The organism is Streptomyces sp. NWU339, assembly GCF_003143855.1.
Classification (GTDB): Bacteria; Actinomycetota; Actinomycetes; order Streptomycetales; family Streptomycetaceae; genus Streptomyces.
In genome coordinates this window covers 55,542-111,857 of the sequence record NZ_QFRK01000023.1, presented here as the reverse complement: position 1 = coordinate 111,857, position 56,316 = coordinate 55,542, and the positions used below count along the sequence as shown (strand labels likewise).

Genomic DNA, 56,316 nt, shown 5'->3' with positions numbered 1-56,316 from the left:
CGCACCGGGAGGGACGGCCGGAGCTCGCCGTGGCCTTCACCCGCGACGCGGTGGTCAGTGGCCTGACAGCGGGCGTCGTGGCCCTCGCGGGCATCGCGGTGCTGAACGCGGACGCCCCCGAGTTGTTCCACGGACTGACCCACCGCGCGCTGCCACTGGTGATCATCAGCGTGGTAGCCGGTCTGACCGGCCTCGGTCTGCTGGCCCGGCAGCGCTTCGTGGCCGCCCGCGCAGCCGCGGCCCTGGCGGTCGCCGCCATCCTGTGGGCGTGGGGCGCGGCCCAGTACCCGGCCCTGTTGGTCGGCAGCACCACGGTGACCGAGGCCGCGGCGAGCGCCTCCGTGCTGTCGGCGGTCCTCGTGACGCTGGGCGTGGGAGCGGTGGTGCTCGTCCCGTCGCTGTGGCTGCTGTACTCCACCTTCCAGCGGGGAGCCGCCGACCAGCACTCGTCGCGGTGAACCGAGGTGCCTGCGCCGGTGTGCGGCTGGAGGAAGGGCGTCGCCGTCCCGGCTGCTGCTCGGACGACGTCGCCACGCACGGGGCCGATCCCGGCCACCGTCAAGGGCCTGCCCGATGACGGCACTCCGTGACCGTCACGCCGGAACCACGGCCGAATCGGCGACAGTCGGACATGCGACTCCGCCGGTACCGAGGCCGTGTACCTGCTACGTACCTGCTACGCACGACACGCTCGTGCGGATCGCGGCCGGGTTCGGCATCCCGGTCACGGCTCGGGCGTTCTCACCGAGCGCCCGTCAGCAGGGGGAGCGGCGGGGACGCGTGCGACGCCCGGCCGCCACCGGTCACCACCCGCGCGAGTAGGCTCGCCCCATGCGGATCTCCGTCTCCTCCGACATGGACGAACCCGTCGCCCGGGCCCTGCTCGCCGAACTGCGCGAGCGCGGCCACGAGGTGCGTGTGCACGGCGCCCTGAGCCCCGGGGGCGACTCGCGGTGGGCGTTCTGCTCCGAGGCGGCCGCCCGCGACGTCGCCGAGGGGACCGCCGACCAGGCGGTGGTGTGCTGCTGGACCGGCACGGGTGCCTCGATCGCGGCCAACAAGGTGCCGGGCGTACGGGCCGCCCTGTGCACGGACGCCTACACGGCGGACGGCGCGCGCCGCTGGAACGACGCGAACGTGCTGGCGCTCGGCCTGCGGCTGACGTCCGAGCCGCTGCTGAAGGAGATCCTCGACGCCTGGTTCGCCGGGGCGGCCGGGCAGGACGCGGACGACCGGCAGAACGTGGACCGGGTGGACCGGCTCGACGACGCCCGGCCCACCGGCTGAGCCGTACCGCTGTCCCGCGGCGGATCATCACAGCCGGACGACGACCAGCGCGGTGTCGTCGGTGGCGCCGCCGGGCGGCAGCAACTCCCGCAGCACGATGTCGGCCAGCGACTCCGGATCCCGTGTCCGGTGGCGGCGCAGCGACTCGGCGAGCCGGAGCAGCCCGGTGTCGATGTCCTCCCGGCGGCGTTCGACCAGACCGTCGGTGTAGAGCACGAGAGTCGCCCCGGGCGTGAACGTGGTCGTCGCCTCGGGTCTGCGGACCGGTTCGGGACGGGCGTCGAGCGGGGGGTCGGTGGCCCGGTCGAGGAACTCCACCCGCCCGCCCGGGTGGACCAGCACCGGCGGGGGATGGCCGGCGCTGCTGTAGTCGATGGTGTGCCGGTCGAAGTCGACGAAGGTGGTGACCACTGTCGCCGACTCGGCGCCGTCGACCACGTGGGCGTAGCGCGCCACGACGTCCAGCGCCTCGGCGGGCCCCGTCGCGACCCGGGAGGTGGCGGTGAGCGCGCTGCGCAGCTGGCCCATGACGCCGGCCGCCTCCAGCCCGTGCCCGACCACGTCGCCCACGGACACGCCGATACGGTGGCCGCGCACCAGGTCGACCAGGTCGTACCAGTCCCCGCAGACGTTGAGCGCGCCCACCGCCGGCCGATAGCGCACGGCGGCCAGGTGACCCACCTGCCGCGGTGCGGGCAGCATGGACCTCTGCAGTGCCAGTGCCACCTGCCGCTCCCGGGCGTGCGCCTGGCGCAGCCGGTTGTTGAGCTCCTGCAGCTCGCGGGCGCGCGTGTACAGTTCGGCCTCCAGGACCCGGCTCTGGTCGACGCCCGCGCGGTGGCGGGCCCGCATCAGCTCGGTGACCTCCTCGACCCGGTGCACGATCAGGACCACGGAGCCGTCGCCGCCCAGCACCGATGTGTTCACCGGGCTCCAGTAGCGCGCCTCCCACTCGCCGGGCCGCTCCGGGCTCTCGACGTCGTAGCGCTGCAGGGCCATGGTGTCGCGCTCGCCGGTGGCCACGACCCGCAGCAGGGAGGCGTGCAGGTTGTGCGCGCCCGAGGAGCCCGGGTCGTTCGGGTTGTCCGGGAAGACGTCGAACAGGTAGCGGCCCAGCAGTTCCTCCCGGGACTTCCCGGTCCCGTGGACGAACGCCTCGTTGACATCCGCGTACACCAGGTCGGGGGTGAGGAGCGCCACCATGCCGGGCAGGGCCTGGTACACCGCCGCGTAGTCGATCGCCGTCCGTGTCATGGCCACCGCCTCCTGACGGGAGCGTCATTCCGGGGGGAAGGCCGTCCCGAGGGGAAGATCCCCCGGTCCGGTCAGCGACTGCTCGGCCCAGATGACCTTCCCGTCGGGAACGAAGCGGGTGCCCCACCGCTGAGCGAGCTGCGAGACCAGCAGCAGCCCGCGTCCGCCCTCGTCCATGGCACGGGGATGGCGCAGGTGCGGTGTGGTGGCGCCGCCGTCGAACACCTCGCAGACCAGCGCGCGCTCCCGGATCAGCCGCAGGCGGACGGGGCCGCCGGCGTGCCGGATGGCGTTGGTGACCAGTTCGCTGACGATCAGTTCCGTGGTGAAGACCAGCTCGTCCAGCCCCCAGTGGGTCAGCTGCCGGGTGGCCGTCCTGCGGGCCTCGGCCACCACGGCCGGATCCGGCGGCAGGTCCCAGGCCGCCACCTGGTCGGAGTCCAGGAGCCGGGTACGGGCCATCAGCAGTGCCACGTCGTCGTACGGGCGGACCGGCACCAGGGCGTCCACCACGGCCCGGCACCGTGTTTCCAGCGAGGGCGCGGCCCCCTGCAGTACCCGTCGCAACCGCTCCTGGCCACCCGCGGTCGAACCGGTCTCCGTGTCGGTCAGCAGCCCGTCGGTGTGCAGGGCGAGCGTGCTGCTCTCGGCCAGGGACAGCTCCATCGCCTCGAACGGCGGGCCGCCCACGCCGATCGGGGGTCCCGGCAGCAGATCGACGAAGCCGACCGCGCCGTCGGGTGCCACCAGGGCGGGCACGGGATGGCCCGCGGAGGCCATCGCGCACCGGCCGTCGACCGGGTCGTAGACGACGTACAGGCAGCCGGAGCCCACGGCCTGGCCGTAGCTCCCCTCCGGCTCGTCCGGCTCGACGCCCTCCTCCCGCGCCGACCCGGACACCAGGTCGTCGAGGTGTGCGAGCACCTCCTCGGGCGGCAGATCCTGCGCGGCCAGGGTCCGTACGGCGGTACGCAGCCGGCCCATCGCCGCGGCGGCGGCGATGCCGTGGCCGGGGACCTCTCCGACGACGAGGGCGACGCGGGCACCCGACAGCGGGATCAGGTCGTACCAGTCGCCGCCCAGGCCGGTCAGCTCGTCGGCCGGGCGGTAACAGGCCGACACCTCGACGGCGTCCAGCTCCGGGAGCCGACGGGGCAGCAGGCTGCGCTGCAGTACGAGCGTCGCGTCGCGCTCCCTGGTGTAGCGCCGGGCGTTGTCCACACAGACGGCGGCGCGGGAGACGAGGTCCTCGGCCAGGGTCAGGTCGTCCTCGCTGAAGGGGTCCGGGCGGCGCCGGAAGAACCCGGTGACACCCAGGGTGATGCCCCGGGCGCGGATCGGCACGACCATCGCACTCTGCAGACCGAGCTCGAGGAAGGTGGCCCTCCGGCCGTCCGGTGTGCCGTCGATCCACTCCGTGGCGAGCGGGTCGAGCCGCTCCTGGCGCCAGGACCGGCCCGTGGTCAGACAGCGGACCGGCGGTGAACCGGTCAGAAAGTTCGTCACCGCGCCCGTCTCCAGGACCTTCCGCGGCAGGTCCTCGTACAGCGACCGGTGGCCCGCGCGGCGCAGCTGCACCCTGTCCGTCTCCGCGGGCGGTCCGGGCGGCAGCTCGGCACCCCGCACCACCGTCTCCAGCAGGTCCACGACCACGAAGTCCGCGAGTGCCGGGACGGCGACGTCCGCCAGCTCCTGGGCGGTGCGCATGACGTCCAGTGTGCGGCCGATGCGCTCGCCGGCCCGGTCGAGCAGGGCGAGCCGCTGACGGGCGCGGTGCCGCTCGGTGATGTCCACGACGCTGTAGTGGACGCCCATCGGGCGGCCCCGGTCGTCGTCGAGCCGGGTGAACGACAGCATGTACGCCGTCTCGCGCAGCGGCGCCGAACGGACCTGGCCGACGTACTCGTGGCCGACCACCGGCTCGCCGGTCTCCAGCACGTGGCGCATCTGCGCCTCGACGGAATCGGCGTCCAGGCCGGGCTGGACGTCGGCGAACCGCAGGCCCAGCCGCCGCTGGACCGGGCCGCCGCCGAACTGCTCCAGAGCGGTGTTCGACCACACGTACCGCAGGTCCGTGTCCACGATCGCGAGCCCGATCGACGATCCGGAGACCATCTGCTCGAGCACCTCGCGGCTCATGTCCCAGCCGGCGGAGCGGCTCATGCGCCGGCCGACGGAACCGGTCAGCTCCGACAGCAGCACCAGCAGGGACGAGCGGCCCCGCGGCTCCATGGTCCGCATGATCCGGACCATGACGGGGACCGGCCGCCCGTCCCGGTGCCGGGCCGTCATCGGACCCGCCCAGCCGTCGTCCGCCCGGCATCGCCCGAGCAGGTCCGGCACCCGCGCGGCGTCCTCGGCGGTGAGCAGCTCGGCCAGCTTCCTGCCCACGGCCTCGGCCGCCGGATACCCCAGCAGCCGCTCGGCCGGACCGGTCCAGTTCGTCACGACGCCCTGCGGATCGAGCAGCAGGGGAACGGCGTCGGCGACGTCGAACCCCTGCCGGGCAACGTCCGGTCCCTCGTGTCCGCCCTCGTGTCCGCCCACGGCCGACCTCTCTGTCGCTGAGAGTGGTCTACCACCTCTTGTTCCCATCTTCACCCGGGAACCGGGCAGGGGGCTTCCCGGCGCCGGCCGGAAACGCCCGTTCCCACCCTCCGGACCACGGGCACGCAGGTCAGGCGGGTGGGAACGGGACGGTGGCCGGGGTCCGGGCGGGTCAGCCGCCCTGGCCCAGTACCTTCCCCAGCGTCTCCAGGGCCTCCCGGAGCTCCTCGCCCCCGATGGTGAGCGGCGGGGCCAGCCGGATGGTGGACCCGTGGGTGTCCTTGACCAGGATCCCCTCCCGCATCAGACGCTCGCTCACCTCCCGGCCGGTGCCCAGCACGGGGTCGATGTCGACGCCCGCCCACAGTCCGCGCGAGCGGAAGCCGACGACGCCCTTGCCGACCAGGGCCTCCAGCCCGCCGCGCAGCACCACGCCCAGCTCCGCCGCCCGGCGCTGGAACTCGCCCGTCTCCAGCAACTCCACCACCGCCGTACCGACGGCGGCGGCCAGCGGGTTGCCGCCGAAGGTCGACCCGTGCTCCCCGGGGTGCAGCACCCCGAGTACCTCACGCCGGGCCACCACCGCCGACACCGGGACGATGCCGCCGCCCAGGGCCTTGCCGAGCAGGACCATGTCCGGGACGACCGACTCGTGTTCCACGGCCAGCGTGCGGCCCGTGCGTCCCAGCCCCGACTGGATCTCGTCCGCGACGAACAGGCACCCCGCGCGGCGCGTCAGCTCCCGCACGCCCGCCAGATAGCCGTCGTCGGGGATGTTCACCCCCGCCTCGCCCTGGATCGGCTCGATCAGCACCGCGGCCGTCGTCTCGTCGACCGCCGCCTCCAGCGCCGCGAGGTCGTTGTACGGCACGACCCGGAAGCCGGGCGTGAAGGGCCCGAAACCGGCGCGTGCGGTCTCGTCCGTGGAGAAACTGACGATGGTCGTCGTCCGGCCGTGGAAGTTGTCCGCCGCGACCACGATCGTCGCCCGGTCGGCCGGGACGCCCTTCACGTCGTAGGCCCACTTGCGAGCCACCTTCACCGCGCTCTCGACCGCCTCCGCGCCGGTGTTCATGGGCAGCACCATGTCCAGCCCGGTCAGCGCCGCCAGCCGCTCCGCGAACTCGGCGAGCCGGTCGTTGTGGAAGGCACGCGAGGTGAGCGTGAGCCGGTCCAGCTGGCGGTGCGCCGCCTCGATCAGCGCGGGATGCCGGTGGCCGAAGTTGAGCGCCGAGTAGCCGGCCAGCATGTCGAGGTAGCGGCGGCCCTCCACGTCCTCCACCCACGCGCCCCGGGCGCTCGCGACGACCACGGGCAGCGGGTGGTAGTTGTGCGCGAGGACCGGCTGCTCCGCACCGATCAGCTCGGCGGACGAACGGGTACGGACGGCAGAGGTCATGAGCGGATCTCCTGAGTGCAGCACTTGATCCCGCCGCCCGCCTTGTGGAACTCGGACAGGTCGACGGGGACGGGGACGTAGCCGCGGCCGGTGAGCCGGGCGGCGAGGCCTGTCGCCTCGGGGGAGATGAACACGTGGCGCCCGTCGGAGACGGAGTTCAGGCCGAACGCCATCGCGTCCTCGCGGGTCGCGGTCACCGCGTCCGGATACAGCCGGGCCAGCACCTCACGGCTCCCTGGCGAGAACGCCTCCGGGTAGTACGCGATGTTCTCCTCGTCCAGTGTGAACAGGGCCGTGTCCAGGTGGTAGAAGTACGGATCCACCAGCGTCAGGCTGATCACGGGCACGCCGAAGAACTCCTGTGCCTCCCGATGCGCCTCACGGGTGGTGCGGAACCCGGTGCCGGCGAGGATCCAGCGCCCGGCGGGGACCAGGTCGCCCTCGCCCTCGCACACCGACTCGGGACGGTGGACGTCGAAGCCCTCCGCCTTGAACCAGCTCTCGTACGGTACGGACTCGGGGCGCCGTTCGGGCGCCAGGAACAGGGAGCCGAGGACGCGGCCCCCGACGACGACCGCCGCGTTCGCGGCGAACACCATGTCGGGCAGACCCGGCACGGACCGCACGGTCTCCACAGTGTGACCGTGCGCGCGGTAGACGTCGACCAGCGTCCGCCACTGCCGCTGGGCCAGGGGGACGTCGACGGGACGGTCGGGACGCATCCAGGGGTTGATCGCGTACCGCACGGCGAAGTGCCCGGGGTCGCAGACGAGATAGCGCCGTGGGGACGGCACACGGGGACCGGTCACAGAGGGGTGCCTCCGCTTCCACGCGGTGTCATCAGGGGTGAGTCCACGGTAGGAAGCGACCGGGGCGGGCGACAAGGAACGAGAGTTGCGTGTTCACGCAGGAATACTGCGTGTTCCCGCTGCTCGGCGCACGTCCGCTGCGTCCTACCCCGGGTCCTGGGGAGCCGGCTGGCTCGCCCCCGCCTCCGGACTCTCCGGGATCAGATGGGACAGCACCATCACGCTGATCGTCTTCCGGATGAACGGTTCCGCGCGGATCCGCTCCAGCACCTCCTCGAAGTGGTCCACATCCCGCGCCCGCAGATGCAGCAGGGCGTCCGCGCCACCGGTCACCGTCATCGCCGCGGCGATCTCCGGGTGGTTGCGCACCACTTCCGCCAGCCGCCGGGGCGGCGCCGCCCCCTCGCAGTACACCTCGACGTAGGCCTCCGTGCGCCACCCCAGCGCCGACGGTTGCACCGTGGCCGTGAAACCGGTGATCACCCCCGTCTCGCGGAGCCGGTCCACCCGGCGCTTGACCGCCGTGGACGACAGCCCGACGGCCACGCCGATCTCGGCGAAGGACGACCGGGCGTTCGCCATCAGAGCGGTGACGATCTTTCGGTCCAGCTCGTCGAACGGTGCGGGCCTGCTGTTCATACCGGCACCGTAACGGCAGAACCGGGGCACCATGGAGGGAAACCGAACACCAGGACCATGAGGAGGGTGTCGCGATGCCCGGTTCCCACAACGGTTCGAGCTCGACGAAGACCATGGGAGTGCTCACCGTCGGCGGCCTCGTCGCCGTGACGGCCTACACGGTGGCGCTCGGCAGCAACGGATGGCTGTGGTTCGGCTGGGTCGTCCTGGGACTGATCACCCTCGCAATGGTCGCCACGCGCAGCGCCTGAGCCGCCCGTGGCGTTCGGCGCTCACTTCGGCGTGAGCCGTCCCGCCAGGTGCACGCCCGGCTGGTACTTCGGCAGCCGGACGGTGACCCTCATGCCCGCGCCCACCGCGGTCTCGATGACGAGGCCGTGGTCGTCGCCGTAGACCTGGCGGAGCCGGTCGTCGACGTTGGACAGGCCGATGCCGCCCGTGTGGTCGACCTCGCGGGCGAGAACGCGCCGCAGCAGGCCGGGGTCCATTCCGGCGCCGTCGTCCTCGATCACCACGAGGGCTTCGGCGCCGGCGTCCTGTGCGGTGATCTGGATGTGGCACTTGTCGGCCTTGCCCTCGAGGCCGTGTTTGACGGCGTTCTCGACGAGCGGTTGCAGGCAGAGGAAGGGCAGCGCGACCGGCAGCACCTCGGGGGCGATCTGCAGGGTGACGGAGAGGCGGTCGCCGAAGCGGGCGCGGACCAGCGCCAGATAGTGGTCGATGGCGTGGAGTTCGTCGGCGAGGGTGGTGAAGTCGCCGTGCCGGCGGAACGAGTAACGGGTGAAGTCGGCGAACTCCAGGAGCAGTTCGCGGGCGCGCTCGGGGTCGGTGCGTACGAACGAGGCGATCACGGCGAGCGAGTTGAAGATGAAGTGCGGGGAGATCTGGGCCCGTAGCGCCCTGAGTTCGGCCTCGATGAGGCGGGTGCGGGACTGGTCGAGGTCGGCCAGTTCGAGCTGGACGGAGACCCAGCGGGCCACCTCCCCGGCCGCCCGGGCCAGGACCGCGGACTCGCGGGGCGCGCAGGCGACGAGCGCGCCGTGCACCCGGTCGTCGACGGTGAGCGGGGCGACGACGGCCCACCGCACCGTGCAGTCGGGGGTGTCGCAGCTGAGCGGGAACGCCTCACCGCGGCCGGAATCGAGGGGCCCGGCCAGTCGTTCCATGATCTCGGTACGGTGATGGGCGCCGACGCCGTCCCAGACGAGGACCTGCTCGCGGTCCGTGAGGCACAGGGCGTCGGTGCCGAGCAGGGAGCGCAGCTTGCGGGCGGATCTGCCGGCGGTCTCCTCGGTCAGGCCCGCCCGGAGTGGGGGCGTGGCCAGGGAGGCGGTGTGCAGGGTCTCGAAGGTGGCGTGCTCGACGGGCGTGCCGAGTCCGGCGAGACTGGCGGGCCGGGCGGTGCGCCGGCCGAGCCAGAAGCCCGCGGCCAGCAGGGGCAGCACGGCGACGCACAGGCCCGCCAGGAATCCGCTCACTTGGACACCTCCGTCCGCAGTTCCTCCGGCAGGTGGAACCGGGCGAGCACCGCCGCCGTGCCGGGCGGCACTCGGCCGGGGGTGGCCAGGGAGACCAGGACCATGGTGAGGAAGCCCAGCGGCACCGACCACAGGGCGGGCCAGGCGAGCAGCGCGTGCAGTGCGCCCCGGCCAGGGAAGCCGGCCATGGTCGCGGCGACGGCGGCGAAGGCGGAGCCGCCCCCGACCAGCATGCCGGCCGCCGCCCCGGGCGGAGTGAGCCGGCGCCACCAGATGCCGAGGACGAGCAGCGGGCAGAACGAGGACGCCGACACGGCGAAGGCGAGTCCGACCGCGTCGGCCACCGGCAGCCCGCCGACCAGGATGCTCGCCCCGAGCGGAACGGCCATGGCGAGCAGCGTGCCGAGCCGGAAGTGCCGTACGCCGCGTGAGGGCAGGACGTCCTGGGTGATCACGCCGGCCACGGCCATGGTCAGCCCGGACGCCGTGGACAGGAACGCGGCGAAGGCACCCCCGGCGACCAGCGCGCCGAGCAGGTCGCCGCCCGCTCCTCCGATCATGCGGCCGGGCAGCAGGAGCACGGCGGCGTCCGCGCTGCCGGTGAGGGTGAGGTCGGGGGCGTACAGCCGGCCGAGGGCTCCGTAGACCGGGGGCAGCAGATAGAAGGCGCCGATCAGGCCGAGGACGGCGACGGTGGTGCGGCGGGCGGCGACGCCGTGCGGGCTGGTGTAGTAGCGGACCACCACGTGCGGCAGGCCCATGGTGCCGAGGAAGGTGGCGAGGATCAGCCCGTACGTGGCGTACAGCGGGCGTTCCTCGCGGGACTCGGCCCGCGAGGGCGACAGGGCGTCGTCGGCGCCCCGCCCGGCGGCCGGGACCTCGGCTCCCTCGGCGAAGGTCAGCCGGGTACCGCCGTCGATGCGGTGGGTGCCGGCGGGCAGGCGGAGTTCGGTGCCGGCGTGTTCGCGGCCGTCGACGGTGCCGTCCACGGTCACGGTCAGCGGCTCGGCGAGCCGCAGGTCGAGGGTGTCGTCGATGCGGACGACACGCTGTTCGCGGAAGGCGGCGGGTTCGTCGAAGGCGTGGCTGGGCGCCCCGTCGCTCTGCCAGGCGAGGACCAGGAACAGTGCGGGCACGAACAGGGCGGTGAGCTTGAGCCAGTACTGGAAGGCCTGCACGAAGGTGATGCTGCGCATGCCGCCGGCGGCGACGATGACGGTGACCACGACGGCGACGATCACCCCGCCGAGCCAGCCGGGGGCGCCGGTGAGCACGGTCAGGGTGAGTCCCGCGCCCTGGAGCTGGGGCAGCAGGTACAGCCAGCCGACGCCGACGACGAAGGCGCCCGCGAGCCGCCGCACCGCCTGCGAGGCGAGGCGGGCCTCGGCGAAGTCGGGCAGCGTGTAGGCGCCGGAGCGGCGCAGCGGGGCGGCGACGAACAGCAGCAGGACCAGGTAGCCGGCGGTGTAGCCGACCGGGTACCAGAGCATGTCCGGGCCCTGGACCAGGACGAGGCCCGCGATGCCCAGGAAGGAGGCGGCGGAGAGGTACTCGCCGCTGATGGCGGCGGCGTTCAGACGGGGGCCCACGGTGCGGGAGGCGACGTAGAAGTCGGAGGTGGTGCGGGAGATGCGCAGGCCGAAGGCGCCGACGAGGACGGTCGCCAGGACGACGAGCGCGACGGCGGGGACGGCGTAACTGGAGTTCACGGTGCCGGCGTTCCGTTCCCCGCCCTCAGCGGTCCTCGACGAGCCGCACGAAGTCGCGTTCGTTGCGTTCGGCGCGGCGCACGTACCAGCGGGCGAGCAGGACCAGCGGGGGGTACAGTCCGAAGCCGAGGACCGCCCACTCCAGCCGTCGGGCGTCCGGGGCCGCGGCGAAGACCAGCGGGAGCGGGCCGACGAGCAGCATGAGGATCGCGAACACGATGAGACCGGTGCGCAGTTGGATGCGCATCAGGGAGCGGACGTAGGTGTGGCCGAGGGTGGTCTGCTCGTCGATCTCGGTCCGCGGGCGGTAGTAGCCGAAGGCACGGCGGGCGCGGCGGGGCGGGCCGGTGACGACCACGCGGCGTTCGGTCGGGTCCTGGGGCACGCCGTCCCCCTAGCCCGTGGTCCGGCGCATCAGCAGGTCCCGCAGTTCACGGGTGTGCCGTCGGCTGACCTGGAGTTCCTCCGAGCCGATCAGGACGCTCACGGTACCCGCGTCGAGCCGGAGTTCCCCGATGTGGCGCAGGGCGACCAGGTGGCGGCGGTGGATACGGACGAAGCCGCGCGAGCGCCAGCGTTCCTCCAGGGTGGACAGCGGTATCCGTACGAGGTGGCTGCCGCGGTCGGTGTGCAGACGGGCGTAGTCGCCCTGGGCCTCCACGTGCGTGATGTCCTCGACGGCGACGAAGCGGGTCACACCGCCGAGTTCGACGGCTATCTGGTCCGGGTCGGGCTCGTGCACGGGGATGCGCGGGGTGCTGCCGTGCTGTGCCGCGGCGCGCGGTTCGGCGACGCGGCGGACCGCTTCGGCCAGCCGCTCCTTGCGGACGGGCTTGAGGACGTAGTCGACGGCCTTGAGGTCGAACGCCTGTACGGCGAAGTCCTCGTGGGCGGTGACGAACACGACGAGCGGCGGCCGGGCGAACCCGCCGAGCAGCCGGGCGAGGTCGAGTCCGTCGAGGCCGGGCATCTGGATGTCGAGGAAGACGACGTCTATGGCCTCGGGACCGTCGGGTCCGGACTCCAGGGCGCGGTTGATGCGGCGCAGCGCCTCGGTCGCGTCACCGGCGCCCTCGGCACTGCCGACGCGGGGGTCCGCGTTCAGCAGGTAGAGCAGTTCCTCCAGCGAGGGGCGTTCGTCGTCGACGGCCAGAGCGCGCAGCATGAAGGTGGAGTCTAGGCGGGAATCCCACGTCTGGACATGTGCCGGACGTGGGCGTTCCCGCAAGATCCGGTGGTGGGGAAGCGGGGGGCTGGGGGGCTCAGCTCCCGCGTGTGTGCAGGGAGGCCAGATAGGCGTTGTACGCCTGGAGCTCCTTGTCGCCGTCACGGTCCGCGGCGCGGTCGGTGCGCTTGGCGTGCCGCTTCTCCGAGGCGTACCACTGGAAGAGCAGCGCGATCAGCACCAGCACGGACGGGACCTCGCTGAACGCCCAGGCGATACCGCCGGCCGCGTTCTGGTCGGCGAGCGCGTCGATGCCGAGCGAGGCCGGCGGGTTCTGGAACGTGGTGACCATCGGCGTGGACGCCATCATCACCGCGATGCCGAAGAACGCGTGGAACGGCATGCCCGCGAACAGCTCCAGCATCCGCATGAGGTAGCCCGGCCGGTGCGGACCCGGGTCCACGCCCATGATCGGCCAGAAGAAGACCAGACCGACGGCGAGGAAGTGCACCATCATCGCGATGTGCCCCACCTGGGAGCCCATCAGGAAGTCGAACAGCGGGGTGAAGTACAGCCCGTACAGGCTCGCGATGAACATCGGGATGGTGAACACCGGGTGGGTGACGACCTGGATGTAGCGGCTGTGCAGCAGCATCAGCAGCAGCTCGCGCGGCCCCTTGCGCCCGCGTCCCGCCGGCGGCAGCGCGCGCAGCGCGAGCGTGATCGGGGCGCCGAGCAGGATCAGGATGGGGGACACCATGCTGATCATCATGTGCTGCACCATGTGCACGCTGAAGATGACCATGCCGTAGTCGTTCAGCCCGGTGCACATCATGAGCATGATGCTCAGCACGCCGAGGACGAACGAGACGGTCCGTCCCACCGGCCACTTGTCGCCGCGCCGCGTCAGGCGCACCACCGCCCAGCCGTACAACGCCAGCCCCAACAGGCAGGAGACGAGGAAGAACGGCTCGGTCGACCATGCGAGCCCTCGAGCCAGCGTGAACGGCGGCAGATCCATGGTCATGCCGTGCCCGCTGTGATCCATCCGGCGGCTCCTGATTCGTGGGGGTTGTGCGCTGTCTGTCCGCACCAGAGTAGAACCGTCCCCCGCCGGGACTGCGGCCGGGGGCGGTTCTGCCGACGGGTGCCGCGGGAGATCATGGGCCTGGGACGGCCCGGACACCGCGGGACGCCGCCGGTGCTACAGGACGAACTCCGCCTCCGCGTAGCGGTCCTCGGGCACCGTCTTCAGCGTCTCGACGGCCTCCGCCAGCGACACCGTCACGATGTCCGTTCCGCGCAGCGCCGTCATCATCCCGAACTCCCCGCGGTGCACGGCCTCCACGGCGTGCCAGCCGAAGCGGGTGGCCAGCACCCTGTCGTACGCCGTCGGCGTCCCGCCGCGCTGGGTGTGCCCGAGGATCACCGGACGCGCCTCCTTGCCGAGCCGCGACTCCAGTTCCACGGAGAGCTGCCGCGCGATCCCGGCGAACCGCTCATGGCCGTAGGCGTCCTTGCCGCCCTCGTCGAAGTCCATGGTCCCGGCCTTCGGCTTGGCGCCCTCCGCGGCGACCACGATGGCGAACCGCTTGCCCGCCGAGAACCGCGCGCCGACCGTCGCGGTCAGCTCCTCGATGTCGAAGGGCCGCTCGGGCACCACGATCGCGTGGGCGCCGGCCGCCATGCCGGAGTGCAGGGCGATCCAGCCGGTGTGCCGGCCCATGACCTCCACGATGAGCACCCGCTGGTGGGACTCGGCGGTCGTCTTCAGCCGGTCCAGCGCCTCGGTCGCCACCCCGACGGCCGTGTCGAAGCCGAAGGTGACGTCCGTGACGGCGATGTCGTTGTCGATGGTCTTCGGGACGCCCACTATCGGCAGGCCGTGGTCCGACAGCAGCCGGGCCGCCTTCAGCGTGCCCTCACCGCCGATCGGGATGATCGCGTCGAGGCCGAGTTCCTGGACATGGCCCCTGGCCCGCTCCACACCGTCCCGCAGATGCTCGGGACGCACCCGGGAGGAGCCGAGGATGGTGCCGCCGCGGGCGAGGATGCCGCCCACCGCGTCGAGGTCGAGCTTGAGGTAGTCGCACTCCAGGAGGCCCTTCCAGCCGTCCCGGAAGCCGATGACCTCGTCGCCGTGGTCGACGACCGCGCGGTGCACTACGGACCGGATGACGGCGTTCAGACCGGGGCAGTCTCCGCCGGACGTGAGGACACCAATACGCATAGCCCGAAACAACCTTCTTGCCGTGGGCCGGGACCGGACCGCGTCGTCCGGCTCGATCCCCGCCACCCTAGCGGCATCCGGGGGTGGGCCCGCAGCGTGCGTCCGCCTACTGGACGAGCCCGCTCACCTGTGCGGACCAGCCGTCAGACGGGCCGGTGACGCCCCTGTGAACACCCGGTCGGCGTCCCGGTGTCCACGAGCTCGTGGACACCGGGACGCCGACCGGGGCGGACGTCGTGGCGCGGGTCCTACGCGGGCTGCTGCGAGGCCGAGATGCGCTCGTTGCGCAGCGCCTCGTACCAGTGGTCGTCGGTCGGCGGCAGTGCGTTGACGTCGAGCGCCAGCTTCAGCAGCAGGTCCGCGATCTGCGGGTTGCGGGCCAGCACCGGACCGTGCATGTACGTGCCGAACACGGTGTCGTTGTAGGCGCCCTCGGTACCGTCCCCCGTGCCGTTGCCGTTGCCGAAGCGCACCCGGGCGAGCGGGCGGGCCGTCGGGCCGAGGTGGGTGACGCCCTGGTGGTTCTCGAAACCGGTCAGCGGCGGCAGCCCGAGCGGCGCGTCGATGTCCCCCAGCACGTCGCCGACGCACCGGGCGCCCTCGCCGCGCACCGAGACGACGTCGAGCAGGCCGAGGCCGGGCTCCCGCTGGCCGAGGTCGTTGATGAACTCGTGGCCGAGGATCTGGTAGCCGGCGCACACCGAGAACACGATCGCGCCGTTCTCCACCGCCCGGTGCAGTCCGCCGTCCCGGCGCAGCCGCTCGGCCGCGAGCCGCTGCGGACGGTCCTCACCGCCGCCGATCAGATAGATGTCGCCGGAGGTCGGGATCGGCTGGTCGCTGCGCACGTCGAGCCGGGCCACGTCGAGGCCGCGCTGCCGGGCCCGGCGCTCCACGACGAGCACGTTGCCCTGGTCGCCGTAGGTGCTGAGCAGGTCGGGGTAGATCCACACGATCCGCAGACCGTTGTCGCTCATGAAGTCACTGTCCTTGTGAGTACGTCGCGATACGTCGCCCGCGTCAGTTGCCGACGCGGCGGCGCAGGTCCTGGAACGCGGTGTAGTTGGCGATGACCTCGATCCGGCCCGGCGGGCACTGCTGCAGGGCCTGGTCGAGGTCGTCGCAGACCTGGAACTGCTGGTTCGCGACCTCGAGTCGCACCGCGAGGTCCAGCTTCCGGTCGCCGAGGACGACGATCGGGTGACCGGTCAGCCGGGTGTAGTCGACGTCCCACAGCCAGGAGGTGTCGGTGCCGTCGGCGGAGCGGGCGTTCACCGAGAGGATCACCGGGGCGGGCGGCGGGTCGATGAGGGAGAACGTCTCCAGCCAGCCCGCGGGGTTCTTGGCGAGCAGCAGCCGCAGGTCACGGCCCTGGTACTGGACGACGTCGTAGCGGCCGGCCACGGCCTGCACCTGGTACATGCGCTCCAGGGCGACCTGCGGCGGCACCCCGAACACGGCGGCGACGGCCGCGGAGCTCGCGGCGTTGGCCTTGTTGGCGCGGCCCGGCAGCTGGAGGTGGATCGGCCAGGCGGAACCGTGCGGGTCGAGGACGTGGTCGCCGGAGAGCGCCCAGGACGGGGTGGGCCGGCGGAAGCCGCACTCGCCGCAGAACCAGTCGTCGCCGGGGCGCTGCATCACACCGCCGCAGGACGGGCACGACCAGGCGTCGTCCTTCCACATCTGGCCCGCGGCGACCCAGATCACATTGGGGGAGGAGGAGGCGGCCCACACCACCAGCGGGTCGTCGCAGTTGGCGACGAGGACCGCCTTGGAGCCGGCCAGGCCCTCGCGCCAGTTCTCCGCGAGCATACGGGTCTCGCCGGCCCGGTCGAGCTGGTCACGGGAGAGGTTGAGCAGGGCGATGCACTTGGGGTCGGTGTCCCGGGCGACACCGGCGAGGTACTTCTCGTCGACCTCGATGACACCGAACTTCGACTCCGAGCCGCCCGCGAGTGCCGAGGTGATGCCGGCGGGCATGTTGGCGCCGAGCGCGTTGGACACGACCGGTCCCGCGGCGCGCAGGGCCTCCGCGATGAGCCGGGTGGTGGTGGTCTTGCCGTTGGTCGCGGAGACCAGGACGCAGTCCAGGTTCTGCGCGAGCCGGGCGAGGAGATCGGGGTCGAGTTTGAGCGCCACCCGGCCGCCGATCACCGAACCGCTGCCGCGTCCCGCGGCGCGTGATGCCGCTGCGACCGCCTTGCCCGCTGTCACGGCCAGCTTGGCCCGCGGCGTGAGCGGGTCCGAGTTGCCTGCCATCAAGTCTCGATCCTCCTTGCGTACGCGCCGCGCCTGTGGCTGGCGGCCACGTGGTGTGGGCCTCAGCCTATCGAGGTCCATTCGCACTCCAGAACCATGGCACCACCGATGAGACGGGCGTTGTTGAGAGGACCGTACTCTGAGCGCCATGCGACACGGTTCCATCCCGGGCGTCCACGGACGTGTACGGCCCCTCACCCTGCTCGGCGACCCGGTGCTGCACGCACCCTGCGCGGAGGTCACCGACTTCGGTCCGGAACTGGCCCGCCTCGTGGAGGACTTGTTCGCGACGATGTACGCCGCGCAGGGGGTCGGCCTGGCCGCCAACCAGATCGGTGTGCCGCTGCGGGTGTTCGTGTACGACTGTCCGGACGACGAGGACGTCCGTCGCCTGGGCCATGTGGTCAACCCGCGGCTGGTCGAGACGGACGGTGTGGTGGTGCGCGGCCCGGAGGGCTGTCTGTCCCTGCCCGGCCTGGAGGCGGGGACGGAACGTCACGACCACGCGGTCGTCGAGGGCCGCACGGTGACCGGGGAACCGGTCACCGTGCACGGCACCGGGTTCTTCGCCCGGTGCCTGCAGCACGAGTGCGACCACCTGGAGGGCCGCGTCTACGCCGACCGGCTGACGGGCTGGCGCCGGCGCAGGCTCACCCGCCAGGTACGGCGGGCCTCCTGGAACGGGCGCGGCTGAGCCTCAGAAACCGGGGCCGCCGACCCGGTCGTCGGCCGCCGACAGCCGGCCCCACAGCAGATCGGCCAGGCTGCGCACCAATTCAGCCCGGGAGCAGGGGCGTTCGCCGAGCCACCAATCGCCGGCCGCGTGCATCATGCCGACGATCCCGTGCCCCCAGACGCGGGCCAGCTGCTGGCTGCCCGGTCCGAGGTCCAGCCGCTCCTCGATGACCTGGGCCAGTTCCTCGCCCATGCGCCGCAGCAACGGCGCCGAGTGCTTGCCGACGTCGAAACCCTGGTCGCCCGGTGGGCCCTCGGCCGGGTGCATCAGGAACCGGTACACCTGAGGGCGCAGCTCGATGGCCGCGAGATAGGTGTCGAGGGTGTTCTCGACCCGCTCGCGCCGGCCCGCCGGGGCGTCCAGTGCCTCCCGCAGCGAGGCCAGGAGGGCGTCGGTGTGCCGCTGGGCCAGGGCGGCGTACAGTCCTCCCTTGTCGCCGAAGTGCCGGTAGAGGATCGGCTTGGTGATGCCGGCCTCGGCGGCGATCGCGTTCATGGAGGCATGGGGGCCCTCGCGGAGCACCACCCGGTCGGCGGCCTCCAGCAGCTCGCGCCGGCGGCGGTCGGCGGACCGTTGCTGATCGGTCCGCTGTGTGGTGTCCATGATCTCTCCCCACCCATGCTGATTCGGTGACGCCTGCGCAAACTAACACTGACGGCGTGCCGGGCAGCGGACGGGATCCGAGGGGTCCGGAGGAGTTGACTTTCCCTACCGGCCGGTAACAGACTGTTGGTTACCGCAAGTAACATGCACGTGCACCGCCGCTGGAGGGGACATGGCCGAGTTCACCATGGAGCTCAACGAGGAACAGAAGGAAGTCCGTGACTGGCTCCACGGCTTCGCAGCCGATGTGATCCGCCCCGCGGCCGCCGAGTGGGACGAGCGCGAGGAGACACCCTGGCCGGTGATCCAGGAGGCCGCCAAGGTCGGCATCTACTCCCTCGACTTCTACGCCCAGCAGTACTTCGACCCCACCGGCCTCGGCATCCCCACCGCCATGGAGGAACTGTTCTGGGGCGACGCCGGCATCGCCCTGTCGATCGTCGGCACCGGTCTCGCCGCCGTCGGCGTCCTCGCCAACGGCACCGAGGAGCAGATCGGCACCTGGATCCCGCAGATGTACGGCGACGCCGACGACGTCAAGCTCGCCGCCTTCTGCTCCTCCGAGCCCGACGCCGGCTCCGACGTGGCCTCCATGCGCACCCGCGCGGTGTACGACGAGGCCAAGGACGAGTGGGTGATCAACGGCACCAAGACCTGGGCGACCAACGGCGGCATCGCCAACGTGCACGTCGTCGTCGCGGTCGTCGACCCGGAACTCGGCTCCAAGGGGCACGCCTCGTTCATCATCCCGCCGGACACCCCCGGCTGCTCCCAGGGGCAGAAGTTCCAGAAGCACGGCATCCGCGCCTCGCACACCGCCGAGGTGATCCTGGACGACGTGCGCGTCCCCGGCTCCTGCCTGCTCGGCGGCAAGGAGAAGCTCGACGAGCGCCTCGCCCGTGCCCGGGAGCGTGCCGGGCAGGGGGGTGAGAAAGTGAAGAACGCCGCGATGGCCACCTTCGAGGCGTCCCGCCCGGCCGTCGGCGCCATGGCGGTGGGCACCGCCCGCGCCGCCTACGAGGTCGCCCTGGAGTACGCGCAGACCCGCGAGCAGTTCGGCCGCCCGATCATCGACAACCAGGGCGTCGCCTTCCAGTTGGCCGACATGCGCACCCAGATCGACGCCGCCCGCCTCCTGGTGTGGCGTGCCTCCTGGATGGCGGTCAACGGCAAGCCGTTCACGGCGGCCGAGGGGTCGATGTCGAAGCTGTACGCCAGTGAGACGGCCCAGAAGGTCACGGCCCAGGCGATACAGATCCTCGGCGGCAACGGCTACACACGCGAGTATCCGGTGGAGCGGATGCACCGGGACGCCGCGATCTACACCATCTTCGAGGGCACGAGCGAGATCCAGCGCCTGGTCATCGCCCGCACCCTGTCGGGCATGCCCATCCGCTGAGTCCCGGCCGCGAGGAAGACCGCCGGCGGGGCCGTCACACCGCCGGGGCACGCCGGGTTCCGCGGCCCCGGCTCCTGGGGGACGATCGTGGGAGAGTCGGCCGCACGGCCGGCCGACCGACGCGACGGAGGCCGCGATGACGCGCACGGCCGGGGAACTGCTGGAGACGATCACGCGGGAACTGGCCCCGGACCCGCGGTCCAACCCCCTCCTGCCGCTGATCGCGCGTGGTGAGGCCGACCGGGACACCCTGGCCGTGCTCGCCCTCGAGCAGCACCGGGTGATCCCCGCCGACCGCCGGGCGTTCCGGTATCTGGCGGACAGGTCCGCGGACCAGCCGCGGGCCGCCGCGTACTTCACCGCCCTCGCCGAGGGCGAGGCGCTGGCGGCGCGGCGGCTGGACGCCTTCGCCGCGGCGTGCGGCGTGGGCGGCGACCGGGCAGGGGCGTACGACCCCCTGCCGGGCTGCCAGGCGTATCCCGCCTACATCGCCTGGCTGGCCCTCAACGCCGCGCCCGCCGACGCCGTCCTCGCGGTGACCGCCAACTTCTCGGCGTGGGGCGGCTACTGCGCCACCATCGCCGAGGCGCTGCGCACCCACTACGGCTTCACCGACGAGGCCTGCGCGTTCTTCGACTCCTTCGCCGAACCGGCCCCGGTCCTGGACCGGACGGCCACGGAAGCGGTCCAGGCAGCCCTGGACGCGGGCCGCCTCGACGAGGACCGTGCCCGGGAGTACGGTCATCTGCTGCAGAGCTACGAGGCGTTGTTCTGGAGGACGCTGCTGCGGCCCGTCTGACCCCGTCCGACGGAGAGCGACGGCCTCACACCGCCGTACCGTTCAGGGCGCGCTCCCGCTGCTGTGGGCGATGCAGGCCACGTCGATCCGGTCGGCCAGCTTCGCCAGCTCGATGGTGAGCGCGGCCACCGTGTCCTCGTCGAGCCGGTCCTCCCCGGTCTCCACGAGCCGCAGCCACCGCCCGCCCACCGTGCGCAGCAATTTGCTCACGTCCGCCGCGGTGACCTGCAGGGTACCGCGGTCGTCGACGATCAGAGGCAGAGTCACTTCGCGGTTCACAGACCGGATCGTAGTCGTGGGAACGTCACGCACCGTGCCAAACCGTGGTGATGTTGCAGAACTCGCGGATTCCGTGCCCGGACAGCTCACGTCCGTACCCGGACCGCTTGACCCCGCCGAACGGGAACGCCGGATGGGACGCCGTCATCCCGTTCACGAAGACGCTGCCCGCCTCCAGGTCCCGGACGAACCGGTCGACCTCGGCCTCGTCACGCGTCCAGACGTTCGAACTCAGACCGAACAGCGAGTCATTGGCGATCAGTACCGCCTCGTCCAGGTCCGCCGCCCGGTACAGCGTGGCGACCGGGCCGAAGGCCTCCTCCCGGTGGACGCGCATCTCCCGGGTGATCCCGGTCAGAACGGTCGGCGGGTAGTACCAGCCGGGCCCGTCGGGCCGCTCACCACCGCACAGCACGCCGGCCCCGGTGCGTACGGCGTCGTCGACCAGTTCCTCCAGGTCGGTGCGGCCCTGCTCACTGGAGAGGGGGCCGACATCCGTCTCCTCGTCCATCGGGTCGCCGGTCCGCAGGGCCCGCATGCCCGCGGTGAAGCGTTCGGCGAAGGCGTCGTAGACGTCCGTGTGCACGATGAAGCGTTTGGCGGCGATGCAGGACTGCCCGGTGTTCTGCACCCGCGCGGTGACCGCGACCTCGGCGGCCCGGTCCAGGTCCGCGGAGGGCATGACGACGAACGGGTCGCTGCCGCCCAGTTCCAGCACCGTCTTCTTGATCATCTCTCCGGCGGTGGAGGCGACCGCCCGCCCCGCGGGCTCGCTGCCCGTGAGGGTGGCCGCCTTGACCCGCTCGTCCCGCAGGATCTCGTCGACCGCGGCGGAACCGATGAGCAGCGTCTGGAAGCAGCCTTCGGTGAAGCCCGCCCGGTGGAACAGGTCCTCCAGGTACAGAGCCGTCTGCGGCACGTTCGAGGCGTGCTTGAGCAGGCCCACGTTGCCGGCCATCAGCGTGGGCGCCGCGAACCGTACGACCTGCCACAGCGGGAAGTTCCACGGCATCACGGCGAGCACCGGGCCGAGCGGCCGGTAGCGCACCAGGACCCGGGAGGCGCCGGAGTCCTTCACCTCGGAGGCGTCGGGTTCCTCGTCGGCGAGGAGTTCCGCCGCGTGATCGGCGTACCAGCGCATCGCCTTGGCGCACTTGGCGGCCTCGGCACGGGCCTGCTTGACCGGCTTGCCCATCTCGGTGGTCATCACCCGGGCGATGTTCTGCCGGTCCTCGTCGAGGAGGTCGGCGGCCCGGTGCAACAGGCGGGCACGCTCCTCGAAGGACGTCGTCCGATACGTGCGGAACGTGGCCTCCGCGAGCTGGAGCCGGCGCTCGATCTCCTCCTCACCCATGGCCTGGTACGTCTTGAGCGTCTCGCCGTTCGCCGGATTCACCGTTGCGATGGGCATGGCTGGCCTCCCTCGGGACGGGCTGTGCTTCTCGACCTTCCCGCGCCGCGGTGGGCGTCGCAACGCGGAAGGGCTCCTCAGGGCGAGTGCTCCGCCAGGCGGTCGAGAAACGCCGCCTGTGCCGTGACGACCAACTCCCGGGCCCGGTCCAGGGCGAACCACTCCACCCGGTCCAGCTCGGGGAACTCCTGGATCCGCCCCGACCTCGGCGGCCACTCCATCTCGAACGTGCCGGGCACGGCCGTCGTCGGGTCGAGGTCGGCCTCGACCGCCCAGACCGTGACGGTCTTGCCGCCGGACTGCCGGACCTCACCGAGCGGTACGGCCTCCCCGTCCGGGGGCGGCAGCCCCAGCTCCTCCTGGAACTCGCGGCGGGCCGCGTCCCAGGCCGGCTCGCCGGGGTCGTACTCGCCCTTCGGCACGGTCCAGGCACCGGCCTCCCGGCGGGCGAAGAACGGGCCGCCCATGTGACCGAGCAACACCTCGAGCCCGTGACCGGTGTGCCGGAACACCAGCAGACCGGCGCTCCGGGCGCCCTTCACGGCCGTACCTCGGGGTGTGCGGCGAACAGCGTCTCCACCGTGTCCGCCTCCTGAGGGCGCTTGTCCTCGCGGTAGCGGACCACGCGGGCGAAGCGGAGGGTGACGCCGGCGGGGTAGCGGGGGGAACGCTGGAGTCCGTCGTAGGCGATCTCCACGACGAGTTCCGGGCGTACGCTGACGACGTACCCGCTCTCCTCCACGGCCAGCTCGCGCAGCCGCTCGGTCTGCCAGGCCAGCATCGTGTCGTCCATGCCCTTGAACGTCTTGCCGAGCATGACGAAACCGCCGTCGGCGGTGCGCGCGCCCAGATGCAGGTTCGACAGCTTGCCGGTGCGGCGGCCGTGGCCCCACTCGGCCGCCAGCACCACCAGGTCCAGCGTGTGCACGGGCTTGACCTTCAGCCAGGACGCGCCGCGCCGCCCGGCGCTGTAGGGGGCGCCGAGCCCCTTGACCACGACACCCTCGTGGCCGCGCGCCAGCGTGTCGGCGAGGAACTCCTCCGCCGCGCCCAGGTCGTCGGGGCCCGACACCAGAGTGCGCCGCACCCGCATCGGCTCCGGGACCAGCCGGGCCAGCTCCGCGTGCCGCTCGGTGAACGGCAGGTCCAGCAGGTCGTGGCCGTCGACGGCCAGCGCGTCGAAGAAGACGGGGGAGACGGGGACCTCCCGGGCGGCCGTCGCCACGTCCACCCGTGAGCCGACCCGCCCGGCGGTCTCCTGGAACGAGCGCGGGCGTCCGTTCCGGTCGAAGGAGATGACCTCCCCGTCCAGGATGAACCGCTCGCCCCGCAACTCCAGGGCCGCCGCCGTCACTTCCGGCAGCCGGTCCGTGATGTCGTCGAGGGTGCGGGTGTGCACGCGCACGGTGCCGCCGTCGCGGTGGACCTGGACGCGGATGCCGTCGAGCTTCTCCTCGACCGCGCAGGCCCCCAGCTTCCCGACCGCCTCGGCGACCGAGGAGGCGCTGTGGGCCAGCATGGGCAGCACCGGGCGGCCGACGGTGAGCCGGAACCGCTCCAGCGCCCCGGGGCCGTCCGCGAGCAGTGCCCCGGCCACCGGCTGGAGCGAGCCGGCCAGCATCACCGCCCTCCGCACATCGGCCGACGGCGCCCCCGTCGCCCGCGCCAGTCCCTCCACCGCGACCGCGTCCAGGGCGCCCTGCCGGACCTCGCCGGTGAGCAGCCCGAGCAGGAACCGCTGCTCGTCCTCGGTGGACGCGCCCAGCAGCTCACCGACCAGCAGGGCCCGCTCGGCCCGGGAGCCCGGACCGGACACCTCGCCCAGCGTGGTGAGCAGCGCGTCGACCTCGCGCACGGTCAGGGTCGGCTCGGCGGCGGGGGCGACCGGACGGCTCAGCACCTTCCAGCCGACCCCGACGCGGCCCTGTGGCAGCCGACCCGCCAGATACGGGATGACGATCGGCACGTCGTCCGCCTCCGCCTCCCGGAACAGCTCGGCGAGCAGCGCGATCTTCCGGGACCGCGCCGAAGTGGCCGCGATCTCCTGGGACACACGGGCCAGCCGGGACAGCAGCATGCAGCCATGGTGCTACGGGGGCGAGCGCTCCACACCCCGGCCGCGTGCGGCGGTCACTCGTTCACAGCGGTGTCCAGGCGGTACATCAGCAGATCCCCGACGATCGCGGCCGCCGCGCGGTAGCCGCCGCTCGCCGCGTGGACGACCTGCTCGGAGAAGCCGATCGCGTTGCCCGCCGCCCAGACACCGGGCACCGAGGTCAGACCGGTCGGGTCGACGACCGGGTACGCGCCGAACGGGGTCTCGTCCAGCTCGGCGCCCAGCCGCTCCAGCAGGCTCGTCCGCGGCACCGGGCGCGGCCCGACGAAGAGCACGGAGCGGGCGTGGACGGAGCCGTCGGCGAGGCGGACGCCGGCGAGCCGGTCGTCCTCGACCACCAGTTCCGCGACCTCACCGGGCACCACGTCGACCCCGGCTGCGGCCAGCCGGCGCAGGTCCTGGTCGGACAGCTCCGCCTCGGCGACCCGGTGCAGGAAGAAGGTGACGTCCTTCGACCACTGGGACACCATCAGCGCCTGGTGCACGCTCGTCGCGCTCGACGCGAGCACACCGAACGGCTCGTCGCGCACCTCCCAGCCGTGGCAGAACGGGCAGTGCAGCACGTCCCGCCCGAACCGCTCGGCGACCCCGGGGACCGCGGGCAGCTCGTCCTTCAGCCCGGTCGCGACGACCAGCCGCCGGGCGCGCACGGTGCGTCCCGCCTCCAGTACGACGGTGAAGTGCTCCTCCTCCTTGGCGACGTCCGTGACCCGGTCCCGGCAGAGCTCCACGCCGTAGCGGGAGATCTCCTCCCGGCCGAGCGCCAGGAAGTCGGCCGGTGGGATCCCGTCCCGGGACAGATAGCCCTGCATGTGGGCCGAGGGCGCGTTGCGCGGCTCACCCGCGTCGACGACCAGCGTCCGCAGGCGCGCCCGGCCGAGCACCAGCGCGGCGGACAGCCCCGCCGCACCGCCGCCCACGACGACCACGTCGTGGTTCTCGCGGTCCGCGTGGTTCTTGTGGCTCTCGTCCTTGTGTGTCTCGTCCATCGTGACCACCTCCACGACGACGGTCGCCCAGCCGCTGCCGGATTGACAAACGACTTTGCCGGTCCTGCAATATCGGTATGACCACGGATGACGTTCTCGCGGATGTGGGCCCCCGGCTGCGGCGGGTCAGGAAGGAACGGGAGGTGACGCTCGCCGCGCTGTCCGAGGCGACCGGCATCTCCGTGAGCACTCTCTCCCGGCTGGAGTCCGGACTGCGCAAACCCAGCCTGGAGCTGCTGCTGCCGATCGCCCAGGCCCACCAGGTGCCGCTGGACGAACTGGTCGGTGCGCCGCCGGTCGGTGATCCGCGCGTCCGCTCCAAGCCGATCCGGCGCGACGGCCGCACCTACTGGCCGCTCACCCGTCAGCCCGGCGGGCTCCAGGCGTACAAGGTGCTCGAACCGCAGCGCAGGCTCGAGCCGGAACCCCGCACCCACGAGGGCTACGAGTGGCTGTACGTGCTGTCCGGCAGGCTGCGGATGGTGCTCGGCGAGCACGACGTGGTGCTGACGGAGGGGGAGGCGGCGGAGTTCGACACGCGCGTGCCGCACTGGTTCGGGTCGACGGGGGAGGGGCCGGTGGAGTTCCTCAGCCTGTTCGGCCCGCAGGGGGAGCGGATGCACGTACGGGCACGCCCCAGGCGGCCGTGAGGCGCGTGACGGTTCCCTGTCGGCAAGCGACCGCTTAGTATGCGAGGGACCCGGTCAGGCGAACACGACGTTCACAGTCCCGTGGAGGCTCCGCATGCAGGCATGGCAAGTGCACGAGATCGGCGAGCCGGGCGAGGTCATGCGCCTCGCGGACGTGGCGCGGCCGGAGCCCGGCGACGGCCAGGTCCTGCTGAAGGTGCGCGCCGCGAACATCAACTTCCCGGACGCGCTGATGTGCCGGGGCCAGTACCAGGTCAGGCCGCCGCTGCCGTTCACCCCGGGTCTGGAGATCTGCGGTGAGACCGAGGACGGGCGCCGGGTGATCGCCAACCCCGCGCTGCCGTACGGCGGGTTCGCCGAGTACGCCGTCGCGGACGCCGCCGCGCTGCGGGACGCCCCGGACGCGCTGGACGACGCCGAGGCCGCCGCCCTGCACATCGGCTACCAGACCGGCTGGTTCGGGCTGCACCGCAGGGCCGGTCTGGAGGCCGGCGAGACCCTGCTCGTGCACGCCGCGGCGGGCGGTGTCGGGAGCGCGGCCGTGCAACTGGGCAAGGCCGCGGGTGCCACCGTCATCGGCGTGGTCGGCGGTGCCGCGAAGGCGGCCGTCGCCCGTGAACTGGGCTGTGACGTGGTGATCGACCGGCGTGAGCAGGACGTCATCGCCGCGGTGAAGGACGCCACCGGAGGCAGGGGCGCCGACGTGATCTACGACCCGGTCGGCGGTCAGGCCTACGCCCAGTCCGCCAAGGTCGTCGCCTTCGAGGGCCGCATCGTGATCGTCGGCTTCGCCAGTGGCACGATCCCCAGCCCGGCGCTGAACCACGCCCTGGTGAAGAACTACTCGGTTCTCGGCCTGCACTGGGGCCTGTACAACACCAAGAACCCCAAGCTGGTCCAGCACTGCCACGAACAGCTCACCGACCTGGCCGCACGCGGTGCCGTCAAGCCACTGGTGAGCGAGCGCGTGCCGCTCGCCGGCGCCGCCGACGCCGTGCAGCGGGTCGCGGACGGCGTCACCACCGGACGCGTCGCCGTGCTGCCCGTACCGCAGAACGGAGCCGCGGCATGACCGACGCCACCGAACTGAGGCGCCGCACCCGGGAGTTGCTGGCCGCACAGCTGCCCACCCGTCTCCCGCCACCACCCTCGACCGATGGCCCTGCGGGCCCGCCCCCCTCGTCTGCCGGCACCGACCGCCTCGACTTCCTGCGCGCCCGCTTCGACGCGGGCCTCGCCTGGGTGCACTACCCCGAGGGGCTCGGCGGGCTCGGCGCCCCGCGACCCCTCCAGGCCGTCGTCGACGCCGAGCTGGAGGCCGCCGGGGCACCCGACAACGACCCGCGGCGCATCGGCATCGGGCTGGGCATGGCGGCACCGACGATCCTGCAGTACGGCACGGAGGAGCAGAAGCGGCGCTTCCTCCGTCCGCTGTGGACCGGCGAGGAGGTCTGGTGCCAGCTGTTCAGCGAGCCGGGCGCCGGATCCGACCTGGCCGCCCTCGGCACCCGGGCGGTCCGTGAGGGCGAGGACTGGGTGGTCGACGGACAGAAGGTGTGGACCTCCAGCGCGCATCTCGCCCGCTGGGCCATCCTCATCGCCCGCACCGACCCGAACGTGCCCAAGCACCGGGGCATCACCTACTTCGTCTGCGACATGACCGACCCCGGTGTCGAGGTGCGGCCGCTGCGCCAGATCACCGGCGAGGCCGAGTTCAACGAGGTCTTCCTCACCGGCGTCCGCATCCCCGACTCCCACCGCCTCGGAGAGGTCGGCGACGGCTGGCGGGTCGCGCGGACCACGCTCAACAACGAACGCGTCGCCATCGGCGGCACGCGGCTGCCCCGCGAGGGCGGCATGATCGGCCCGGTCGCGAGGACCTGGCGCGAGCGCCCCGAGCTGCGCACCCACGACCTGCACCAGCGTCTGCTGGGGCTCTGGGTGGAGGCCGAGGTCGCCCGGCTCACCGGCGAACGCCTCCGTCAGCGGCTCGCGGCCGGCCAGCCCGGTCCCGAAGGCGCCGGGATGAAGCTGGGCTTCGCCCGCCTCAACCAGCAGATCAGCGGCCTGGAAGTGGAACTCCTCGGCGCGGAAGGCCTGTTGTACGACGACTGGGCCATGCGCCGCCCCGAACTGGTCGACTTCACCGGCCGCGGGGCCGGCTACCGCTATCTCCGCTCCAAGGGCAACAGCATCGAGGGCGGGACGAGCGAGGTCCTGCTGAACATCGTCGCCGAGCGCGTCCTGGGGCTGCCGTCCGAGCCGCGTACCGACAAGGACGTCGCGTGGAAGGACCTGGCCCGATGAACACGACGAGCACGATGAGCACGACGAGCGCGACGCTCCCGGAGAATCCGCAGCCCGACCTGCTCTACTCGGAGGAGGAAGAGGCGCTGCGCGCCGCCGTCCGGGACCTGCTCACCGACCACTGCGACGCGGCCGGGGTGCTCTCCCGCGCCGAGTCGGACACCCCGCACGACCTGGCACTGTGGAAGTCGCTCGCCGACGGCATGGGCCTGGCCGGTCTGCTGGTGCCCGAGGACCGCGGCGGCCAGGGCGCCACACACCGGGAGGCCGCCGTCGTACTGGAGGAGCTGGGGCGGGCCGTCGCCCCCGTGCCCTACCTGACCAGCGCCGTCGTGGCCACCGAGGCGCTGCTGGCCTGCGCGGACGGGGGCGCGGACGGGGAGGACGTGCTGGCCTCCCTGGCGTCCGCGCGCCGGATCGGGGTCCTCGCCGTCGGGCTGCACACCGCGCCCGGCGCGTCCTTCGCCACCGCACGCGCGGTGGACGGCGCACTGCACGGCGAGTTGACCGGCGTCGCCGACGCCGCCGTGGCCGACGTGCTGCTCGTACCGGCGGACGACGGTGGGCTGTACGCCGTCGAGGCGGCCGCGGTCACCGTCACCGGTCAGACGTCCCTGGACCTCACCCGTCCCGTCGCCGCGGTCGTCCTCGACGGCGCTCGGGGACGCAGGCTGGGCGACGCCGAACCCGCCGTGCGACGAGCCCTGCGAGCCGGCGCCGGACTGCTGGCCTCGGAACAACTCGGCCTCTCCGACTGGGCGTTGACGGAGACCGTCCGCTACCTGAAGGACCGCAGGCAGTTCGACCGGCCGGTCGGCGGCTTCCAGGCGCTCAAGCACCGGCTCGCCCAGCTGTGGCTGGAGGTCGTCAACCTCCGTGCGGCGGCCCGCAACGCCGCCGCCGTCCTGTCCGCCGGCCAGGACGCCGATGTGGCTGTCGCCGTCGCCCAGGCCTACGCGGGACAGGTCGCCGTCCACGCCGCCGAGGAGGCACTGCAACTGCACGCCGGCATCGGTATGACCTGGGAGCACCCGGTCCACCTGTACCTGAAGCGGGCCAAGGCCGACTCCATCGCCTACGGTACGGCGGGCGCCCACCGCGAGGCCCTGGCCGAACTGGTCGACCTCCGGGCACCCTGAGGCCCCGTCACAAGCCAGGCCCTGGTCGAAGGAGCCCGCCCCGTGCGGGGCGGGCTCCTGTGCGTGCCTGGTCCCGGCGAGGTGAACGCGCGACGGCGGATCGGCCAACTCCCCGCACAGCACTGCTCTCCGGGCGGGTGCCGGCCCCATACTCCAGTGGTCCCGTACGGCACTTCCAGGGAGGCGGAGCATGGCCCTCACCACCCGTCGCAGAGCTCTCACCACCCTCGGCGCCGCCTTCGCGGGCTCGGTGGCCCTGCCCGCCGCCGAGGCGCCGGCCGGTGAACAGAGGCACCACCCGCGTCCGTTGTGGCGCGCCCACGCCCACAACGACTACGAACACCCGCGTCCCCTCCTCGACGCACTCGACCACCGGTTCGGCAGCGTCGAGGCCGACATCTTCCTCGTGGGCGGCCAACTCCTCGTCGCCCACGACCCCGAGGACCTCGACCCGTCCCGCACTCTCGAATCCCTCTACCTCGACCCGCTCACCGCCCGCGTGCGGGCCCATCGCGGCTCGGTGTACCGGGGGCACCGGGGGCCGTTCCAACTCCTCGTCGACATCAAGACCGAGGGCGCGTCCACCTACCTCGAACTCGACCGCCGCCTGCGCCGGTACCGGCATCTGTTCACCACCTGCGCCAACGGCCGAGTGCTGCCCGGTCCGGTCACCGCCGTCGTCTCCGGGGACCGCGCGGCCCGCGCGCCCCTGGAGGCCCAGCGGGTGCGGCGCGCCTTCTACGACGGCCGGCTGACCGACCTCGGCGGGCCGGCCCGGTCCTCTCTCATCCCGCTGATCAGCGACAACTGGACGCTCCACTTCACCTGGCGGGGTGTCGGCGCGTTCCCCGCCGCCGAGCGCCGGAAACTGCGGGACATCGTGGGCACCGCGCACGCGCGCGGCCGGCGAGTGCGCTTCTGGGCCACCCCGGACCAGCCGGGCCCCGCCCGGGACGCCCTGTGGGGCGAACTGGCCGCCGCCGGCGTCGATCACCTCAACACCGACGACCTCGCGGGACTGGAGTCCTTCCTCGACGCGTACCGCCCGCGGTAGACACCACACGTTCGGAGGACAGGTCAGCCGCCCGGACGAACCCTCCGCTACGCCACACTTGCGGCCGAACGCCGCGAAGCTGACGTGGCGGAGGAGGTTGACGATGGCCGTTTCCATCTCTGTGGTGCTGCTGCTCGCGGTCCTGGCGGTGATTTTCCTGCGCAACGGCGGACTGAAGCTCTCCCACGCTCTGGTCTGCCTGCTGCTCGGGTTCTATCTGGCCAGTACGAGCATCGCCCCCACCATCCACAGCGGTCTGACCGCGACGGCGGACATCGTCAGCGGCCTGCGGCCGTAAGGCCCGGGGCCTGCCGGGCGACTCGGCGTTCTCAGCGTTCTCGACGTTCTCGACGTTCTCGGTGTTTTCAGCGGTCCCGGTGTTCTCAGCGGTCTGTCACCACGTCGCGCGGCAGCACCGTGACCCGGTGGAAATTGCACCCGGCAGCCGTCGGTGCGCCGGAGGGGGGCGGTGGGGCCTGGTGGGCCTTGAGCGCGACGCTCACCAGGCTCAGCAGCAGGTCGACGTCGGTGGCGCAGTCCAGGTGCACCGTCACCCAACTCGACCCCGGGGTCAGCTGGATCGCGGTCGAGGCGTTCAGATCGTAGTGGAAGCGCTGAATGGCGCGGTGGGTCAGGTGGAGGTCGACGTCCCGTTCGGAGTGGAAGTGGACGATCTCTTCGCGAGCGGAGCGGAGGGCCGGTCCGGTACCGCAACCCGCCTTGCAGGCGGTGAGGTCGGGCCAGGTCCGAAGTAGCTCCATGGCTCGCTGCGCCGGTTTCATGGCCTCATAGTGACCCGCTCACCGTGCGGCAACCAGTAGTTGGGCGTTTCGTAATCGATCGGTGAGGCGGCGCGCCCCTTACCCATGATCACATCATGACAGCCGGTCACCTCGTGACCTCCCGCGGCAACCGGCTCTGGTCCGTGCCCGACCACGACACCCTCGACGAGTGGTCGGCGCGGGGACAGGGGCCAGGTCTGCGGGGCAGGTGGGATCAGGCCCTCCCGGCGACCGCGGCCGGGTCGTCCAAGACTCCCCGGACCACCGAGTGCGCCGCACCCAGCAGGGGGCCCTCGGGGCCCAGGGCCGATACCGAGACGGGGCAGGCCGGGCCCGCCGTGCGCCGGGCCAGTTCGGAGCGGAGCGAGGGCAGCAGCCAGGGCGCGAGCCCGGACAGCGCGCCACCCAGCACGACACTCTCCGGGTCCAGGAGGTTGACCGCCCCGGTCAGTGCGATGCCGAGCGCCGTTCCCGCGTCGTGCAGGGCGCGCCGTACGGCAGGGTCGCCCTGTTCGGCGCGGCCGGCGAGCAGGCCCACGCGGTCCTCGCCCGGCTCCACACCGGCGGCGCGCAGCACCGCCCTCTCACCGGCGTACTGCTCCAGACAGCCGCGTCCGCCGCAGCCGCACTCCGGGCCGTCGGGCCGTACCGGCACATGCCCCAACTCGCCCGCGAAGCCCCGGGTTCCGCGCAGCAGCCGCCCGTCCACGACCACGGCGGCGCCGATGCCGATCTCGGCCGACACATGGAGGAAGTCGCGTGGTGTGCCCTCGCCGAGCCAGAGTTCGGCCAGTGCGCCGCAGTCGGCCTCATTGGCCACGGTCAGCGGGAACCGCGCCGGGAGCAGGGCACCGAGGTCGGTGTCGCGCCAGCCGAGGTTCGGCGCGCGTACGACGGTCCGGGTGTCCCGTGCCACCAGGCCCGGCACGGCCACGGTGAGCCCCGCCGGCCACAGCCCCTCGCCCTCGGCCTCGGCGACCACCCGGAGCAGGAGTCCGGTCAGCTCCTCGATCACCGGTTCGGGGGAGCGTCCGCGGTTCGGGACGTGCCGTACCGCCCGCGCCCGGACCCGCCCCCGCAGATCGACCGCGCACACCGCGAGATGGTCGACGCCGACCTCGGCGCCGATTCCGGCCGGACCGCGCCCGCTGACGGCGAGCGCCGAGCCCGGCCGGCCCACGCGTCCCGGCCGCTCGGGGCCCAGTTCCTCCAGTAGGCCCGAGCGGATGAGCTCGTCGACCAGGGTGGACACCGCCGCCCGGGTCAGGCCGATGCGTGAGGCGACGGCGGCCCGGGACAGCGGTCCCTCGGCGCTGACGGTGTGCATCACCCGCGAGAGGTTGCGGCGGCGCATGCCCTGCTGGGTGTCGGGCAGTGCGTGCCCCGGGCCGGGCGGGGGCGGCACCCGCCCCGAGCCGGCCGGGCGGGCCTCGTGCAGCGGTGCGCTCATGCCTCCGTCAGTCCTCGGTCGGTTCTGTCATGGTGTGGCCGGGGCCGGTGTTCGCCGGCGAAGGCCTCAGCGGGTGTCCGTGCCCCGTTCCAGGAGCTGGGCCGCGTCGGAGAGTACCCCGGCGATCCCGGCCAGCGTCTCCTCGTCCCGTTCCACCGGCTCCAGCACCCGTCCCGCCGCCGTGTCCCAGCGGCGGGCGACCGCGGCCGGGTCCTCCCCGGTGAGCAGACCGGCCGCCTGCGCCGCCGCACCGAGCGCCACCAACTCCCGCGCCTCGGGCACCTGCACGGCCCGACCCGAGAGCCGTCGTACGGTCTGCTGCCAGGCCGTGCCCCGGGCGCCGCCGCCGATCAGCAACAGGGGCGCCGACGGGTCGGCGGCCTCGTCCTTCTCGTCCTCCCCGTCCTCGCCGACGACGCGGTCGAGCGCACCGAGCAGGGAGTGCACGGCACCGTCGTAGGCGGCCTGGAGCAGCTGACCGCCGGTCGTGTCATGGCGCAGCCCGTGCAGCAGGCCGGACGCGTTCGGGAGGTTGGGGGTGCGCTCGCCGTCGAGGAAGGGCAGGAACGTGATGCCGCGGCCCGGTTCGACGGCCTCGCGGTCCAGGCCCAGCAGGGTCGCGACCCGGTCCACGGCGAGCGTGCAGTTGAGCGTGCAGGCGAGCGGCAGCCAGTCGCCGCGCGCGTCGGCGAAGCCCGCCACGATGCCGGTCGGATCGGCCGGCCGGCGCCGCGACACCGCGTACACCGTGCCCGAGGTGCCGAGGCTCAGCACCGGGGTGCCGGGCCGCACACCGAGGCCCAGCGCGGCGGCCGCGTTGTCCCCGGTACCGCACGCCACCAGGGTGCCCTTGGAGAACGGCAGGTCGGGGTGGGCGCGCACGGTCCCGGCGACCTCTCCGGGGCGCACGACACGGGGCAGCAGTGCCGGGTCGAGCCCCACATGCGCGAGGATCTCCTCGTCGTACGACTCGGTCCCGGAGGCCCACCACCCGGTGCCGGAGGCGTCGCCGCGGTCGGTGGTGGCCTGACCGGTGAGCCGTCCGGTGAGGTAGTCGTGGGGGAGCCGGACGGCCTTGGTGGCGCGGACCGCGTCCGGCTCGTGCTCCGCCAGCCAGGCCCACTTGGTGACCGTGAACGAGGCGGCCGGCACGCTTCCGGTGCGCTCGGCCCAGAACTTCGCGCCGCCCAGTTCCTCGGTCAGCCGGCGGGCCTGCGGCGCGGAGCGCACGTCGTTCCACAGCAGCGCCGGACGCACCGGCTCGCCCCGCTCGTCCAGGGTGACCAGCCCGTGCTGCTGGCCGCCGATCGACACCGCGGCGGCCTCGTGCGCCGCCTGCCCGCACTGGCGCAGCGCCTCGCACAGGGCGTCCCACCACTGGCGCGGATCACTCTCCCGGCCCGCCCCCGAGGTCACCGTGTGCGGAGCCTGGCCGCTCGCGACGACCCGTCCGGTGGCCGCGTCGACGACCAGCGCCTTGGTGGACTGGGTGGATGTGTCCACGCCGACGACGAGCGGACCCTCGGCTGCTGACATCGGTCTCTCCCTCTTCCGCGGTTCAGCGGGGTGACTCTCTTCCCAGAGCTGCTCCCGCATACTAATTTGTAAATCGCCATGACGAAATAGCCTCAGCGAGCAAGGAGCCACGGCATGAACTACCGGCCCACCCCCGAGGACAAGTTCACCTTCGGCCTGTGGACCGTCGGCTGGCAGGGACGCGACCCGTTCGGTGACGCCACCCGACGCGCCCTCGACCCGGTCGAGTCGGTGCGGCGCCTGGCCGAGCTGGGGGCTCACGGCGTCACCTTCCACGACGACGACCTGATCCCCTTCGGCTCGAGCGACAGCGAGCGCGAGGGACACGTCAAGCGGTTCCGGCAGGCGCTGGACGCCACCGGCATGAAGGTGCCGATGGCGACGACCAACCTCTTCACCCACCCGGTGTTCAAGGACGGCGCGTTCACGGCCAACGACCGCGACGTGCGCCGCTACGCGCTGCGCAAGACCATCCGCAACATCGACCTCGCGGTCGAACTCGGTGCCCAGGTGTACGTGGCCTGGGGCGGCCGTGAGGGCGCCGAGTCCGGCGCCGCCAAGGACGTACGGGTCGCCCTGGACCGGATGAAGGAGGCCTTCGACCTGCTCGGCGAGTACGTCACCTCCCAGGGCTACGACCTCCGCTTCGCCATCGAGCCGAAGCCGAACGAGCCGCGCGGCGACATCCTGCTGCCCACCGTCGGCCACGCCCTCGCGTTCATCGAGCGCCTGGAGCGGCCGGAGCTGTACGGCGTCAACCCCGAGGTCGGCCACGAGCAGATGGCCGGGCTGAACTTCCCGCACGGCATCGCGCAGGCGCTGTGGGCGGACAAGCTGTTCCACATCGACCTCAACGGCCAGTCCGGCATCAAGTACGACCAGGACCTCCGGTTCGGCGCCGGTGACCTGCGTGCCGCGTTCTGGCTGGTGGACCTGCTGGAGTCGGCCGGCTACAGCGGCCCGAAGCACTTCGACTTCAAGCCGCCGCGGACCGAGGACCTCGACGGGGTGTGGGCCTCGGCGGCGGGCTGCATGCGCAACTACCTGATCCTCAAGGAGCGTGCGGCGGCCTTCCGTTCCGACCCCGAGGTGCAGGAGGCGCTGCGCGCGGCCCGGCTGGACCAGCTGGCGGAGCCCACGGCGGCCGACGGCCTCCAGGCACTGCTCGGCGACCGGTCGGCCTTCGAGGACTTCGACGCCGACACCGCCGCCGCGCGCGGCATGGCCTTCGAGCACCTCGACCAGCTGGCGATGGACCACCTGCTGGGCGCCCGGGGCTGAGCCCCGGACCTCCCGGGGCGCAGGGGGCCCGGGACGGTGTGAGCGCGGCCGGCGCGCTGCTTCGCGCGGCGGCCGCGCTCGCACGGGAGCGCACGGCTCGGCCTCCGCGCGGAGCGTGCCGCGGGCTCGGGCCCGTGCCCCGGCTCCGTGTCGAATTCCGTGCGGGACGCTCGCGCCAGGAGGGCGTCCGAGGCGACCATGGCCGGTATGGCCAAGCCACCGGTACCGCCCCAGCCGCCCGGCCCGCCGGGTGACACGCCGCCCCCGGGCGGCGGCTTCGGACCACCCTCGTACGGCGGCGCGCCTCCGCCGCCGGACCCGCCCCCGCCGTCCCCTCCGCCTCCGCCCTCCGATCCGCCGCAGGATCCGTCCGGTGACGGAGGCGGAGGCGGAGGGGGACGAGGTCCCGGCGGGCGCAGGAACCTCCTGCTCATCGTGCTCGCGGCGATCGTGGCCGTGGCGGCCGTCTCCGTGATCGTGCTGATGGCGTCGGGAGGCGACGACGACTCGCCGGACAAGGAGCCCGCCGGGAGCAGCCCGGGCACCGGCGGCCGGCCCGACCCGTCCCTGGGCATCCCCTCCGAGCTGCCCGGCGGTCCGGAGAGCCTGCTGCCGTCCGGTTTCCCCACCGAGCTGCCGTCGGGCTTCCCGAGTGAACTGCCCAGTGGTCTGCCGACCGATCTGCCGAGCGGACTCGAATCGCTCCTTCCGTCCCTGGACGAGGCCGGGTTGCGCTGACCCGGGCCAGGCGCGTACGCGGTGTCTCCCGGGGAGGCCGTTTCAGGGCGTTCTCCCGGCGTGGAGCTCCGCCCTCGCCGAAGCCAGGGCCGTCGCCGGGTCCTGGGCGGCGCCTCCCGCCGGGACCCAACGGCCGCGCTCCTTGCGGTACGGCCACCAGCGGCCGTCGCGTCCCAGTCGCAGCTGGACCGGCGCGCCGACGACGGTCCAGCGGTTGGCGCGTACCCGGAACACCGGCCGTTCGTCCTCGTCGCCCTCGGCCCAGGCCGCCCCGAGGGCCGCACGCGCGCGTGCGAGCGCTTCGGCGTCCACCGTCCACTCCTCGTCGAGCACGGCCAGCGCCGCCGCACCACCCTGGCGCCAGGCCCGTACGGCCACGGCCAGCCCTTCCCGGCCACGCCCCGAACCGGTGGCGAGTCGGTCCGCCGCGGCGCGCGCCGGGTCACCGGCGGCCAGCCGCACCGCGTCCTGAGCCACCGTCGGGTCCGGCTCCACCGGCTGCCGTTCATGCCCGTCCCGGATCGCCTCCGCGAGCAGGTGACGGGCCTGCGCGGAGGTCCGCGCGGCGAGGAACTCCAGGGCGGACGGGTCGATCCCGGCGGGAGGCGGCCCGTCCGTGTCCAGTGACGGCGGCACCCCCGGTGCCGCGGGGAGCGGGGGAGCGTCGGGCAGCCCCGGCCGGATGCCGCCCACCGCGAACGCCTCGGCCGCGTCCACGCCCTCCGGCCGGGACTGCTTTCCCGCGCGTGCCCCGGCACGCGACTGGAGCGCGTCCAGCAGGGCCCTTTCACCGCGTCCCCGCACCAGGAACAGGACGAACGGATCCTGGTCCAGCAGCAGGGCCACCTGGTAGCAGAGTGCCGCCGTGTGACCGCAGTGGTCCCAGGCCCCGCAGCCGCACTCCGGCTCCAGATCGCCCAGGCCCGGCAGCAGTTCGACCCCGGCCAGCTCCGCGTCCTCCACCAGATGCGGCGGCATCTCCCGGTCGAGCAGCGCCGCCACATGTCCGGCCCGTTCGACGGCCATGCCCAGAAAACGGCCCCACTGCTCGTCGGACAGCTCCTGGAGCAGGACGTCCGCCCGGAGCGCCGTGCGGTCGCGGTCCTGTACGACGGCCGTGATGCGTCCCGGACGCACGGACACCGCGCCGACCGCTCCCGCGCGGGCGAGCCTGCGACCCGCCTTGAGCTGCTGGACGTCCAGGGCCGTGCCCTCCAGCGCCGTCAGCCAGGCCCGACCCCACCAGGTCTGCGCGAAACCACGCCCCCGCGCGGGAGGCAGCACGGCGAACGTCCGCTCCGTCCCGGCGGCTTCACTGCCGGCCCTGTCGCCGTCGGCCGCGTGACCGTCGGCATCGTGACCGTCGGCGTCGCGGCCGTCGGTCTCCGCACCGTCGTACCGGTTCATCGTGCTCCCCCTCGCAGTTCCACCAGATCCGCCAGTTCGGCGTCCGTCAGCTCGGTGAGCGCCGCCTCCCCGGAGCCGAGCACCGCGTCCGCCAGTTCGCGCTTGCGGACCAGCAGTTCGGCGATGCGGTCCTCGATCGTGCCCTCGGCGATCAGCCGGTGCACCTGTACCGGCCGGGTCTGGCCGATGCGGTACGCGCGGTCCGTCGCCTGCGCCTCGACGGCGGGGTTCCACCAGCGGTCGTAGTGCACGACGTGCTCGGCACGGGTGAGGTTCAGCCCCGTGCCCGCCGCCTTCAACGACAGCAGGAAGACCGGGACCTCGCCGTCCTGGAAACGCCGCACCATCGCCTCGCGCCCGGCCACCGGCGTGCCGCCGTGCAGGAACTGCGACGGCACGCCCCGTGCGGCGAGGTGGCGCTCCAGGAGACGGGCCATCCGCACGTACTGCGTGAAGACCAGCACCCCGGCCTCCTCGGCGAGCACCGTGTCGAGGAGCTCGTCCAGCAACTCCAGCTTCCCGGACCGCCCCGCGAGCACCGGACGGTCCTCCTTGAGGAACTGCGCCGGGTGGTTGCAGATCTGCTTGAGCCCGGTCAGCAGCTTCACGATCATTCCCCGTCGCGCCATGCCGTCGGTGCCGTCGGTGCCGGAGATCTCGGCGAGGGCCTCCCGCACCACGGCCTCGTACAGCCCCGCCTGCTCCTGGGTGAGCGACACCGGGTGATCCGTCTCCGTCTTCGGCGGCAGCTCGGGCGCGATCCCCGGGTCCGACTTGCGGCGGCGCAGCAGGAACGGCCTTACCAGCCGGGCCAGTCGTTCCGCCGCGGCCGGGTCCTGCCCGCCCTCCACGGCGTCCGCGTACCGCCTGCGGAAGGTGCCGAGCCGGCCGAGCAGACCGGGCGTCGTCCAGTCCAGGACGGCCCACAGTTCCGAGAGGTTGTTCTCCACGGGTGTGCCGGTGAGCGCCACGCGCGCGCGTGCGCCGATGGAGCGCAGCTGCCGGGCCGTCGCCGCGTACGGGTTCTTCACGTGCTGGGCCTCGTCGGCGACGACCATTCCCCAGGACACCTCGGCGAGCCGGAGAGCATCCAGGCGCACGGTGCCGTACGTGGTGAGGACGAACTCGCCCTCGGCCAGGTCGTCCAGCGAGCGCCGCGCACCGTGGAAGCGGCGTACCGGCGTACCGGGCGCGAACCGTTCGATCTCCCGCTGCCAGTTGCCCATCAGGGAGGTCGGGCACACCACGAGGGTGGGCCCGGCGGACGCGGGGTCGGACTGCCGGTGCAGATGCAGGGCGATCAGGGTGATGGTCTTGCCGAGGCCCATGTCGTCGGCGAGGCAGCAGCCCAGGCCCACGGACGTCATGTGGGCCAGCCAGTTCAGCCCGCGCCGCTGGTAGTCCCGCAGTGTGGCGGCGAGGGCCGTCGGCTGTGCGACGGGCTCCTGTGCCTCGGGGTCGGCGAGCCGGTCCCGCAGGGCCGCCAGCCAGCCGGTGGGCCGCACCTCGATCCGGTGGCCGTCCACCTCCACCGAGCCGGTCAGGGCGGCCCCGAGCGCGTCGACGGGATTCACCTCGTGGTCCTGGTGCGCGCGGGCGCGAAGCACCTCCTGCGGGTCGAGCAGCACCCACTGGTCGCGCAGCCGCACGACAGGACGCTTGGTCTCCGCGAGCCGGTCCAGCTCCGCGCGGGTGATGTGCCGGCCGCCCAGGGCGAACGACCAGTCGAAGGCGAGCAGTGCGTCGGCCGACAGGAAGGACGGTCCCTGAGAGGCGCCCTCGACGCCGGGTCGCCCGGGGCCCCGCTCGTCGTCAGCGGGACCGATCTCCGCGCGGGTGGTCAGTTCGCGGGTCAGCTCCCTCGGCCAGTGCACGTCGACGCCCGCGCCGGCCAGCGCCCTGGTGCCCTCTCCGAGGAGCTCGATGACCTCCTCGTCGGCGAGTTCGACCGCGTTCGGCACGGTCGCCGACAGCAGGGGGGTGAGCGGGGCCCAGGCGCGGGCGGCGCGGCGGAGCGCGAGCAGCGTGTCCATCCGGGCGCGCGGTCCGAAACCGCCGTCCGAGCCGTTCGCGCCGTCAGTGCCGTCCGCGCCGTCTGTGGGTCCGGCCCACACGTCGGTGGCGTCCGCGACGAGCGCGGGATCGCTCACACTGTGGACCTGGAGCACTGCTCGGAACGTGGCGTTCGCGCCGTCGCCGTCCATGGTGTCGCCGTCCATGGCGGCGTCGTCCCGGGTGGCCGAGGGCGCCGTCAGGTCTGTGAGCTCCGTGAGCTCCGTGAGCTCCGTGAGGCCGTGCACCTCGACGCGCAGCGACAGACGTACGCCGGCGTCGTGGCCCGCGGCGACGTCGGCGGCCCAGTCGCGCAGTCCGGGCAGGTGCTGTCGCTGCGGTACCGCGTAGGCGGGGGTGCCGGTGACGAGGGGGGCGGCGGGGGAGCGGGGCAAGGTGTCGGCGACCGCGTCGAGGAAGGCGCGCAGCAGCCGTTCGGGCTCGGGCAGGCGCAGCGGCCCCGGGCCGTCCACCGGCAGGGCGTGCGCCTCGGGCGGCATCGCGGCGGCCAGCCGGCGCACCGCCTCGGTGTCCTCCGCGTCCAGCGGCCCCGTGCGCCAGGCGTCGTGGCCGGCCGGGGACAGCCCCGGCAGCAGCAGACCGCGCGCCACCAGACCCAGGGCGTGCACGGCGGCAGCGCCCCAGAACACGGCGGCGGGATGCCCTTCGTCGCGTGTCCGTGCCCGGGTGAGGACGGGCAGCGCGGCGCGCACCGGCAGCAGCGCCGCCGGGACGCTCACCGTCTCCACCCCGGTCTCGCCGGGAACGACGACGGTCAGTTCCTCGACCGACGCCGCGTCCACGTCGGGGGGAGCCGCCCCGTCGGGCCGCCAGAAGGCGACCCGGCCGGTGCGGGCCGGGTCACCGGGTACGAATACGGTTGAACAGTGGGCCAGTTCGGCGTACTGAGCGGGAGCGTGCGGCGGGGGAGGCGTCTGCACGACGATGACGGACTTCCTTGCTTCAGCGATTCATCAAACTTGACTAGTGGCGTCGGAGTCGCCGAGAGTACAGCACGGCCGGGGGCGACCGGGTATGCCTGGACGGTGAACCGGGTCACCATGGATGCGCGGTCGCGCTCCGTCCCGGAGCATCGGATCGTCGACTCATCGGAGGGTCGACTCATCGGAGGGTCGACTCATCGACGAGCCGACGGCGGCCCTCAGGGAAGCCTAGGGGGCGAACCTCAGGGACGTCTCAGGGTCGCGGTCGGAACCGCCGAAGGCGCGAGCCCGTTTTTACGACAGAGAGCGGCAACGGCCGCGAAGGAGGCGACACTCATGTCGAAGAACGCCAAGATCGCCGCGGGAGGTGTGGCGGCCGGGCTCATCCTGCTCATCTGGCTGCCCTGGTGGGCGGCGCTCCTGATAGTCCTGGGAGTTCCGGCCGCCGCGTACCTCGCCCTGGACCCTTCACAGCGGAGCCGGCTGCGCCGTGTCTCGCGCAAGGAGCTGGGGCGCTGAGACCGGTGGGGCGCGTCCGGCGGGTCGGTGCCGGGCCGGGGCCATGGCCCCGGCCCGGATCCTGGGCCGACCCCGCCTCGGGGCGCTGCCCGCGCGGTTCAGAGCGGCCGTACGGCGATCTTGTCGAGGCCCTCCAGGAGGCCCGGCAGTTCCGGCCCCCTGCCCACCGGGAGGACCTCGCCGGGTTCGTCGTCGAGCAGGACGAACGCGATGTCGTCGGTCCTGGCCACGAGCGACCAGCCGGACCCGTCGGCACGCAGTGTGCGCGCCCCGCCCGGGGCGAAGGACGAGCGGACCCGGCCGAGGGGCGGCGGCGAGGCGAGGTAGGAGCGCGCCTCCGCCAGAGCGCGCCGGATGCCGCTGTGGCCCGGCCGGCCGTCCGGCACATCGGACCCGGCGCCGCCCTTGGGCAGGTCATCCCCGGCGGGGCCGTCCCCGTCGGCCTCTCCGGCGCCGTCGGGGGTTTCTGCGGAGCCGCCCGCAGCCGGAAAGGACGTGTCGTCGACCTGCTCCCGCCAGACCGCCCACTGGAGCGCGATCTCGTCGGCGCCCAGGCGCCGCTGCGCCGGTCCCCAGGCCTCGGAATCGGGAGGCGTCAGCGCGGGCCCGTCAGTCGTGTCCGGGTCCGGATCGTGCGGCGCGGGTACGTTCGGCGCCGCGACGGCGACCGCGAGGGGCCAGCCCGGCAGTGCGGCGACGACCGTGCGCTCGTCCGGCGACAGATCGTGCTCCATGCCGCAGTCCCAGGAAGCGATCGCGACGGCGACCAGCGACACGTCGTCGACGACGACGGTCCACCGGGCGCCCTCGCCGTCCTGCCCGAGCACAAGCCCGTACCCGTCGGCGAGCGGGGCGAGGCTGAGCACCGCGCACGCCTCCGGATAGTCGTCGCCCAGCACGCTCGGGAACTTCGCCGGCGTCAGCAACGCCGCCGTGAGCACATAGAGCGCGTCGTCCGCGGTGGTGGCTTCCTCGTCCGTCCCGGCCATTCCGGCCTCCCCGTCGTCTCGTTCACCGGCGCGCACCCTAATCCGACCCCGAGCCCCTTGTCACGACCTCGAAGCCCCGCCCGGAGCGGCGGCTTTCCGCCAGGACGGGGCGAATCGGCCACCCGCTGCCGCGCGGGCGTGCCCTCGGACGTCCTGTCGGGCCACCGTGACCTTCACCAGCCGTACAACACCCGCCACGCACAGTAGGATTGGAGTCAGGCAGCAGAAGGGGGCGGCACGGTGAAGCGCTTCGAGCGACTGGAACGCATCCGGCGGATGGACCCGCACCGGGACGCCACGGAGATCTACCGCCTCAGCGTGGCGTACGAATTCCCCTGGGACTTCACCCGGTCACTCGAACTCGCCCTGTACCGCACATACGCCGTTCCCCGCATCGGCCGTCTGCTCGCCGAGACCGCGGAGCTCACGGACCGCACCCAGAAGCGCTACGACGACACATCGCTCCTCCTGGACGCCGTCGTCGAGCACGGATTCGGCAGCGACCGGGGCCGGACCGCGATCCGCCGCATCAACGGTATGCACCGCGGTTACGACATCCCCAACGACGACATGCGATACGTCCTCTGCACGTTCGTCGTGATGCCCAAGCGGTGGATCGACGCCTACGGGTGGCGCAGGATGTCGCGGCACGAGACCGTCGCCAGTGCCGTCCACTACCGGACACTCGGGCGGCACATGGGCATCCAGGGCATCCCCGGCTCCTATGAGGAGTTCGAGAACTGCCTCGACTCCTACGAGCAGGCCCACTTCGGCTGGGACGAGGGCGCGCGCCGGGTCTCGGACGCCACACTCGGTCTCATGACCTCCTGGTACCCGCGCCCGCTCGCCCCGCTGCTGCGCACCGCCACACTCGCCCTGCTCGACGACCCCCTCCTGCGGGCCTTCCGGTACACCCCGCCGAGCGCCGCCACACGCGCGTGCGTACGCCGCGCGGTGCGGCTGCGCGGCCGCGCGGTCCGGCTGCTGCCGCCCCGGCGCGCCCCGCACTTCGCCCGGCAGAACTGGGAGATCAAGAGCTATCCGAACGGCTACCGGCTGGAGGACCTGGGCACCCACCCGGTGCCGGGCCTCGGCGGCTGCCCGGTGCGGCACCCGGACGCCACGCCCGCCGACTGAGCGCCGGGGCGGCCGGAGAGGTCAGTCCTCCCGGACGGCCAGCGCCAGGAACCGCGCGTCCTCGTCGGCGTACGACGTCATGCGCCAGCCCGAACCGGCCAGCAGCGGACGGAGGTTGTGCTCCGCACGGAGATCGTCCGGTGTGAGCGAGCGGCCCTGGCGCGCGGCGAGCGCGGCCCTGCCGATCGGGTGGAACAACGCGAGCACCCCACCGGGACGCACCACCCGCGCCAACTCACGGAGATTTTCGGCCGGGTGGGGCAGGTGCGCGATGAGGCCCGCCGCGAACACGGCGTCGAGCGACCCCGAGCGCAGGGGAAGCGCGGCGGCGTCGGTGAGCAGCAGCGTGCCGTCGTCGTCCCGTCCGGCGGCCGCGGCCTCCCGCAGCATGGCCGGCGTCAGATCAGCCCCGAGGACCGTTCCCGAGGGGCCCACCGCGGCACGCAGCGGCGGCAGGGCCCGTCCTGTGCCACAGCCCGCGTCGAGCACCCGGTCGCCCTCGCGCAGCCCGAGGTCGGCGACCGCGGCCGCGTAGGCCGGACCGTCGTCGGGGAAGCGGCGGTCCCAGCCGGCTGCCCGCGCGCTGAAGAACTCCTGGACGTGTGTGTGGTCGTCGCTCATGTCCCGCATGATCCCCCACCGGACGGCCCGGACCGCACCGTCCGGCGGTGGAGAGCTTGCCGGTGCGGGTTCTGCGCGAGACGAACTCGGGCCACTCTTCGTCGGTCAACTTCTGTCCCATGGCTCCTAACCTCCTTGTCCGGCGCCCGGTCGTGGGGAAGGCTGGCCAAGGGGATCTCCCCGTCAGGGGATGCACCGCACGGGGGAAGCAAACGGAAAGGCTCACGGACAGGACCACGGGAACCATCACGGGGAAGAGCAAGGGGGAGATTCACGAAATGACGCAAAATCAGGGACTCGACTGGCTGCTGGACGACCTGACCCAGCGTGTCGAGCAGGTGCGGCACGCCCTGGTCCTGTCCAACGACGGACTGGTGACCGGGACGAGCACGGGACTGCGCCGCGAGGACGCGGAGTACTTGGCGGCCGTGTCGTCCGGACTGCACAGCCTCGCCAAGGGATCCGGACAGCACTTCGGTGCGGGCGGAATGCGCCAGACGATGATCGAGTTCGACGACGCCATGCTCTTCGTCACCGCGGCGGGCGCGGGCAGCTGCCTGTGCGTGCTCAGTGGGGCCGAGGCCGATGTCGGGCGGGTCGCCTACGAGATGACCCTGCTGGTCAACCGGGTCGGAGAACATCTGGACGTGGACGCCCGCCGACCGGGCTCCAACGGTCTCACAGGGAACTGACCCGCACGTTCGTCGACCCCCGCGGAGTTGTCCACAGGGCTGTCGCAGAGAGTGACGGAGTGGATACGGTTTTCTCCGGGTCGGCGCACGCCGCGCCGACCGTGCACATCCTGCGGGGGAGACGAGCATGTCCGCGAACACCGCCATCCACACCATCACCACGACCGTGCCCGCCACGCCCGGCCCGCCCGCCGGGCCGGGCGCCGGCGGGAACCGCGCGACAGGAACCGGCGACCGGCCCGCCGGCCTACAACGCCCGGAACAGCCCCTCCTGGACGACGGACACCAGCATCCGCCCCGCACGGTCGTAGATCCGCCCGCGGGCCAGCCCCCGCCCGCCCGTGGCGATCGGTGACTCCTGGTCGTACAGGAACCACTCGTCCGCACGGAACGGGCGGTGGAACCACATGGCGTGGTCCAGCGACGCCATGTCGAAGCCCCGCGGACCCCACAGCGGCTCCACCGGGATCCGGACGGCGTCCAGCAAGGTCATGTCGCTGGCGTAGGTCAGGGCGCACGTGTGCACCAGCGGATCGTCACCGAGCGGGCCGACCGCGCGCATCCACACCGCACTGCGCGGCTCGGCGCCCTTGACGTCGTCCCGGTTCCAGCGCAGCCGGTCCACGTAGCGGATGTCGAAGGGCTGACGGCGGGCCATCAGCTCCAACTGCTCCGGCAGCGTGCCCAGGTGCTCGCGGATCTCGTCCGTGACCGTCGGCAGCGACTCGGGGTCCGGCACCGCGCGGGCCGGCGGCAACTGGTGCTCGAAACTCCCCTGTTCAGGTCTGTGGAAGGAAGCGGTGAGATTGAAGATCGTGCGCCCCTGCTGCACGGCGGTGACCCGGCGGGTCGTGAACGACCGTCCGTCCCGCACCCGTTCCACCTCGTACACGATCGGCACCCCGGGGCGCCCCGGGCGCAGGAAGTACGCGTGCAGCGAGTGCACGGGGCGGTCGCCCTCGGTGGTGCGGCCCGCGGAGACCAGGGCCTGGCCGGCCACCTGGCCGCCGAAGACCCGCTGCAGCGACTCCTGCGGACTGCGGCCCCGGAAGATGTTGACCTCGATCTGCTCCAGGTCGAGCAGGGCGACGAGGCTCTCGGTCGGATTCGTCATGGGAGGAACGCTCCTGTGCTCACAGCTGGCCGACATCGGTGACCCGGACGACCGCGCGGCCCTCCGCGTCGGAGGCGGTGAGGTCGACCTGCGCGCTGATGCCCCAGTCGTGGTCGCCGTTCGGATCGTCGAAGATCTGCCGGACCCGCCACAGCCCGTCGGCCGGCTCCTCCTCGATCAGCAGCAGCTTGGGACCGCGGGCGTCGGGGCCGGTGCCGAGTTCCTCGTACTCGTCCCAGTACGCGTCCATCGCCTCGCCCCAGGCGTCCGCGTCCCAGCCGGCCTCGGCGTCCAGCTCGCCCAGCGCGTCCACCTGGTCCAGAGCGGCGAGCTCGACCCGGCGGAACATGGCGTTGCGGACCAGGACGCGGAAGGCACGCGCGTTGGCGGTGACCGGCTTGACCTGGTCGGCCTTCTCCTGGGCCTCCTCGGCGGTCATCTCCGCGGGGTTGGCCAGCTGCTCCCACTCGTCCAGCAGACTGGAGTCGACCTGACGCACCATCTCGCCCAGCCAGGCGATCAGGTCCTGGAGGTCCTCGGACTTCAGGTCGTCCGGGACCGTGTGCTCCAGGGCCTTGTAGGCGCTGGCCAGGTACCGCAGCACGATGCCCTCGGTACGGGCCAGCTCGTAGTGGGACACCAACTCCGTGAAGGACATCGCCCGTTCGTACATGTCCCGTACCACGGACTTCGGCGACAGCGGATGGTCGCCGACCCAGGGATGGCTCTTGCGGTAGGTGTTGTACGCGTGGAAGAGCAGCTCCTCCAACGGCTTCGGGTACGTGATGTCCTGGAGGCGCTCCATGCGTTCCTCGTACTCGACGCCGTCCGCCTTCATCGCGGCGACGGCCTCGCCGCGTGCCTTGTTCTGCTGGGCGGCGAGGATCTGGCGCGGGTCGTCCAGCGTGGACTCCACCACGGACACCATGTCGAGCGCGTACGAAGGAGAGTCGGGATCCAGCAGCTCGAACGCGGCCAGCGCGAAGGTGGACAGCGGCTGGTTCAGCGCGAAGTCCTGCTGGAGATCCACGGTCAGCCGGACGATCCGGCCCTCGGCGTCCGGCGCGTCCAGCTTCTCGACGATGCCGCCGTCCAGCAGCGAGCGGTAGATGGCGATCGCCCGCCGGATGTGCCGCAGCTGCTGCCTGCGCGGCTCGTGGTTGTCCTCGAGGAGGTGCCGCATCGCCGCGAAGGCGTTGCCGGGCCGGGCGATCACCGACAGCAGCATCGTGTGCGTCACCCGGAAACGGGAGGTCAGCGGCTCGGGATCGGAGCCGATGAGCTTCTCGAAGCTCTGCTCCGACCAGGCGACGAACCCCTCGGGCGCCTTCTTGCGGACGACCTTGCGACGCTTCTTCGGGTCGTCGCCCGCCTTGGCCAGCGCCTTCTCGTTCTCGACGACATGCTCGGGGGCCTGGGCGACGACGAACCCCTCGGTGTCGAAGCCGGCCCGTCCGGCGCGGCCCGCGATCTGATGGAACTCACGGGCCCGCAGCGTGCGCACGCGGTTCCCGTCGTACTTGGTCAGGGCGGTGAACAGCACCGTGCGGATCGGGACGTTGACGCCCACGCCCAGCGTGTCCGTACCGCAGATGACCTTCAGCAGACCGGCCTGCGCGAGCTTCTCCACCAGCCGCCGGTACTTGGGCAGCATGCCGGCGTGGTGCACACCGATGCCGTGCCGGACGTAGCGGGAGAGGTTGCGGCCGAACTTGGTGGTGAAGCGGAAGTTGCCGATCAGCTCGGCGATCCGGTCCTTCTCCTCGCGCGTGCACATGTTGATGCTCATCAGCGCCTGGGCCCGTTCCACCGCCTGCGCCTGCGTGAAGTGCACGATGTAGACCGGAGCCTGCCGGGCCGCCAGCAGATCCGTGAGCGTCTCGGTGAGCGGCGTGTAGCGGTATTCGTAGGACAGCGGTACCGGGCGGGTCGCCGAGCGGACCACCGAGGTGGGGCGGCCGGTGCGGCGGGCGAGGTCCTTCTCGAAGAAGGAGACGTCACCGAGCGTCGCCGACATCAGGACGAACTGCGCCTGCGGCAGTTCCAGCAGCGGGATCTGCCAGGCCCAGCCGCGGTCCGGCTCCGCGTAGAAGTGGAACTCGTCCATGACGACCTGGCCGACGTCGGCGTGCCTGCCGTCGCGCAGTGCGATCGACGCCAGTACCTCGGCGGTGCAGCAGATGACCGGGGCGTCGGCGTTGACGGACGCGTCGCCGGTCAGCATACCGACGTTCTCCGTGCCGAAGATCTTGCACAGCTCGAAGAACTTCTCCGACACCAGGGCTTTGATGGGGGCCGTGTAGAAGGTGACCTCGTCCCGCGCCAGCGCGGCGAAGTGGGCGGCCGCCGCGATCATGCTCTTGCCCGAGCCGGTGGGCGTCGAGACGATCACATTCGCCCCGGAGACCACCTCGATCAGCGCCTCCTCCTGGTGGGGGTAGAGCGTGAGACCGCGTTCCTCGGCCCACGACTCGAAGGCTTCGTACAGGGCGTCGGGGTCGGCGGTCGGTGGCAGCTGATCGATGAGGGTCACGCCCCCCATCTTGCCTGCCGTCGGGCCCCGCGTGGGAATCGGATTCGGGAACGAAGATCGCGAAGGCTACGCTGTGGCGCCGAGGAGCGTCAGCGCACCTGGTCAACCGGACAGCTGTACATGAGCGATGGGGCGGGCAACGGGGATGATGGGACCAGCACACTCACTGTCGGGCGCCGCGGCCTGGCTCGGTGTCGGAGCGGCGACGGCCGCCGCAGGAAAACCGATGCCCTGGCCGGTGCTCCTGGTCGGCGCTCTCATCTGTGCCGGTGCGGCCCTCGCCCCGGACCTGGACCACAAGGCGGCGACGATATCCCGCGCCTTCGGGCCCGTCTCCCGGCGACTGTGCGAGATCGTCGACAAGCTGTCGTACGCCGTCTACAAGGCCACCAAGAAGCCGGGCGACCCGCGCCGTTCCGGCGGCCACCGCACCCTCACCCACACCTGGCTGTGGGCGGTCCTGATCGGTGGGGGCACCTCCGTCCTGGCGATCACCGGCGGCCGGTGGGCGGTGCTGGCCATCCTCTTCGTCCACATGGTGCTGGCCATCGAGGGCCTGCTGTGGCGGGCGACCCGGGGCGCCAGCAGCGATGTGCTGGTGTGGCTGCTCGCCGCGACCAGCGCGTGGATCCTCGCGGGCATTCTGGACCAGCCGGGCAACGGCGCCGCCTGGCTGTTCACCGCACCGGGCCAGGAGTACCTGTGGCTGGGGCTGCCGATCGTCCTGGGCGCGCTGGTCCACGACATCGGGGACGCACTGACCGTCTCCGGCTGTCCGATCCTGTGGCCCATACCGGTGGGCCGCAAGCGCTGGTACCCCGTGGGCCCGCCGAAGGCGATGCGGTTCAGGGCGGGCAGCTGGGTGGAGATCAAGGTGCTGATGCCGGCGTTCATGCTGCTCGGCGGAGTGGGCGGCGCGGTGGCGCTCAACGTGATCTGAGGCGGTGGTCCCCGGCCCTTCCGGGGGCCTCACCCGGAGCCCTCACCGCCGTACCGGCGCTCGAAGCGGGCGACGCGCCCTTCCGTGTCCACGGTGCGTGCCTTGCCCGTGTAGAAGGGGTGGCTCTCCGAGGAGATCTCCACCTCCACCACCGGGTAGGTCTCGCCGTCGTCCCATTCGATGGTCTGCTCGCTGGTCGCGGTGGACCGGGTGAGGAAGGCGTAACCGGCGGACCGGTCACGGAAGACGACGGGGTGGTAGTCGGGGTGCTTGTCCTGCTGCATGAAAGCTCCTCGTGCGACTCGTACGACGTGCTCCGCCCGGGGGGACGGTGGCAGGAGGGAACGGCGGCGTCACCCGGGCAGGGTGTCCTCGTCGACGACATGCATGGCGGCCTCCTCGGCCGAGGCCGCCGCCCCGTCGATACCGACGTCCGTGGCCACCAGGGCGGTCTCCTCGTCCTCGTGCGCCCCCTCGTCGGGAGCGACGAGCCGGCCGGAGCGCGCGGCACCGACCTCGTTGTCCAGGAGCTCGCCGTCGGTGCCCTCGCTGTCGCCGAGACCGTCGCCGTCGAAAGCCGCGGGTTCGGGCAGCTCCTCGGCGAGCCGCTGGTCCAGTGTCTCGCCCGCGTGGCCCTCCGCCGCCGTCACACCGCGGTGCTCCACGCCCCACGGCCGTTCGGGAGGGGACCAGCCCCGGTCGAGGGGGTCGCCCACACCGTCGTCCATGAGGGTGTCCTCGGCATCGAGCAGTCCGGCGTCGTCCTGAACCTCGGACTCGTCGGGCTGGTAGACATCGTCTCCCCAACCGCCGGCACTGTTCACGGGTACCTCCAGGGGTGGCGACGGGCCCGTTCCCGCCGTGGCCCGCTGCGGGCCACATCTGCACGGAGCACTGGCCTCACCCGCACCCCGGTCCTCCGGAGCCCCCGGATGTTCCCCGAGCCGGTGCCTGACTCCAGCCTTCCACCCAGGTTCGACTCCGCGCAACGGCACAGCGTCCCCCTGGGCGGGCCGCCGTGGCCTCACCCGTGCCAGGAACGCCACAGCGCCGCGTACGCGCCGTCCGCGGCGACCAGCTCGTCGTGGCTGCCCAGCTCGCTGATGCGGCCGTTCTCGACGACGGCGATGACATCCGCGTCATGGGCGGTGTGCAGGCGGTGGGCGATGGCGACGACGGTGCGACCGTCGAGGACGCGGGCCAGGGAGCGTTCCAGATGCCGCGCCGCGCGGGGGTCGAGCAGCGAGGTCGCCTCGTCCAGGACCAGCGTGTGCGGGTCGGCCAGCACCAGGCGGGCCAGCGCGATCTGCTGGGCCTGGGCCGGGGTGAGCGCGAGCCCTCCCGAACCGACCTCACTGTCGAGACCGTCGTCGAGCGCACGTGCCCAGCCGTCCGCGTCGACCGCGCCGAGCGCCGCCCACAGCTGGGCGTCCTCGGCGTCCGTCCGGGCGAGCCGCAGGTTGTCGCGCAGGGAGCCCACGAAGACGTGGTGCTCCTGGTTGACGAGAGCCACATGGCCACGGACCCGTTCCGCGGTCATCCGGGACAGCTCGGCGCGGCCCAGGGTCACCGTGCCGTTCCGGGGCGCGTAGATCCCGGCGAGCAGCCGGCCCAGCGTGGACTTGCCCGCGCCGGACGGGCCGACCAGCGCCAGCCGAGTGCCGGGGGCGACCTCGAGCGACACCTCGCGCAGCACGTCGACGCCCTCGCGGTAGCCGAAGCACACCTGCTCCGCGCGCACATGGCGTCCGTCGGGGGCCAGGGCGGTGTCACCGGCGTCGGGCTCGATCTCCCGGACCCCGACCAGCCGGGCCAGCGACACCTGGGCCACCTGCAACTCGTCGTACCAGCGCAGGATCAGCCCGACCGGGGTGACGAGCATCTGGGCGAGCAGCGTCCCGGCCGTCAGCTGGCCGACCCCGATCCAGCCCTGCAGGACGAACACACCACCGATCATCAGCACCGAGCCGATCACGGTCACGTGAGTGATGTTGACGACCGGGAAGAGCACCGACCGGAGCCAGAGCGTGTAACGCTCCCAGGCCGTCCACTCCCGCACCCGCTGGTCCGACAGTGCCACTCGGCGCTCGCCGAGACGGTGGGCCTCCACCGTCCGCCCCGCGTCCACGGTCTCCGCGAGCGCCGCGGCCACGGCGGCGTACCCGGCGGCCTCCGAGCGGTACGCCGCCGGCGCCCGCCGGAAGTACCAGCGGCAGCCCGCCACCAGCAGCGGAACGGCCACCAGCACGGCCGGCGCCAGTTCGGGCGCCGTGACGACCAGCCCGCCCAGCAGCAGTGCCACCCACACCACACCGATGACCAGTTGGGGCACGGCCTCGCGCATCGCGTTGCCGAGCCGGTCGATGTCGGTCGTGATCCGGGACAGCAGATCACCGGTCCCGGCGCGTTCCAGCACTCCCGGCGGCAGCCCGACCGACCGCACCAGGAAGTCCTCGCGCAGATCGGCCAGCATCCGCTCCCCGAGTACGGCCCCCCGCAGGTGGACCTGCCGGACGAACACCGCCTGGACGACCAGTGCGAGCACGAACAGCCCGGCGGTGAGCCCCAGATGGAGCTCCCGCGTCCGGTCCGACACCCGCTCCACCAGACCGCCCAGCAGATACGGGCCGACCATCGAGGAGACGACCGCGACGGTGTTCACCGTGATCAGCAGTGCGAAGGCCCGGCGGTGCCTGCGGAGCAGTTCGGCCACGTAGGCGCGTACGGTGGCGGGGGCACCCACGGGCAGGGTGCCGGCCGTGGTGGGGGCCGCCGGGTCGTAGGCCGGTGGCGCCACGCCGATCATGCCGTCTCCTCGATCTCTTCGAGTTCTTCCAGGCCGCCCAGACCGTTCAGGTCGTTCAGGCTTTTCAGGTCTTCGACGTCCTTCAGGTCGTCGTGGTCTTCCCGTGCCACCACGGCCCGGTACCGGGGCTCGGTACGCACCAGCTCGCGGTGGCCGCCCACCGCCACGACCGCCCCGTCGTGCAGGAGGACCACCTGGTCCGCCCGGTCGAGCAGCAGCGGAGAGGAGGCGAACACCACGGTGGTGCGGCCCGCCCGCAGTTCGCACAGGCCCTGGGCGACACGGGCCTCGGTGTGCGAGTCGACGGCGGAGGTCGGCTCGTCCAGTACGAGTACCTCCGGGTCGGTGACCAGCGACCGGGCCAGTGAGAGCCGCTGGCGCTGACCGCCGGAGAGAGACCGTCCGCGTTCGGTGATCAGCGTGTCCATCGGGTCCGAAGCGCCCGGCGAACCCTGCACCAGTGCCGCCAGCACGTCCCCGCACTGCGCGGCCTCCAGGGCCTCGCGCGCTCCGACGGCACCGGACGCGGGTACGTCGAGCAGTTCGCGCAGTGTGCCGGACAGCAGCACCGGGTCCTTGTCCTGCACGAGGACGGCGCCGCGGGCGACGTCCAGCGGCAGTCCGTCGAGCGGCACCCCGCCGAGCAGCACCGAACCCTCCCGTGCGGCGGACGCCGCGTGCCCGCCGAGTCGTTCGGCCAGCCGCCCCGCCGCGTCCGGGTCCCCGCACACCACGGCGGTGAGCCGGCCCGCCGGGGCGAGCAGACCGGTCACCGGGTCGTACAGGTCACCGGTGGGTGTGACGGCAGGCGGTGCGCCCGAGGTGCCCGTGGCCCGCTCCAGTGACAGCACACGCGCCGCGCGAGTGGCCGAGGGCCGTGAGAAGGAGTACGCCATGGCGATCTCCTCGAAGTGCCGCAGCGGATAGGAGAGCAGCATGACCGAGCTGTAGACGGTGACCAGTTCCCCCACCGAGATGCGCCCCTCACGGGCCAGGTGGACGCCGTAGCAGACCACGGTGATCAGCAGGATTCCTTGCAGCAGCACCTGGACCGCCGCGATGAGGGACCACATCCGGGCACTGTGCACGGCCGCGCGGCGGACGTCCTGGGACGCGCGCCGGTAGCGGTCGAGGAACAGTTCCTCACCGCCGATGCCGCGCAGCACACGCAACCCGGCGACGGTGTCCGAGGCGAGTTCCGTGGCCCGGCCGGCCTTCTCCCGCTGGACGTCGGCCCTCCGGGTGGCGTGCGGCAGCAGGGGCAGTACCGCGAGCGCCAGCAGGGGCACCCCCACGGCGACGACCACGCCGAGCGCGGGCTGGAGGACGAGCAGGCCGACGCAGACCGCCACGGTGGTGACCACCGCCGCGGTGAACCGCGACAGGGCCTCCACGAACCAGCCGATCTTCTCGACGTCACCGGTGGACACCGCCATGACCTCGCCGGCCGCGACACGCCGGGTCAGTACGGATCCCAGGGCCGCGGTCCTGCGGGCGAGCAACTGCTGGACGCGGGCGGCCGCGGTGATCCAGTTGGTGATGGCGGCCCGGTGCAGGAAGGTGTCGCCGACGGCGTTTCCCGCGCACACCAGTGCCATGAGCCCGCCGGCCAGTGCCAGTCGGGCGCCGGAGCGGTCGACGGCGGCCTGGACGCCGATGCCCACACAGAACGGCAGCGAGGCGATGGCAGCGAAGTGCAGCAGTCCCCAGGCCAGGGACCTGAGCTGGCCGGAGAGCTGGTTCCGGAAGAGCCACCACAGGAATCGGGGGCCCGAGCGGGCATCGGGCACGCCCGGGTCGGGATACGGAAGGTCTTGGATCTGCATGACGTCCCAGTGACTCGCAAAGGCGGGGCCGTGCGTCGTCCGCGGACGACTGCGGCAGCAAACCGTGACAGGTTGACCCCGCTGCGTGTGGGAAGGCAAACGGTTTTCCACGAGACCGCACGGAACAGGCTGCTCGCGTCGCAGGGGCACGGCGCGACGGGTCGGACGAGTGCCGTGCGACCCGTCGGACGGTCACGGCGCGAGGCTCCGGACGATCGCGGCGCGCTGCCTCAGCAGGAGGCGCGCTGCCTCAGCAGGACGTGTCGCCCTGCTGCGGTGCGGCCGCCGTTCCGTCGATCAAGGTGTCCAGCAACCCGCCGAGGGCCTCACGCTGTTGGTCCGTCAGCGGAGCCAGGATCTCCTCGGCGGCGGCCCGGCGCGCGGCGTGCAGCTCCCGCAGGGCGGTGTGCCCGTCGTCGGTGAGCTCGATCCGGATCACCCGCCGATTGGCCGGATCGGGCACCCGCCGTACCTTGCCGTTCGCCTCCAGTCCGTCGACCAGCGTCGTCACCGCTCGGGGCACCACCTCCAGCCGCTCGGCCAGATCGGCCATGCGCGGGGGCGAGGCGTAGTGGGCGAGGGTGCGCAGCAACCGGGACTGGGCCGGGGTGATGCCCAGTTCGCGCCGCACCAGATGACGCTTCTGGATGCGGTGCACCCGGCGGGTCAGCCGAAGCAGCTGCTCGGCCAGCAGGCCGTCGGGGTCGGGGGTGGTCATGCGCGGAACAATATCAGGATGCCGTTCATTGTGAGTATAGGTAACAATGAGCTAGGCTCCGCTGATCCCGGCGTGCCCGGCACCAGGCGGCCGTTCCCGGCCCCTGTTGCTCCCTGTTCCCTGCTGCCAGTTCCCGAAGGAGACCATGCATCCCGACCGCGAACCCGTCTGGAGCGCACCCGCGGGCGCCGGGGAACAGCCCCGGCAGGTGCGCCGCATCCTGAAGTTGTTCCGTCCCTACCGGGGCCGTCTCGCGATCGTCGGCCTGCTCGTCGGGGCGGCGTCCCTCGTCTCGGTCGCCACCCCGTTCCTGCTGAAGGCGATCCTCGACGTCGCGATCCCCGAGGGCCGGACCGGGCTGCTCAGCCTGCTCGCTCTCGGCATGATCCTCAGCGCCGTCCTCACCAGCGTCTTCGGAGTGCTCCAGACGCTGATCTCCACGACCGTCGGTCAACGTGTCATGCACGATCTGCGCACCGCGGTCTACGACCGGCTCCAGCGCATGTCGCTCGCCTTCTTCACGCGCACCCGCACCGGCGAGGTCCAGTCCCGCATCGCCAACGACATCGGCGGTATGCAGGCCACCGTGACCTCGACGGCGACCTCGCTGGTCTCCAACCTCACCAGCGTCGTCGCCACCGTCGTCGCGATGCTCGCCCTCGACTGGCGGCTGACCGTCGTCTCGCTGGTCCTGCTGCCGGTGTTCGTGTGGATCAGCCGCCGTGTCGGCAACGAACGCAAGAAGATCACCACCCAGCGCCAGAAGCAGATGGCCTCGATGGCCGCCACGGTCACCGAGTCGCTGTCGGTCAGCGGCATCCTGCTCGGCCGCACCATGGGCCGCTCCGACTCTCTGACCAGCGCCTTCGCCGACGAGTCCGAACGCCTGGTGGACCTGGAGGTGCGGTCGAACATGGCCGGCCGCTGGCGCATGGCCGTCATCACGATCGTCATGGCCGCCATGCCCGCCGTCATCTACTGGACCGCGGGCATCGTCCTGCGGACGGGCGGGCCCGGCATCTCCATCGGGACGGTCGTCGCCTTCGTCTCGCTTCAACAGGGCCTGTTCCGGCCGGCGGTGAGCCTGCTGTCGACCGGTGTCCAGGTCCAGGCGTCGCTCGCGCTGTTCCAGCGCATCTTCGAGTACCTCGACCTGCCGGTCGACATCACCGAACGCGCGGAGCCGGTCCGTCTCGCCCGGGTCGGCGGCGAGGTCCGGTTCGAGAACGTCACCTTCGGCTACGACGGCAAGGGCGGTCCCGTCCTCGACGGCATCGACATCACGGTCCCCGCCGGCACCAGCCTCGCCGTGGTCGGTTCGACCGGCGCCGGCAAGTCCACGCTCGGCCACCTCGTGCCCCGGCTGTACGACGTCACCTCCGGCCGGGTCGCCCTCGACGGGGTGGATGTGCGCGACCTCGACTTCGACACCTTGGCGCGCGCGGTCGGCGTCGTCTCCCAGGAGACGTATCTCTTCCACGCCTCCGTCGCCGACAACCTGCGCTTCGCCAAGCCCGAGGCCACTGACGAGGAACTCCACGCGGCGGCCCGCGCGGCGCAGATCCACGACCACATCGCCGCCCTGCCCGACGGGTACGACACGGTCGTGGGAGAGCGCGGCCACCGTTTCTCCGGTGGCGAGAAGCAGCGTCTGGCGCTCGCCCGGACCATCCTGCGCGACCCGCCGGTCCTCGTCCTCGACGAGGCGACCAGCGCGCTCGACACCCGTACCGAGGCCGCCGTCCAGCAGGCCATCGACGCGCTGTCGGCCAACCGCACCACGCTCACCATCGCCCACCGGCTGTCCACCGTCCGCGGCGCCGACCAGATCGTGGTGCTCGACGCGGGCCGGGTGGTCGAACGCGGCACGCACGAGGAACTGCTGGAGCTGGACGGGCGTTACGCGGGTCTTGTCCGCAGGGACGCCCAACTGGAGCCGACAAGATGAAAATATGCCGGGTTTGTGACGATGT

Annotated in this window: 52 protein-coding genes (1 of these 52 cut by a window edge); 19 read left to right on the top strand and 33 right to left on the bottom strand. The window is 72.5% G+C overall.

Annotated features, from left to right (window positions below; genetic code table 11):
• Window positions 1-458: the 3' portion of a cytochrome d ubiquinol oxidase subunit II gene (locus DIZ27_RS25275; protein WP_109380783.1), read on the top strand. 553 nt of this gene lie to the left of the window's left edge; the window shows 458 of its 1,011 coding nt (coding positions 554-1,011); its start codon lies beyond the left edge, outside the window; its stop codon occupies window positions 456-458.
• A 373-nt stretch (window positions 459-831) separates the two neighbouring features.
• Window positions 832-1,287, top strand: coding sequence for an RpiB/LacA/LacB family sugar-phosphate isomerase (locus tag DIZ27_RS25270; RefSeq protein ID WP_109380741.1), 456 nt, complete (start codon window positions 832-834; stop codon window positions 1,285-1,287).
• Between the two features lie 27 nt (window positions 1,288-1,314).
• Here the strand turns inward: DIZ27_RS25270 and DIZ27_RS25265 are convergent, their stop codons facing one another.
• The 5 genes from DIZ27_RS25265 to DIZ27_RS25245 all read right to left on the bottom strand — a co-directional run bounded on the left by DIZ27_RS25265 (window position 1,315) and on the right by DIZ27_RS25245 (window position 7,935).
• A complete protein-coding gene (locus tag DIZ27_RS25265; protein WP_181383683.1) occupies window positions 1,315-2,541 on the bottom strand; it encodes a SpoIIE family protein phosphatase in 1,227 nt (408 codons plus the stop codon).
• A 24-nt stretch (window positions 2,542-2,565) separates the two neighbouring features.
• Window positions 2,566-5,088 carry a SpoIIE family protein phosphatase gene (locus DIZ27_RS25260; RefSeq protein ID WP_258308535.1) on the bottom strand — a complete coding sequence of 841 codons (2,523 nt, stop codon included), beginning with the start codon at window positions 5,086-5,088 and terminating at the stop codon, window positions 2,566-2,568.
• A 172-nt stretch (window positions 5,089-5,260) separates the two neighbouring features.
• A complete protein-coding gene (gene rocD, locus DIZ27_RS25255; RefSeq protein WP_109380739.1) occupies window positions 5,261-6,487 on the bottom strand; it encodes an ornithine--oxo-acid transaminase in 1,227 nt (408 codons plus the stop codon).
• Window positions 6,484-7,296 (bottom strand): dimethylargininase, encoded by an 813-nt coding sequence (ddaH, locus tag DIZ27_RS25250; RefSeq protein ID WP_181383682.1) that lies wholly within the window; start codon window positions 7,294-7,296, stop codon window positions 6,484-6,486. Before ddaH ends, rocD begins: the two co-directional genes overlap by 4 nt.
• Window positions 7,297-7,440: 144 nt before the next feature.
• Entirely contained in the window at window positions 7,441-7,935 is a 495-nt protein-coding gene (locus DIZ27_RS25245) for an Lrp/AsnC family transcriptional regulator (RefSeq protein WP_109380737.1), read from the bottom strand.
• A gap of 74 nt (window positions 7,936-8,009) precedes the next feature.
• Here DIZ27_RS25245 and DIZ27_RS25240 point away from each other — a divergent pair, with 74 nt between their 5' ends.
• Window positions 8,010-8,186 carry a hypothetical protein gene (locus DIZ27_RS25240; RefSeq protein WP_109380736.1) on the top strand — a complete coding sequence of 59 codons (177 nt, stop codon included), beginning with the start codon at window positions 8,010-8,012 and terminating at the stop codon, window positions 8,184-8,186.
• A 21-nt stretch (window positions 8,187-8,207) separates the two neighbouring features.
• On the opposite strand, the gene DIZ27_RS25235 is transcribed toward DIZ27_RS25240, so the two are convergent.
• The 8 genes from DIZ27_RS25235 to DIZ27_RS25200 form a co-directional block, all read right to left on the bottom strand.
• A complete protein-coding gene (locus DIZ27_RS25235) occupies window positions 8,208-9,413 on the bottom strand; it encodes a sensor histidine kinase (RefSeq protein WP_109380735.1) in 1,206 nt (401 codons plus the stop codon).
• Entirely contained in the window at window positions 9,410-11,122 is a 1,713-nt protein-coding gene (locus tag DIZ27_RS25230) for a cation acetate symporter (protein ID WP_109380734.1), read from the bottom strand. The genes DIZ27_RS25235 and DIZ27_RS25230 overlap by 4 nt, the downstream gene beginning before the upstream one ends.
• Window positions 11,123-11,147: 25 nt before the next feature.
• Window positions 11,148-11,507, bottom strand: coding sequence for a hypothetical protein (locus DIZ27_RS25225; protein ID WP_109380733.1), 360 nt, complete (start codon window positions 11,505-11,507; stop codon window positions 11,148-11,150).
• Window positions 11,508-11,516: 9 nt separating this feature from the next.
• On the bottom strand, window positions 11,517-12,287 hold the full coding sequence (locus DIZ27_RS25220) for a LytTR family DNA-binding domain-containing protein (RefSeq protein ID WP_109380732.1): 771 nt from the start codon (window positions 12,285-12,287) through the stop codon (window positions 11,517-11,519).
• A gap of 97 nt (window positions 12,288-12,384) precedes the next feature.
• Window positions 12,385-13,335 (bottom strand): cytochrome c oxidase assembly protein, encoded by a 951-nt coding sequence (locus DIZ27_RS25215; protein WP_109380731.1) that lies wholly within the window; start codon window positions 13,333-13,335, stop codon window positions 12,385-12,387.
• Window positions 13,336-13,491: 156 nt separating this feature from the next.
• Window positions 13,492-14,517 (bottom strand): 6-phosphofructokinase, encoded by a 1,026-nt coding sequence (locus DIZ27_RS25210; protein ID WP_109380730.1) that lies wholly within the window; start codon window positions 14,515-14,517, stop codon window positions 13,492-13,494.
• Between the two features lie 248 nt (window positions 14,518-14,765).
• Complete coding sequence (locus DIZ27_RS25205; protein WP_109380729.1) at window positions 14,766-15,494, bottom strand: type 1 glutamine amidotransferase; 729 nt, start codon at window positions 15,492-15,494, stop codon at window positions 14,766-14,768.
• A gap of 43 nt (window positions 15,495-15,537) precedes the next feature.
• A complete protein-coding gene (locus DIZ27_RS25200) occupies window positions 15,538-16,776 on the bottom strand; it encodes a MurT ligase domain-containing protein (protein WP_109380728.1) in 1,239 nt (412 codons plus the stop codon).
• 148 nt (window positions 16,777-16,924) lie between these two features.
• On the opposite strand from DIZ27_RS25200, the gene def reads away from it, so the two are divergent.
• The gene (gene def, locus DIZ27_RS25195; protein ID WP_109380727.1) at window positions 16,925-17,470 is read left to right on the top strand and encodes a peptide deformylase; all 546 of its coding nucleotides are present in this window, start codon (window positions 16,925-16,927) and stop codon (window positions 17,468-17,470) included.
• Between the two features lie 3 nt (window positions 17,471-17,473).
• Here def and DIZ27_RS25190 read toward each other — a convergent pair whose 3' ends face one another.
• A complete protein-coding gene (locus DIZ27_RS25190) occupies window positions 17,474-18,115 on the bottom strand; it encodes a TetR family transcriptional regulator (RefSeq protein WP_109380726.1) in 642 nt (213 codons plus the stop codon).
• A gap of 172 nt (window positions 18,116-18,287) precedes the next feature.
• Between DIZ27_RS25190 and DIZ27_RS25185 the strand changes: the two genes are divergently transcribed.
• Window positions 18,288-19,514 (top strand): acyl-CoA dehydrogenase family protein, encoded by a 1,227-nt coding sequence (locus tag DIZ27_RS25185; protein ID WP_109380725.1) that lies wholly within the window; start codon window positions 18,288-18,290, stop codon window positions 19,512-19,514.
• A 136-nt stretch (window positions 19,515-19,650) separates the two neighbouring features.
• Window positions 19,651-20,313 carry a transcriptional regulator gene (locus DIZ27_RS25180; RefSeq protein ID WP_109380724.1) on the top strand — a complete coding sequence of 221 codons (663 nt, stop codon included), beginning with the start codon at window positions 19,651-19,653 and terminating at the stop codon, window positions 20,311-20,313.
• A 42-nt stretch (window positions 20,314-20,355) separates the two neighbouring features.
• Here the strand turns inward: DIZ27_RS25180 and DIZ27_RS25175 are convergent, their stop codons facing one another.
• The 5 genes from DIZ27_RS25175 to DIZ27_RS25155 all read right to left on the bottom strand — a co-directional run bounded on the left by DIZ27_RS25175 (window position 20,356) and on the right by DIZ27_RS25155 (window position 25,108).
• Window positions 20,356-20,592, bottom strand: a complete 237-nt coding sequence (locus tag DIZ27_RS25175) for a DUF6213 family protein (RefSeq protein WP_109380723.1) — start codon at window positions 20,590-20,592, stop codon at window positions 20,356-20,358.
• Window positions 20,593-20,617: 25 nt separating this feature from the next.
• The gene (locus DIZ27_RS25170; protein WP_109380722.1) at window positions 20,618-22,003 is read right to left on the bottom strand and encodes an NADP-dependent succinic semialdehyde dehydrogenase; all 1,386 of its coding nucleotides are present in this window, start codon (window positions 22,001-22,003) and stop codon (window positions 20,618-20,620) included.
• Window positions 22,004-22,080: 77 nt separating this feature from the next.
• Complete coding sequence (locus DIZ27_RS25165) at window positions 22,081-22,545, bottom strand: NUDIX domain-containing protein (RefSeq protein ID WP_109380721.1); 465 nt, start codon at window positions 22,543-22,545, stop codon at window positions 22,081-22,083.
• A complete protein-coding gene (locus DIZ27_RS25160; RefSeq protein WP_109380720.1) occupies window positions 22,542-24,080 on the bottom strand; it encodes an ATP-dependent DNA ligase in 1,539 nt (512 codons plus the stop codon). The genes DIZ27_RS25165 and DIZ27_RS25160 overlap by 4 nt, the downstream gene beginning before the upstream one ends.
• 53 nt (window positions 24,081-24,133) lie before the next feature.
• Window positions 24,134-25,108 carry an NAD(P)/FAD-dependent oxidoreductase gene (locus DIZ27_RS25155; protein WP_109380781.1) on the bottom strand — a complete coding sequence of 325 codons (975 nt, stop codon included), beginning with the start codon at window positions 25,106-25,108 and terminating at the stop codon, window positions 24,134-24,136.
• 77 nt (window positions 25,109-25,185) lie between these two features.
• Here DIZ27_RS25155 and DIZ27_RS25150 point away from each other — a divergent pair, with 77 nt between their 5' ends.
• From DIZ27_RS25150 to DIZ27_RS25125, 6 genes are all read left to right on the top strand, one after another.
• On the top strand, window positions 25,186-25,758 hold the full coding sequence (locus tag DIZ27_RS25150) for a helix-turn-helix domain-containing protein (protein ID WP_109380719.1): 573 nt from the start codon (window positions 25,186-25,188) through the stop codon (window positions 25,756-25,758).
• Between the two features lie 94 nt (window positions 25,759-25,852).
• Window positions 25,853-26,830, top strand: a complete 978-nt coding sequence (locus DIZ27_RS25145; RefSeq protein ID WP_109380718.1) for an NADPH:quinone oxidoreductase family protein — start codon at window positions 25,853-25,855, stop codon at window positions 26,828-26,830.
• Entirely contained in the window at window positions 26,827-28,065 is a 1,239-nt protein-coding gene (locus tag DIZ27_RS25140) for an acyl-CoA dehydrogenase family protein (RefSeq protein ID WP_109380717.1), read from the top strand. Before DIZ27_RS25145 ends, DIZ27_RS25140 begins: the two co-directional genes overlap by 4 nt.
• A complete protein-coding gene (locus DIZ27_RS25135) occupies window positions 28,062-29,204 on the top strand; it encodes an acyl-CoA dehydrogenase family protein (RefSeq protein ID WP_181383681.1) in 1,143 nt (380 codons plus the stop codon). The genes DIZ27_RS25140 and DIZ27_RS25135 overlap by 4 nt, the downstream gene beginning before the upstream one ends.
• 190 nt (window positions 29,205-29,394) lie before the next feature.
• Window positions 29,395-30,258 (top strand): phosphatidylinositol-specific phospholipase C/glycerophosphodiester phosphodiesterase family protein, encoded by an 864-nt coding sequence (locus DIZ27_RS25130; protein WP_109380716.1) that lies wholly within the window; start codon window positions 29,395-29,397, stop codon window positions 30,256-30,258.
• Between the two features lie 103 nt (window positions 30,259-30,361).
• Window positions 30,362-30,556, top strand: a complete 195-nt coding sequence (locus tag DIZ27_RS25125; RefSeq protein ID WP_109380715.1) for a hypothetical protein — start codon at window positions 30,362-30,364, stop codon at window positions 30,554-30,556.
• 85 nt (window positions 30,557-30,641) lie between these two features.
• Here the strand turns inward: DIZ27_RS25125 and DIZ27_RS25120 are convergent, their stop codons facing one another.
• From DIZ27_RS25120 to xylB, 3 genes are all read right to left on the bottom strand, one after another.
• Window positions 30,642-31,040: a luciferase family protein gene (locus tag DIZ27_RS25120; protein ID WP_109380714.1), complete on the bottom strand. Its 399-nt coding sequence runs from the start codon at window positions 31,038-31,040 to the stop codon at window positions 30,642-30,644.
• Window positions 31,041-31,254: 214 nt separating this feature from the next.
• Window positions 31,255-32,490 (bottom strand): ROK family transcriptional regulator, encoded by a 1,236-nt coding sequence (locus DIZ27_RS25115; protein WP_109380713.1) that lies wholly within the window; start codon window positions 32,488-32,490, stop codon window positions 31,255-31,257.
• Between the two features lie 66 nt (window positions 32,491-32,556).
• Complete coding sequence (gene xylB / locus DIZ27_RS25110) at window positions 32,557-34,026, bottom strand: xylulokinase (protein WP_109380712.1); 1,470 nt, start codon at window positions 34,024-34,026, stop codon at window positions 32,557-32,559.
• A 114-nt stretch (window positions 34,027-34,140) separates the two neighbouring features.
• Between xylB and xylA the strand changes: the two genes are divergently transcribed.
• The gene (xylA, locus tag DIZ27_RS25105) at window positions 34,141-35,307 is read left to right on the top strand and encodes a xylose isomerase (protein WP_109380711.1); all 1,167 of its coding nucleotides are present in this window, start codon (window positions 34,141-34,143) and stop codon (window positions 35,305-35,307) included.
• A gap of 435 nt (window positions 35,308-35,742) precedes the next feature.
• A complete protein-coding gene (locus DIZ27_RS25100) occupies window positions 35,743-36,045 on the top strand; it encodes a hypothetical protein (RefSeq protein WP_258308534.1) in 303 nt (100 codons plus the stop codon).
• A 42-nt stretch (window positions 36,046-36,087) separates the two neighbouring features.
• Here DIZ27_RS25100 and DIZ27_RS25095 read toward each other — a convergent pair whose 3' ends face one another.
• Window positions 36,088-37,452, bottom strand: a complete 1,365-nt coding sequence (locus DIZ27_RS25095) for an SWF or SNF family helicase (protein ID WP_258308533.1) — start codon at window positions 37,450-37,452, stop codon at window positions 36,088-36,090.
• Window positions 37,449-40,445, bottom strand: coding sequence for a DEAD/DEAH box helicase (locus DIZ27_RS25090; protein WP_258308532.1), 2,997 nt, complete (start codon window positions 40,443-40,445; stop codon window positions 37,449-37,451). Before DIZ27_RS25090 ends, DIZ27_RS25095 begins: the two co-directional genes overlap by 4 nt.
• Before the next feature lie 339 nt (window positions 40,446-40,784).
• On the opposite strand from DIZ27_RS25090, the gene DIZ27_RS25085 reads away from it, so the two are divergent.
• Window positions 40,785-40,967 carry a hypothetical protein gene (locus tag DIZ27_RS25085; RefSeq protein WP_109380710.1) on the top strand — a complete coding sequence of 61 codons (183 nt, stop codon included), beginning with the start codon at window positions 40,785-40,787 and terminating at the stop codon, window positions 40,965-40,967.
• 98 nt (window positions 40,968-41,065) lie between these two features.
• On the opposite strand, the gene DIZ27_RS25080 is transcribed toward DIZ27_RS25085, so the two are convergent.
• Window positions 41,066-41,956, bottom strand: a complete 891-nt coding sequence (locus DIZ27_RS25080; protein ID WP_109380709.1) for a hypothetical protein — start codon at window positions 41,954-41,956, stop codon at window positions 41,066-41,068.
• Window positions 41,957-42,196: 240 nt separating this feature from the next.
• Between DIZ27_RS25080 and DIZ27_RS25075 the strand changes: the two genes are divergently transcribed.
• Complete coding sequence (locus tag DIZ27_RS25075) at window positions 42,197-43,093, top strand: oxygenase MpaB family protein (protein ID WP_181383680.1); 897 nt, start codon at window positions 42,197-42,199, stop codon at window positions 43,091-43,093.
• Window positions 43,094-43,114: 21 nt separating this feature from the next.
• Here DIZ27_RS25075 and DIZ27_RS25070 read toward each other — a convergent pair whose 3' ends face one another.
• Window positions 43,115-43,714, bottom strand: a complete 600-nt coding sequence (locus DIZ27_RS25070; protein ID WP_109380708.1) for a class I SAM-dependent methyltransferase — start codon at window positions 43,712-43,714, stop codon at window positions 43,115-43,117.
• A gap of 278 nt (window positions 43,715-43,992) precedes the next feature.
• Here DIZ27_RS25070 and DIZ27_RS25060 point away from each other — a divergent pair, with 278 nt between their 5' ends.
• On the top strand, window positions 43,993-44,406 hold the full coding sequence (locus DIZ27_RS25060; protein WP_109380707.1) for a roadblock/LC7 domain-containing protein: 414 nt from the start codon (window positions 43,993-43,995) through the stop codon (window positions 44,404-44,406).
• A 247-nt stretch (window positions 44,407-44,653) separates the two neighbouring features.
• Here the strand turns inward: DIZ27_RS25060 and DIZ27_RS25055 are convergent, their stop codons facing one another.
• Both DIZ27_RS25055 and DIZ27_RS25050 read right to left on the bottom strand, forming a co-directional pair.
• Entirely contained in the window at window positions 44,654-45,520 is an 867-nt protein-coding gene (locus DIZ27_RS25055) for an acyl-CoA thioesterase II (protein ID WP_109380706.1), read from the bottom strand.
• Window positions 45,521-45,539: 19 nt separating this feature from the next.
• Window positions 45,540-48,062: an RNA helicase gene (locus DIZ27_RS25050; RefSeq protein ID WP_109380705.1), complete on the bottom strand. Its 2,523-nt coding sequence runs from the start codon at window positions 48,060-48,062 to the stop codon at window positions 45,540-45,542.
• Between the two features lie 136 nt (window positions 48,063-48,198).
• On the opposite strand from DIZ27_RS25050, the gene DIZ27_RS25045 reads away from it, so the two are divergent.
• A complete protein-coding gene (locus DIZ27_RS25045; RefSeq protein WP_109380704.1) occupies window positions 48,199-48,993 on the top strand; it encodes a metal-dependent hydrolase in 795 nt (264 codons plus the stop codon).
• 29 nt (window positions 48,994-49,022) lie between these two features.
• Here DIZ27_RS25045 and DIZ27_RS25040 read toward each other — a convergent pair whose 3' ends face one another.
• The 5 genes from DIZ27_RS25040 to DIZ27_RS25020 all read right to left on the bottom strand — a co-directional run bounded on the left by DIZ27_RS25040 (window position 49,023) and on the right by DIZ27_RS25020 (window position 54,343).
• Complete coding sequence (locus tag DIZ27_RS25040) at window positions 49,023-49,277, bottom strand: type B 50S ribosomal protein L31 (protein ID WP_109380703.1); 255 nt, start codon at window positions 49,275-49,277, stop codon at window positions 49,023-49,025.
• A 69-nt stretch (window positions 49,278-49,346) separates the two neighbouring features.
• Window positions 49,347-49,817, bottom strand: coding sequence for a DUF5709 domain-containing protein (locus DIZ27_RS25035; RefSeq protein WP_109380702.1), 471 nt, complete (start codon window positions 49,815-49,817; stop codon window positions 49,347-49,349).
• 200 nt (window positions 49,818-50,017) lie between these two features.
• Window positions 50,018-51,799, bottom strand: coding sequence for an ABC transporter ATP-binding protein (locus tag DIZ27_RS25030; RefSeq protein ID WP_109380701.1), 1,782 nt, complete (start codon window positions 51,797-51,799; stop codon window positions 50,018-50,020).
• Entirely contained in the window at window positions 51,796-53,625 is a 1,830-nt protein-coding gene (locus DIZ27_RS25025; RefSeq protein ID WP_109380700.1) for an ABC transporter ATP-binding protein, read from the bottom strand. Before DIZ27_RS25025 ends, DIZ27_RS25030 begins: the two co-directional genes overlap by 4 nt.
• Before the next feature lie 250 nt (window positions 53,626-53,875).
• Window positions 53,876-54,343 (bottom strand): MarR family winged helix-turn-helix transcriptional regulator, encoded by a 468-nt coding sequence (locus DIZ27_RS25020; RefSeq protein WP_109380699.1) that lies wholly within the window; start codon window positions 54,341-54,343, stop codon window positions 53,876-53,878.
• 145 nt (window positions 54,344-54,488) lie between these two features.
• Here DIZ27_RS25020 and DIZ27_RS25015 point away from each other — a divergent pair, with 145 nt between their 5' ends.
• Entirely contained in the window at window positions 54,489-56,291 is a 1,803-nt protein-coding gene (locus DIZ27_RS25015; RefSeq protein ID WP_109380698.1) for an ABC transporter ATP-binding protein, read from the top strand.
• Window positions 56,292-56,316 lie beyond the last annotated feature (25 nt).

Coding starts and splice junctions, on each gene's coding strand:
- DIZ27_RS25270 (WP_109380741.1), top strand. CDS start 832: ATGCGGATCTCCGTCTCCTCCGACATGGACGAACCCGTCGCCCGGGCC.
- DIZ27_RS25265 (WP_181383683.1), bottom strand. CDS start 2,541: ATGACACGGACGGCGATCGACTACGCGGCGGTGTACCAGGCCCTGCCC.
- rocD (WP_109380739.1), bottom strand. CDS start 6,487: ATGACCTCTGCCGTCCGTACCCGTTCGTCCGCCGAGCTGATCGGTGCG.
- DIZ27_RS25245 (WP_109380737.1), bottom strand. CDS start 7,935: ATGAACAGCAGGCCCGCACCGTTCGACGAGCTGGACCGAAAGATCGTC.
- DIZ27_RS25240 (WP_109380736.1), top strand. CDS start 8,010: ATGCCCGGTTCCCACAACGGTTCGAGCTCGACGAAGACCATGGGAGTG.
- DIZ27_RS25220 (WP_109380732.1), bottom strand. CDS start 12,287: ATGCTGCGCGCTCTGGCCGTCGACGACGAACGCCCCTCGCTGGAGGAA.
- DIZ27_RS25215 (WP_109380731.1), bottom strand. CDS start 13,335: ATGGATCACAGCGGGCACGGCATGACCATGGATCTGCCGCCGTTCACG.
- DIZ27_RS25210 (WP_109380730.1), bottom strand. CDS start 14,517: ATGCGTATTGGTGTCCTCACGTCCGGCGGAGACTGCCCCGGTCTGAAC.
- DIZ27_RS25205 (WP_109380729.1), bottom strand. CDS start 15,494: ATGAGCGACAACGGTCTGCGGATCGTGTGGATCTACCCCGACCTGCTC.
- DIZ27_RS25200 (WP_109380728.1), bottom strand. CDS start 16,776: ATGGCAGGCAACTCGGACCCGCTCACGCCGCGGGCCAAGCTGGCCGTG.
- def (WP_109380727.1), top strand. CDS start 16,925: ATGCGACACGGTTCCATCCCGGGCGTCCACGGACGTGTACGGCCCCTC.
- DIZ27_RS25190 (WP_109380726.1), bottom strand. CDS start 18,115: ATGGACACCACACAGCGGACCGATCAGCAACGGTCCGCCGACCGCCGC.
- DIZ27_RS25185 (WP_109380725.1), top strand. CDS start 18,288: ATGGCCGAGTTCACCATGGAGCTCAACGAGGAACAGAAGGAAGTCCGT.
- DIZ27_RS25180 (WP_109380724.1), top strand. CDS start 19,651: ATGACGCGCACGGCCGGGGAACTGCTGGAGACGATCACGCGGGAACTG.
- DIZ27_RS25170 (WP_109380722.1), bottom strand. CDS start 22,003: ATGCCCATCGCAACGGTGAATCCGGCGAACGGCGAGACGCTCAAGACG.
- DIZ27_RS25160 (WP_109380720.1), bottom strand. CDS start 24,080: ATGCTGCTGTCCCGGCTGGCCCGTGTGTCCCAGGAGATCGCGGCCACT.
- DIZ27_RS25155 (WP_109380781.1), bottom strand. CDS start 25,108: ATGGACGAGACACACAAGGACGAGAGCCACAAGAACCACGCGGACCGC.
- DIZ27_RS25150 (WP_109380719.1), top strand. CDS start 25,186: ATGACCACGGATGACGTTCTCGCGGATGTGGGCCCCCGGCTGCGGCGG.
- DIZ27_RS25145 (WP_109380718.1), top strand. CDS start 25,853: ATGCAGGCATGGCAAGTGCACGAGATCGGCGAGCCGGGCGAGGTCATG.
- DIZ27_RS25140 (WP_109380717.1), top strand. CDS start 26,827: ATGACCGACGCCACCGAACTGAGGCGCCGCACCCGGGAGTTGCTGGCC.
- DIZ27_RS25135 (WP_181383681.1), top strand. CDS start 28,062: ATGAACACGACGAGCACGATGAGCACGACGAGCGCGACGCTCCCGGAG.
- DIZ27_RS25130 (WP_109380716.1), top strand. CDS start 29,395: ATGGCCCTCACCACCCGTCGCAGAGCTCTCACCACCCTCGGCGCCGCC.
- DIZ27_RS25125 (WP_109380715.1), top strand. CDS start 30,362: ATGGCCGTTTCCATCTCTGTGGTGCTGCTGCTCGCGGTCCTGGCGGTG.
- DIZ27_RS25120 (WP_109380714.1), bottom strand. CDS start 31,040: ATGAAACCGGCGCAGCGAGCCATGGAGCTACTTCGGACCTGGCCCGAC.
- DIZ27_RS25115 (WP_109380713.1), bottom strand. CDS start 32,490: ATGAGCGCACCGCTGCACGAGGCCCGCCCGGCCGGCTCGGGGCGGGTG.
- xylB (WP_109380712.1), bottom strand. CDS start 34,026: ATGTCAGCAGCCGAGGGTCCGCTCGTCGTCGGCGTGGACACATCCACC.
- xylA (WP_109380711.1), top strand. CDS start 34,141: ATGAACTACCGGCCCACCCCCGAGGACAAGTTCACCTTCGGCCTGTGG.
- DIZ27_RS25095 (WP_258308533.1), bottom strand. CDS start 37,452: ATGAACCGGTACGACGGTGCGGAGACCGACGGCCGCGACGCCGACGGT.
- DIZ27_RS25085 (WP_109380710.1), top strand. CDS start 40,785: ATGTCGAAGAACGCCAAGATCGCCGCGGGAGGTGTGGCGGCCGGGCTC.
- DIZ27_RS25080 (WP_109380709.1), bottom strand. CDS start 41,956: ATGGCCGGGACGGACGAGGAAGCCACCACCGCGGACGACGCGCTCTAT.
- DIZ27_RS25070 (WP_109380708.1), bottom strand. CDS start 43,714: ATGAGCGACGACCACACACACGTCCAGGAGTTCTTCAGCGCGCGGGCA.
- DIZ27_RS25060 (WP_109380707.1), top strand. CDS start 43,993: ATGACGCAAAATCAGGGACTCGACTGGCTGCTGGACGACCTGACCCAG.
- DIZ27_RS25055 (WP_109380706.1), bottom strand. CDS start 45,520: ATGACGAATCCGACCGAGAGCCTCGTCGCCCTGCTCGACCTGGAGCAG.
- DIZ27_RS25050 (WP_109380705.1), bottom strand. CDS start 48,062: ATGGGGGGCGTGACCCTCATCGATCAGCTGCCACCGACCGCCGACCCC.
- DIZ27_RS25045 (WP_109380704.1), top strand. CDS start 48,199: ATGATGGGACCAGCACACTCACTGTCGGGCGCCGCGGCCTGGCTCGGT.
- DIZ27_RS25040 (WP_109380703.1), bottom strand. CDS start 49,277: ATGCAGCAGGACAAGCACCCCGACTACCACCCCGTCGTCTTCCGTGAC.
- DIZ27_RS25030 (WP_109380701.1), bottom strand. CDS start 51,799: ATGATCGGCGTGGCGCCACCGGCCTACGACCCGGCGGCCCCCACCACG.
- DIZ27_RS25025 (WP_109380700.1), bottom strand. CDS start 53,625: ATGCAGATCCAAGACCTTCCGTATCCCGACCCGGGCGTGCCCGATGCC.
- DIZ27_RS25020 (WP_109380699.1), bottom strand. CDS start 54,343: ATGACCACCCCCGACCCCGACGGCCTGCTGGCCGAGCAGCTGCTTCGG.
- DIZ27_RS25015 (WP_109380698.1), top strand. CDS start 54,489: ATGCATCCCGACCGCGAACCCGTCTGGAGCGCACCCGCGGGCGCCGGG.